This window comes from Flavobacterium plantiphilum, assembly GCF_046000495.1.
Taxonomy (GTDB): Bacteria; Bacteroidota; Bacteroidia; order Flavobacteriales; family Flavobacteriaceae; genus Flavobacterium; species Flavobacterium plantiphilum.
The window spans coordinates 1-57671 of record NZ_JBELQA010000010.1; the positions used below are offsets into that span (position 1 = coordinate 1).

Here is a 57671-nt window from a genome sequence, read left to right on the forward strand (position 1 = left end):
GGACCAAAAGTAAATCCAAAAGCATTCGAACTGGATACTGAAATGTTTAAGGTGAAACCACAAACTACAGTATTAATTATTATTACCTTATTAATTATCGCTGCTTTATACGTGAAATTCTGGTAATAGTAAATATATTTTAAATAAGAAATGTGAAATCGAATTCGTTTGATTTCACATTTTTTTATATAAATTCTTTAATTTCTGAAAGTACTGGCAAACCATCGGTATCAAAGAGATTAATTAATTTTATATTTTGTACTATTGTTTTTGGAATTAATATTTTTATTTTGAGGTGTTTAAACTTAATATTTGTTTTTTTTTCAGCATTTCTGGTAAGTTATTCGCAGGGGTATTCGGTACGTTTCCTGGATGTGTCAGATGGATTATCCAATAACTCAATTACAACTATTTATCAGGATAAGGAAGGATATATGTGGTTTGGAACCTATGATGGTCTAAATCGCTATGACGGTTATAATTTTAAAATTTTTAGAAATGAAATTAATAATCCTAATTCTATTTCTAACAATACAATTTATAGCTTAGAAGGCGATTCCAGTAGAAATATATGGATTGGAGGAAATAAAGGTGCAAGTGTTTACGATAAAACTAAAGCTTTGTTTTATCCGGTTAAATATAAAGATAAAGAAAATCCCACTCCCGTAGTTTTAAAAAATGTTGTACATCAAATAAAATCTGTTTCTGATGATTTGGTTTTACTGGCTACGCAAAATTCGGGTGTTGTAGTATTTGAAAAAAATACTTTTGTTGGGAAAACGATTTCAATATCAAATTTAAAAAAAGCGGTTCATTATGATGCTTTAGTTATTCAGAAGGATAATAAAGGAATTTCTTCTTGGATATATGTCAGGAATATTGGGATTTGTAATTACAATTATAGTTCTGAAAAACTACAATTAATTGCGCCTTTATTACTGGATGTAAAATGCATGGAAATGGATACTGATAACAATCTCTGGATTGGTACAGATGAAGGAGTTTTTCTTTTTAATACTTCTACGTTATCAATTTCAGATAATTATTTTTTTAATAAATGTACTGTCACTAATATCCTGAGGGATAAAAAAAATAAATACTGGTTTGCAACTGATGGATGTGGTATTTATACATTAGATAGAAAAAATAAAAAAGCAATTCCTTATACTAAAAATGACAACCAGCAAATTATAAAAAGTAGTGCGGTTTGGAGTGTTTATGAAGATCATTCCGGAAATATATGGTTTGGAACTCTCAGAGGAGGAATCAGCATGCTTAGTGCTACACCTAAATATTTTAAAACAATAAAATATAGCGAAAATGATAAGAGTCTTGCTCAGAATTTTATTCTGTCAGGTTGTGAAGATATAAATCAAAATATATGGATAGGTACTGATGGTGCAGGTTTACGCTATTGGAATCGAAAAAACGATACTTATACGGTTTATAATACCAATTCAGCTAATGCGATTTCCAGTAATTTTATAACCAATGTAATTTGTGATAGTAATAATGAGGTTTGGTTGTCAACCTGGGCAGGAGGTGTAAATAAGATAGACCCTAAAACAAATTTAGTAAGCCATTATTCCTGTTATAATCCTTTTAGCAAACAAATCGAAAAAAACATTTGGTTGGTTTATGAAGATTCTCAAAAAAACCTTTGGGCTAGTGCCACAAATGAAGGCTGTTTGTATCTTTTTAATCGAAATAAAAATTCTTTTGAATTTTATGATAAAGCAATTACTAATTTACAATGTTTGACTCAAACGAGTGACGGAAAGCTTTGGGGAGGAGATTATACTTCTATTGTATGGATTGATAAGGTCAATAAAAAACATGGAAAAACAAATATTGGTTATCCGGTCCGTTATATTCATGAAGATAGTAACAAACAACTTTGGGTAGCAACCCAGGAAGGTGGATTGTTATTATTTAATAGAGAAAACAACACTTTTAAAAGATTTACCACTGCAGATGGTTTGTCGTCTAATACTATTTTAAGAATTTTGGAAGACAAGAATGGCAATTTGTGGATGAGTACCTATAATGGTTTGAGTCGTTTGAATAGGAAAACAAAAACATTTAGAAATTTTTCTAAAAGTGATGGATTACAAAGTAATCAATTTAGTTTTAATGCAGGTTTTAAATTGTCTTCAGGTGAGTTTTTGTTTGGAGGAATTAATGGTTTCAATTTATTTTATCCAGAGATTGTAAAAGATACAAAATCTAATTCTAAAATTGTTCTTTCTGATTTGAGTGTGAATAATGAACCCATTGAAACAAAACCAGATTTAATTTCAAAGTGGGATTCAAATGAAGATATAAATGAAATAAGATTACCTTATGATCAAACGACTTTGTCTATAGAGTTTGTGGCTTTAGATTATTCAAATTCAGATAAAATCAGTTATGCTTATTTTCTTGACGGCTGGGATGATCAGTGGAGTAATGTTGGACAAAACAGGAAGGCTAATTATCCACATCTTTCCGAAGGAACTTATTTGTTTAAGGTAAAAAAATCAAATTTTCAAGATAGTCAAAGTAAAGCAGAAACATTGCTTCGGATTGTTGTTTTACCGCCTTGGTATAGAACCTGGTGGGCTTATTTATTGTATTTGGTTATAGGAGGAACGGTTATTTATAATTATGTTCGGTACAATAAATACAAAGAACGATTGAAATATAAGATTAGAATTTCTGAATTAGAAAGAGAAAAAGAAAAGGAAATTGCTGAGAAGCAGAAGTCTATGTTTACCTATATTTCTCATGAATTTAGAACTCCTTTGTCACTTATTATTAACCCTTTGAAGAAGTTTATTAAAAAAGAAGAAGGTTCAAATGATTCTTCTAAAGGAGATTTGCAAATAGCTTATAGAAACGCCAGACGCTTACTAAGTCTTGTCGATCAGTTACTGCTTTTTCGTAAAGCTGAGAATGATGCAGATGTATTGAAACTTTCAGAAATTAATATGAATAATTTATGTGAGGAAGTTTTTCAATGTTTTGTTACTCAGGCTAAAGATAAAAATATTGATTATAGCATTGATATACCTGAGCATGCAGTTGTTATTATCGGTGATTATGAAAAGTTAGAAATCTCATTGTTTAATTTAGTTTCAAATGCTTTTAAATATACACCAACAGGCGGAAAAATAACAATCAAACAAACAGAAACCGAAAATGAGGTTTTTGTTTCCATAACAGATACGGGTTCAGGAATTGCTTCCAAAAACATTGAAGCTATTTTTGAAAAATTCAAACAATTAGATTCCAATGTTTCAATAAGCACTGGATTTGGTATTGGTCTTTATATTGTAAAGTATTTTATAGATAAGCATAAAGGAACAGTTTCTTGTGAAAGTGAAATAGGCAAAGGAAGTACGTTTACTTTGAAGTTATTAAAAGGACAAGATCATTTAGGCGATTTACCAATTAATCCAAATGTCGCTAAAATGAGTGAATTGGTTGAGGAACTTTTAATTGAAGATTTTGAAGAAAGAAATGCTTCAGTTACTTCTAATTCTAAAATAAATGAAGAAGGGTTAAGTAAAGAAATGCTCACTGATAAAAAGTCGGTTTTAATAATTGATGATAATTTTGAAATTAGAAATTATTTGACAGAATTGTTTTCTAAAACACATTTGGTTTACAGTGCTGTAAATGGAAATGAAGGTTTGAAGCTGACTAAAAAACACATGCCTGATATTGTGATTTCTGATATTGCCATGGAAGTAATGGATGGACTTGAATTGTGTAAAAAAATTAAAGAAAACGAACAGTTATCTCATATTCCTGTAATACTATTGACCGCTTCTAATAATCCCGAGATGCATTTACAGGGAATAACAGATGGTGCTGACGATTATATTACTAAACCATTTGATGACGATATTCTTCTTGCCAGAGTAAATACCTTATTAAGAAATAGAGGGAATTTAAGAAAGTATTTCTTAGACAGCATTACTCTTAAAGAGAATGAACATAAAGTTCCGGCTGAATACCAGGATTTCTTGAAAAAGTGTATTGATATTATAGAGGCTAATATAGACGATCGTGATTTTACAATAAAAACATTTGCTAGCGAAATGGGAATGAGTCATCGTAGTTTATATGCTAAAATAAAGATTGTTTCCGGCGAAACATTAAATGCTTTTATTCGCTCTATTAGATTAAGAAGAGCTGCTATGTTATTGCTTACCGAAAATATAAATATTGCTCAGGCAAGCGCCCAGGTTGGTTTTGAAGATCAAAAATATTTCAGACAGCAGTTTGTTAAACTTTTTGGGATGACTCCATCTGCTTATGTCAAGAAATATAAAGATTCATTTAACAAAGATTTGAATGTAATTAGATAACTGTTTTATATTAAAATAGAAGCTATTCCTTATAATCCTAATCTCGTTATTAATGAGATTAGGATTTTTTGTTAATTTAAAAAAATATCTACTCTATAATTTAGTATTATGTAAATAAACAAGAACTTTTTTTGTTAAATGATTATTTCTGATTGATATGTCCATATAGTTCGCAATTTTCCCCTTTATTTTTTTCGAATTTCCCCCCTATAATTAGTCTTATTTAGTTATTTCTTTGCTTAGATGCTTATGATAATTTTATGATAATAGATTTCTATTGAGTTAAATTATTGTAAAAAAACAACTACTACGAACTAAATTATTAACCAAATACTAAAAGAATAAAGCTTATGAAAAGAATAAATCCTTAAATAAAGAATTGATATAAAATGATTTTAAATTACTATTTAAAAACCAAATAAACTGTTTTTTCTTAAATGAAAAGTAGTTTTTAAAAACTAAGACATATGAATAAACTTTCGTATTTATTTTTGTTAACTTTTTTTGTCATTCTATTTACCGGATGTCAAGAAGACTCGCCAAGTTTCCCATCATCAGATGATCCTACGGTTGCTGTATCTACAAATGAAATTTATGGTGCTCCAAACAGAAAATTTGAAATTAAAGCCACTTTGGCAGATGATCTCGGATTGAAGAGTGTAAGAATTCAAATCCCAGAATTGAGTTTAGATAAAATGATCAATTTTGCAACAGATCCACTTTTAACAACTTATGATTTAAGTTATTTTTTCGAAGTTCCTGCTGATAGAGGTGTATCAGAAGCTTTTGCAATTAAGTTGACTATTACAGACGTTTCTGGTAATGAAGTAGATCAAAATATTAATTTACGTTTAGACGGAGAGTTTAGCTCACCCGCTATTAGTATGATTACTCCTAAAGAGGGAGCTGTTATTCTTTTATCTTCAAGTAATCAATTGCCTGTGAATTTTGTTGTAAACGATGACTCTGGTATTGATTACGTACAGGTTAAATGTGAAGCTTTAGGTATTGACGAAATGGTTCAGTTAGACGGATCACCTCAATCATACACTTTCAATAAAACCTATACTTTACCTGTGACTGCTGCGGAATATGTATTAACTATTACTGCAAAAGATAAATTTGCAATTCCTAATATGGGAACACTAAATATTAATATTGTGGCTACTAATGAGTATCCGGCCATTTATTTATGTGATCAGCCTAAAGGAACTAATCTGACTACAGATGCTGTAGGTGTCCCAATGTATTTTCATGATAAAAATGGTCAAGACTTTGAATTTAAATATTATGCTGATTCAGATAATAAAGAAGTGTATTTCTTAGGTCAGGAATCTGATTTTGCACCACATTGTTTTGGATTAAATACTTCAGGAGAATTAATTGATGATGTTGCTTCTTCGCCTATAGTTTTACCTACTAAAGGATATTATAAAATAAAAGTTAATCCTAGTACATTAGTTTATTCGGTAACAAAATACACTCCTTCAAGTAAAGTTTGGGCTGATGTAGCCAATGGTTTATGGCATGATGAGGAAGCCTTAAGAAGACCTTTTGTGAGTATTGCAGGTGCAGGGATTCAAGGAGCAAACTGGGATACTTGGAACGCCTGGGTTCAAACAAGTTTGCATTTAGCTAACAATCCAAACAATCCATATCAATTAGTAGGTGAATATACACTTACAGGAGAAATGGAAGGAACTTTTACAGGACAATGGTGGAGTCCATCTTGGAGATTAATTAAAAGCGGTATAGCTACGATGTCACCAGGGGAAAATGGAAATGCTAAGTATCCGGCAGCACCAGGTGTTTACAAAGTAATTCTGGACACAGAATTAGAAAGGGCTTTTATCACTAAAAAATAGTTTGTTATAAATGTATAACATTAATAAATAAAATATCTTACATATGAAATATAAATATATAGGGTTACTAATAGCTGTATTATGCAGTGTAACAACCTTTGCACAAATAACAATAAAGGGAACTGTCAAAGACAAATCAGCTGTTGGTATTCCGGGTGTAAATGTTTTTGTCAAGGGTTCTCAGACTTCCGCTTCAACTGATTTGGATGGAAAATATGCTATTGTTGTACCTAACAAGGAGGCTCAAATTGAGTTTTCTTTTATAGGTTTTGCAACTCAAACGATAATTGTAGGTCAAAAAACAACTATTGATGTTACTTTAAGTGAAGACAATCAAACTTTAGAAGAAGTGGTTGTAGTAGGTTATGCAACCGTAAAAAAGAAAGATGTTACCAGTTCTATTGCTTCTGTAAAAGGAAAAGATTTACAAACTATGACTGTAGGTAATGTTACTGAATCACTACAAGGAAAAGTTGCTGGGGTTCAAATTACGGGTGCTGGTGGACCAGGTGCTCAACCTAGAGTATTGATTCGAGGAATATCTACTGTAAATTTAAGTACAGATCCGCTTTATGTAGTTGATGGAATTCCGATGGGAACCAGTATTAATTTCTTGAGTAATAACGAAATTGAATCTATGGATGTACTTAAAGACGCTTCAGCAAGTGCAATTTATGGTTCTCGTGCTTCTAATGGTGTAATTTTAATTACTACTAAAAAAGGAAAAGCTGGTAAAACTAAGTTTACTGTTGACATGAGCTCTGGTTTCCAAATTATGAATAATCCTTATAATATGGCTAGTGCAGAGAATTATGCATCTATTATGAATAAAGCTTATACTAATTCTGGATATTCAGAATATTTACCAAATGCAGAACAATACAGAGGAAAAACAACTGATTGGTGGAAAGCTGGAATCAATAAAGGTTCTGAGATAACTAATGCTTCTATAGGAGTAAGTGGTGGTTCTGAGAAAAATACCTATGCAATAAGTTTAAATTATTATAATTCCGATTCTTTTTATAAAATAGGAGGTTGGAAAAGAATTACTTCAAGAATTGCTAATGATTTTAAATTTACCGATAAATTTTCAGCAGGTCTAACTTTAAATCCACGTTACGAAACCTGGGGAGCACCAGGGAACTGGGCTGATTTTGTTAAGATTGATCCAATTACGCCAATCTATAAACCAGCCGATCAGTTAAACGGAACTGAAAATGAATACAGTATTTACGCTCGTTCTCCATCGTATGTTTGGAATCCGGTTGCAGCTGTAAAAAGATACGATGATTATAGTGATTTGTATAATTTGAATTCGAATGCATATTTGCAATATGAACCAATTAAAGGTTTAATAATTAGAACGCAAGGATCTATTGAGTTTGGAAATAAAATTCAAAATATATTCAGACCAGATTTTGTGATTGATGCAGCACATGAAAAAGCTGAAATCAATAGTGTAGAAAGAAAAGCAACTACCAATGTGGATTGGACATGGCAATCTACGGTGACTTATTCTAAAACATTTGCCGAAAAACACAATACGAGTTTAATGGCAGGTCTTACTATGGAAGAGTACGATTCATCAGATGTTTGGGGTTATGGAGAAGGTGTGCCTAATAATTCTGATTTAATGAGAGAAGTAAGTGCTGCTACTAAAAATAGAAATAGTAGTGGAACATCTTGGTCTAGCTCTTTAATGTCATACATTTCACGTTTTTCGTATAATTATGATAGCAAATACTATTTAACAGCTTCCTTTAGACGTGACGGTTCTTCTAAGTTTATGTCTAATAATAAATGGGCTAATTTCCCGGCGGCTTCAGCGTCGTGGCGTATTTCAAATGAAGATTTTATGACTGATGCCAGTTCAGTAATAAATAATTTAACTTTCAGAGCTGGTTGGGGTAGAGTAGGGAATCAAAATTTACCAGCAGCAGTTTATCAGTCTAATATTGGACAAGGATATTATGTAATTGATGGGAATGTGGTTGATACTTCTTATCCTTCAACTATGGCTAATCAGGATATTCGTTGGGAAATGGTGGAAGATGTGAATTTTGGTCTTGATTTTGGACTTTGGAAAAACAAAATTTCTGGAACCTTAGAATACTACCAAAAAACAACAAAAGATATGTTGTTCCTAAAACAATTCCCTACTTATAGCGGTTTTCCTGCTAATGCAACTATTTGGACAAATGTGGGTTCCATGCGTTCAAACGGAATTGATTTGCTTTTGTCTTATAAAGATAAAAAAGGCGATTTCTCTTATGGTGCTGATGTTACTTTTACCACTGTGAATGTAAAAATGGTTGCTCTATCTGCTAAAGATGAAAAGTTATATGGAGCAAGTAATAGAACTTTAACTGTAGATGGAGATGAACCTGGGTATTTTTATGGGTATGTAGCCGATGGTTTGTTCCAAAATCAAACCCAATTAAATGCTCATACAGATGAGCATGGAACTAAATTACAACCTTATGCTCAAGTAGGAGATATTCGTTTTAAAGATGTGAATGGTGATGGTAAATTAGACGATAAGGACCGTACAAAAATTGGTTCTCCGTGGGCAGATTTTAATGTTGGTTTGAATTTGAATTTTGCTTACAAAAATTTCGATTTAGTGGCTAATTTCTATTCCAGTATTGGAAATGATTTGGTGAACCAAAATATTTCTGATTTATACAATGGAGCAAGTTTAACAAACAAAGTAAATGGTTTAAATCAAAAAGCTTGGCATGGAGAAGGAACGTCTAATTACATTCCTAGACTTTCTAAAGATGACAATAATGAAAACTTCTCTAAATTTTCATCTTTTTATGTAGAAGACGGTTCTTTTGTACGCATGAAAAACCTTCAATTAGGTTATTCTTTCTACAATAAATTTGGATTGGATAAACTAAGATTATCTCTATCAGGTCAAAATTTATGGACATGGACTAAATATTCAGGGGTAGATCCTGAAGTTGGAGGTAGTGTTTTAGGTTCAGGATTTGGAGGATGGAACTACCCGGTTCAACCAACAATTTTGATGGGTATTAATGTAGCATTTTAATAAAAAAAGAATATGAAAAAAATAATAGTATCAATACTAACTTTTGCAGCTTTTGCAGTCTCTTGTTCCGATTTTATCGAGAAAGATGCAAGAGGTACACAAACCTTAGAAAATTATTTTCAAACCGCTCAGGAATGTGAAAATTATGTAAATGAATTAACACACCGATTGTTATTACCTAATGAATGGTGGGTATTAGTTGCACCAAGAATGACGAACGAAATGGCCACTGATGATGCCTGGATGGGAAATACAGGGCAAGATAACAGTTCTCATAGACCAGCTTCTCAGTACCTGATTACTCCGGATAATATGGGAAATTTGAACGGTATGTATACGGCTCATTATTACACAATTCAATCTTGTAATATTGGTTTGGCTAAAATGGAATTAGCTCCTATTAGTGAGTCTCAAAAAAATCAGTACGTTGGGGAATCATTATTTGTACGTGCTTATTGTTACTATGAGTTGGTAAATAATTATGGAGGTGTTCCACTGTATACTACGGTTTTGGGTACTAATGATTTAAAATTGCCGCGTAGTTCTGTAGCAGAAGTATATGCTCAGGTTGAGGCAGATTTAAAAGAATCGGCTGAAAAATTAGAAACGATTGAAGTAAATAGAAATGGAAGAATTAATAAATGGGCAGCTTATGCATTACTGGCCCGTGTTTCTTTGTTCCAGGAAAAATGGGCTGAAGCAAAGCAATATGCTAACAAAGTAATTACCGAAGGACCTTTTTCATTAGAACCTAACTTTATAAATATTTGGGATGTAAATAACCATAATGGAGTAGAATCTATTCTTGAGGCACAATCATCTGGTGTTCAGGATAGAAATTTAGGAAGTGCAATACCTACTTTTTCCGGAGCAAGAGGAGAGGACAAAAAGAATTTCCCAAGTAATGATGCTGCAGATGTACTTGACGGTTGGGGATGGTGTATGCCAACAAGTGATTTAGAAAATGCCTATTTGTCTGAAGGTGATGAAATTCGGTTAAAAAGTACCATTACCAAATGGGGAGATCCTGCTTATGGAGATGAAGAATTGAACCCTACACATAAGTTTAGTTTAAACGATAATAAATCCGGACGTATTTGTCGTAAATATTATATTCCAATAGCTACTCGTCGGTCTTTAGATAAGAGAGATGGGCACTTACCATTGAATATTCCATTGATTCGCTTAGCCGAAATGTATCTTACAAGAGCTGAGGCTAATTATCATTTGAATGATGCTGGCGCTGCTATGTCAGATATTAATGTGGTTAGAGATCGTGTCGATTTAGATCCGGTAGAAGGAATGGCAGGACCTAATCTTTTGAGAAAAATTTACAAAGAACGTCGTTTAGAATTAGCCTTTGAAGGATTGCGTTTGTTTGATATTCGAAGAGAAAAAGATCCAGGAACAGGAAAACCGGTTATTGAATCTTTGATGGGACCAAACGGAACTTTTGTACAATACAATTTGAATTCGACTGATCCTTATGAAACAACGAATACCAGAGAAGCTCAGGATAAGGGAATCAATTTTAATCCAGCCAGACACTTAATATGGCCAATACCACAATTAGAAGTTGATTTAAGCGGAGGAATAATCACAAATCCAAATTATTAAGATGAATTTGATAAAAAAATATAAAGTAAGCCTGTTGTTTGCAGGCTTATTTTCAATGAGTACAGCATTCATTAGCTGTTCGTCAGACAATAATGAAACTTCAGAGCCAGTTGCTGAAACAACAAGAGAATTAAAAATTAATTTGGATGCAAATTTGCAAACAATGGAGAGTTTTGGAGCTTCTGATGCCTGGCAATGTCACAATATTGGGAAAAACTGGCCAATAGACAAAAAAAATGCAATTGCAGATTTATTGTTTAGTAAAGATGTTGATAGTGAAGGAAATCCTAAAGGAATTGGTTTGTCATTGTGGCGATTTAACTTAGGAGCTGGAAGTACAGAACAAGGTAGTGCTAGTGATATTACTGATGAATGGAGACGTACAGAGTGTTTTACTACCGACGGAGTTACGTATGACATGAGCAAACAAGCCGGACAGGTATGGTTTATGAAAGCGGCTAGAGATCGTGGAGTAGATAAATTATTGGCTTTCACCAATAGTGCTCCGGTTTATTTAACTCAAAATGGTTTAGCTCACGCATCGATTAAAACTTTCTATAATCTAAAGGATGGGAAAATGCCGGAATTGGCTGATTTTTGGGTAAATGCTATTGATAAATTAAAATCAGAACACGATTTAACAATCGATTATGTAAGTCCTTTTAACGAGCCACAATACGAGTGGGATGGTTCCGGACAGGAAGGTTCACCGGCTTCAAATGCTAATATTTACAGTTTTATAAATACATTGGCTCCAAAATTACAGACAAAAGGTTTGAGTTCACAAATTGTTGTGGGAGAAGCAGGTGCTTTCGAACCTTTGTATAAAACAGTAAGTGGAAAAGAAAATCGTTCGAATCAAATTGATTATTTCTTTGGAGTCAATTCAACTAAAAATATTGCAGGATTAACGAATGTTAAGAAAACAATTTCAGGTCATAGTTATTGGCAGGCATGGCCAATAAGTGAGTTGATTTCATCAAGACAAGCTGTTGCTAATAGAGCTAAAACTGTTCCTGGATTGAGTGTTTGGGCTTCTGAATATTGTATTCTTGAAAATCCCGGAACAGCTGAACTTCCTGGAGGAGCGGGTCCTGGCAGAGATTTAGGAATGCAAACAGCCCTTTGGGTAGCTCGTATTATCAGTACTGATATTTCAATTGGAGGCGTTACTTCATGGCAATGGTGGACTGCTGTTAGTCGTGGGGATTACAAAGACGGATTACTTCATGTTGATGACGGATTATCAAATGGTGCTGGTGATGCTAATTATTGTAAGTTTGATGGAAATATCAGAGAAACGAAGATCCTTTGGGCTTTAGGAAACTTTTCTTTCTTTGTAAAACCGGGAATGCAAAGGATTCAGATTCCTAATTTAGATAATTCAACAGCTATGACAGATGTTATGGTTACTGCTTATAAAGATGAAGCGACTAAAAAAATGGTAGTTGTTGCGGTTAATTTCGGAACTGCTGCAAGAACCTATAAGCTGAATCTTGCAGGAGGAACATTGGTAAATAATGTATTGACTCCTTATGTTACTTCTGAATTGAAAAGTTTGGAAAAAGGAACTGATGTAGCAGCAGATAATTTTGAAATTCCGGCCAGAGCAGTAGTTACTTACATAGGTGTTTATAAATAAGATTTGGTACTATAAAATTAAAAAAAATAACTTTGGGTAATTTTACAACACTTATTTTACCAATTTACCCCTCATAACTATTAAGGTTTAATCATTTCTTTGCTTTTTTTAAAGTAGGCTTTATGGAAATTCAGAATGGTTTAGCGTCCTCTTATTTATTAAAAAAAAATATAATTTATGTTAACAACAAAAAAAATCTTTCTCTCATTTCTGCTTTGCTCTTGCACTGCTGCATTCAGTCAAATAGGATTTGGAGATTCTCAAAAAATTAATGATCAATGGAAATTTATTCTGCAGGACAATAAAGACTTTCAGGATAATTCTTTTAATGACAGCAAGTGGCAAACAGTTGCAGTTCCTCATGATTGGAGTATCAAAGGACAGTTGAGTCCAACCTTAGCTAGTGCTACAGGATTTTTACCTGGAGGAATTGCCTGGTACAGAAAAACTATGGATATTCCTGCTGCAAAAAAAGGTGAGAAAGTGTTCTTGTATTTTGAAGGAGTGTATAACCGAAGCGAAGTTTTTGTTAATGGACATTCTTTAGGGAAACGTCCTAATGGATATATTTCTTTTGCTTTTGACGCTACACCGTATATTAAGTACGGTGAGAAAAATACCATTGCTGTTCGTGTGGATCATAGTCAAAGTGCCGATTCCCGTTGGTACACAGGTTCAGGGATTTACAGAGATGTTTGGGCAGTGTATGCTAATCCGGTGCATATTGCACAATGGGGCGTGTATGCTTATCCGGAAGTGAATAAAAAAATGGGAATTTTAAATATTGAAGTGGAAGTTGAAAACGGTTCAGCTGAAAAATCAAATTTGACTATTGTTAACGAATTGATTGCAAATGATGGAAAAACTGTTGCTAAGAGTACTAATACTGTAATAATTGCTGCTAATCAGTCAGGAAAAATTACTGCGAAAATAAAAGTGACCAATCCTAAGTTATGGGATCTGGAAAATCCTAATTTGTACCAATTGAAAACTACGGTTTTAAAAGAAGGTAAAGTTATCGATTATTCAACAACTCAAACAGGTTTCCGAAATTTTACTTTTGATGCCAACAAAGGATTTGCTTTAAATGGCAAATGGATGAAAATAAAAGGAGTTTGTCTGCATCATGACGCAGGAGTATTAGGTTCGGCAGTTCCTCGCGAAGTTTTAGAAGGAAGATTGAAAACCTTAAAAAAAATTGGAGTAAATGCTGTGCGTACAAGTCATAATCCTCAGGCACCCGATTTTTATGAATTGTGTGATGAGCTAGGTTTATTGGTTTTAAATGAAGCTTATGACGAATGGGAATTCCCTAAACGCAAATGGTTAGAAGGATGGAATGTTGGAACACCTGGATTTGAAGGTTCTTATGATATTTTTGCTGATTGGGCCGAGAAAGATTTGGAAGATTTTGTGCGTCGTGACAGAAACCATCTTTCTGTTTTTGCATGGAGTATTGGTAACGAAGCCGATTATCCAAATGATCCGTATTCTCATCCGGTATTAGCTGGAGGAGGCGATACAGGATTCTCTCAGGCTGCTTATGGAGGGTATAAAAAAGATGCTCCGGATGCGATGCGATTAGGAGGTATTGCAAAACGTTTGGTGGCAGCCGTTAAGAAATACGACAAATCCCGTCCTACAACAGCAGGATTGGCTGGAGTTGCTATGTCTAACGAAACCGAATATCCGGGCGCTTTGGATATTACAGGATACAATTATACGGAAAGTAAATACCAATCGGACCATAAAAAATATCCAAAACGTGTGATTTTTGGTAGTGAAAATCGTCATGATTACGATGCTTGGTTAGCGGTTAAAAATAACGAGCATATTTTTGGTCAGTTCTTATGGACTGGTATCGATTATTTAGGTGAATCAGGGAGATGGCCTTCAAGAGGGTTTTATTCAGGATTAGTTGATTTTGCCGGTAATATTAAACCAAGAGGTTATTTCCGTCAATCACTTTGGTCAGAGAAACCAATGATTTATATTGCAACTTATCTTTCTAATAATCCTAACAAAAAAGACCTTTCTATGGATGCCTGGCCATTGTGGAATTACAATGAAGGTCAAAAAGTAAAAGTGGTTTGTTATACTAATGCTGCAAAAGCCCGTTTGGAACTTGACGGGAAAGTAGTTGGCGAAGTGAAAAACTATGATTCTGAAGTTGGAATTATTTCCTGGGACATTCCGTTTCAATCCGGAAAACTGGAAGCTGTAGGATTAGATAAGAATAATAAAGAAGTGAGTCGTTATACGATTGCTTCTTCAAAACAACCTTACGCTATTACAGTTAAAAATGCTGATAAAGCTATAAATAAAGACAAAGGTGTAGCCGAAATCATGTTGCAAATTGTAGATGAAAATGGGACTCCGGTAATGATTGCTGATAACGAAATTACGTGTAAAATAATCAGTGGTTCAGCAAATTTATTAGGATTAGAAGCAGGAAATAATTCGGATATGACTGATTATACTGATAATGTTCAACGTGTTTTTCACGGACGTATTTTAGCTTATATTCAGGCTAATGGAAGCAATGAAGCTATTAAAGTTCAGTTTTCCAGTCCTTGGTTAAAACCGGTTGAAGTTATAATCAATGTAGAATAAAATGCTTTTTAGCATTTCTAAAATATTGCTTCAAATGTAAATAGAGCTATTTGTCTTTTTTAGATGAATAGCTTTATTTATAAAAAAATTAAATTCATTATATTTGAAGTGTACTATTAACACATATAAAAAAACCAAATGAAAATTAAGAACAAAATTGTTATCGCTTTAGGGATTATTTTAGGGGTAGTTACGGTCAACGCTCAAAACACCACTATAAAAAACGCTGATTTTAAACAATGGGCTCAAACACCACCAATGGGTTGGAATAGCTGGGATTGTTATGGTTCAACAGTTGAAGAACATGAGGTAAAAGCCAATGCCGATTACATGGTCAAAAACCTGAAAAAATATGGTTGGGAATATATTGTTGTTGATATTCGATGGTTTGTAGAAAATGATAAAGCGGGAGGCTACAACCAGAAAGATCCACGTTATGTAATGGATCAATACGGAAGGTATTTACCGGCATTGAACAGATTTCCTTCGGCAAAAGACGGTCAGGGGTTCAAACCATTAGCTGATTATATTCATAGTAAAGGATTGAAATTTGGAATCCACATTATGCGTGGAATTCCTAAAAAAGCAGTAGAAGAAAAATTACCTATCAAAGGTGCAAACGGAATCACTGCTGACCAAATTTACACTACAGCTTTGCAATGTACATGGTTGAAAGATAATTATACTATTTTGGCTGACAAACCGGGAGCTCAGGAATATTATGATTCTTTATTCGAATTGTATGCACAATGGGGAATAGATTTTATCAAAATTGATGATTTGTCAAGACCTTATCACGAAGGAGAAATCAACCTGATTAGAAAAGCAATAGATAAATGTGGTCGTAAAATAGTTTTAAGTACTTCACCTGGAGAAACGCCTATTTCGGCAGCTGCTCACGTAAGTTCTCATGCTAATATGTGGCGTATGGTGGATGATGTTTGGGATACCTGGCCACACATTACACATTTAATGGATGTGGCTCAAAAATGGTATCCGTATATCGCACCGGGAACTTGGCCTGATTGCGATATGATTCCGTTAGGAAGAATTTCATTAAGAGGAGAACGTGGTGAGGACAGAATGTCCCGTTTAACAAAAGACGAACAATATACCCTGATTACTTTCTTTAACATCTTTAAATCACCATTGTTTTTTGGAGGTGATTTACCAAGTAATGATGCCTTTACTTTGTCATTATTGACAAACAAAGAAGTAGTAAAAATGCACCGCGAAAGCACGGATGTAAAACAACTTTTTCAAAAAGACGGAAAAGTAGCAATGACTTCAAGAAACCCGAAAGATGGAAGTGTTTACTTAGCTCTATTTAATATTTCAGATAAAAATGATGTTAAGGTTTCGGTGCCATTAGCTGATTTAGGAATTACTAAAGCAGATGCTGTAGACTTATGGTCTGGAAAAAAAACAGCTACAGTTACTAATGAAATTTCAGTTTCATTAAAAGCGCATGCTTCTGTACTTTATAAATTAAAAGCAAAAAAATAATGCGCAAATTTCAATTGAGTATAGTTTTATTACTAATAATTAGTTTTTCAAAAGCTCAAAATAAAAGCGGAGTCCCACCAGTACTTGCTGATAAAGATTTAACCGCTTATTTATTTGTGTATTTCACAGGCAATGCTGTTGAAGAAGAAGCAGTTCGCTATGCCATAAGTCCGGATGGTTACCATTATTATCATTTAAATGATAACAAACCCGTTATAGATAGTAAACTCATTAGTTCTACGGGTGGGGTTCGTGATCCTCATATTTTAAGAGGAGAAGACGGTAAAACCTTTTATATGGTTTTGACTGATATGACTTCTAACAAAGGTTGGGATTCTAACCGTGCCATGGTGTTGCTAAAAAGTACTGATTTAGTAAATTGGAAAAGTAGCGTGGTAAATATTCAGACTACTTTTTCAGGTAATGAAAACCTGAAAAGAGTATGGGCACCGCAAACCATTTATGATGCAAAAGCGGGTAAGTACATGATTTATTTTAGTATGCAGCATGCGGGAGGTCCAGATATTATTTATTATGCTTATGCCAATAAGGATTTTACAGCTTTAGAATCGGAGCCAAAAGTGTTATTTGTGCCAAAGTCTAAAAATGCCTGTATTGATGGGGATATAATCGAAAAAGACGGTGTTTATCATTTGTTTTATAAAACAGAAACGAATACTCCAGGTATAAAAGTAGCTACAACTACTGATTTGACGTCTGGGAATTGGACTGAAAATGATAATTATTTGCAGCAAACAAAAGAAGCTGTTGAGGGAGCAAGTGTTTTCAAATTGAATCATTCTGACGAGTATATCTTAATGTATGATATGTACATGAAAGGAAAATATCAGTTTACAAAGACTAAAGATTTAGAACATTTTACAGTGATTGATAATGATATTTCAATGGATTTTCATCCACGTCATGGAACCATTTTACCTATCACTCGTGCTGAATTAAAAAGATTAATTGCTAAATGGGGAAAACCAGCTAACTATCCTCAAATCAATAATAATCCAGTTTTAGAAGGCTATTATGCCGACCCTGAAGTTTTATATTCGAATAAAACTAAAAAGTATTATATCTATCCTACTAGTGATGGATTTGATGGTTGGTCAGGATATTATTTTAAAACTTTTTCATCAGATAATTTAGTAAATTGGAAAGATGAAGGTGTTATTATTGATCTTAAAAAAGATGTTTCCTGGGCTAATAGAAATGCATGGGCACCTTGTATTGTGGAGAAAAAAATAAAAGGAAAATATAAATATTTCTATTATTTCACGGCAGCCCAAAAAATAGGTGTAGCTGTTGCTGATAATCCTACAGGACCTTTCAAAGATAGCGGAAAAGCATTGGTAAGTTCCCGTCCGGAAGGAGCAAGAGGCGGACAGGAAATTGATCCGGATGTTTTTACTGATCCTAAATCGGGGAAAAGTTATTTGTATTGGGGAAATGGATATATGGCTGTTGCCGAATTGAATCCTGATATGTTTTCTTTAAAAGAAGAAAGTACGAAGTTAATTGAGGTTGATAATACGTTTAGAGAAGGAACTTATGTGATTTATAGAGAAGGAACTTATTATTTCTTATGGAGTGAAGATGACACCAGAAGTCCAAATTATAAAGTACGATACGGTATTTCCAAATCACCTTTAGGACCTCTTGAAATTCCAAAAGATAATATTGTTATCCAGGGAAATAAAGAAGAAGAAATCTATGCTACCGGACACAATTCAGTACTAAAAGTACCAAACAAAGACGAATGGTATCTTGTGTATCACCGTTTTTCATACCCAACCGGAATAAAAATGGGCGATGCCGGAGGTTTTCATCGTGAAGTGGCTATTGATAAATTAGAATTCAATGCTGATGGAACTATCAAACAAGTTGTTCCTACGCATGCAGGGATTAATCTGTTAAAGTAGTATTATAATTAGTTTCAGTTTCAAAACCAGTAAACAGCTTTGTTTACTGGTTTTTTTATACAAATGTTATTTGCAGGATGGAACAGGATGAAGTATTTGTTTTTAATTTGCAAATTGCTGTAATTTATTAAATGAATACAATTGGTATGAAAACAAATAGTGTTTTTGTCTGGCTTTATAGCTGTCGATTTTATTGGTGTTTTTTATTGTTAAGTTTGAATACCATTCAGGCTTCACCTCCTGTAGTTTATAACGTTTTGTCTTTTGGTGCTAAAGGAGACGGTATAACAATAGATACAGAAGCCATTAATAAAACGATTGAATCAGCGGCAAAAGCAGGTGGGGGGACGGTTTATTTTCCTGCAGGAACTTATCTTAGTTTTTCCATTCGATTGAAAAGTCATATTTCTCTTTATTTAGATCAGGGAGCAACAATTCTGGCTGCAACACCTTCAGGCGATTTGGGTTATGATGCACCAGAACCCGCTGCTAATGATACCTTTCAGGATTTTGGACACAGTCACTGGCACAACAGTTTAATCTGGGGAGAAAATCTGGAAGATGTTTCTATTCTTGGTCCGGGAATAATTCATGGAAAAGGTCTAACTAGACACGGACCATTAAGAAAACCAGTAGGTAATAAAGCAATTGCACTAAAGCTTTGCCGTAATGTGATTTTGAAAGATTTTACGATTTTGTATGGCGGACATTTTGGAATATTAGCAACCGGAGTTGATAATATGACAATTGATAATCTAAAAATTGATACCAATCGGGACGGAATCGATATTGATTGTTGTAAAAATGTTCGCGTTTCAAATTGTAGTGTGAATTCTCCTTGGGATGACGGAATTTGTTTAAAAAGTTCATTTGCGCTGGGTTATGCCCGACCAACCGAAAATGTAACGATTACTAATTGTAGTGTTAGTGGTTTTGATCGTGGTACTTTTTACAATGGAACTTATCAGCGCAATGAAGCTCATTTAGTTCCTGATAAAGAAGGGCCAACAGGACGTATCAAATTTGGAACAGAATCCAATGGCGGTTTTAAAAATATAACCATAAGTAATTGTGTTTTTGAATATTGCCGTGGATTAGCACTCGAAGCAGTAGATGGAGGTTTGCTGGAAGATGTAACAATTACCAACATTACGATGCGGGATATCATCAATTCCCCCATTTTTTTGCGTCTCGGAAGTCGAATGCGTGCACCTGAAGGTACAACTGTTGGGGCCTTGCGACGTATTAATATCAGTAATATCAATGTCTATAATGCCGATTCCCGTTTTGCAACACTCATCAGTGGTATTCCGGGACATGATATTGAAGATATTCGTTTGAGTAATATTAGTATTTGGTATCGTCCAATGGATGCCGAATCCAAAAAAAGTATCCAGCAAGAAGTGCCTGAGTATGAAAAAAGTTATCCAGAACCTCAAAAATTTGGTATTTTACCAGCTTACGGTTTTTTTATTCGTCATACTAAAAATATAGAGTTGAATAATATCAATCTGTATTTGATGGGCGATGAAACTCGTCCAGCTCTAATTGTAAATGATGTAAACGGAATAAAACTTCGAAATATAACTTTAGATAAAGGATCAAATTCGGTATCGCTAGTAATGAAAAACGTAACGAATTTATCTGTAAAAGACAGTAAACCTTTGAAGGATATGGATTCTAAAAAAATAAAAATAAAAAATTATTAATATTCGTAAAGTATGAAAAAGTTTATTTTTAGTGTCGCTTTGAGTAGTTTTTTATGTTCAGTTAATGTAAATGCTCAGATAGGAAAACGTTTTCCTTCGGAGTTAAAAGTGGTAAAAGATCCTGTAACTGGTACCATGTTAACCTTTCTTACCAGTAAACCAATGGGAGATTCTAAGATTTATCAAACACATAATCAATGGACATCTGACGGACAATGGCTTATTTTTCGTTCAAACAGAGTAGAAGGAGAAGCGATGGCTGTAAATGAAAAAACAGGTGAAATGGTTCAGGTTACCGAAGGAGGTTATATTGGGATGTTAAATGTAGCCCGAAATAGTATGAAGCTTTACTTTATGAGAAAAGTAGCTGATAATGGTGTAAAACAAAATAAAAAAGAAAACATTCGAAGATTTGCTCCAACCTCAATGGAGATTGTAGAAGTAGACTTGGCAAAATTATTGGCAGACAGTACAACGGATAAACTTAAAAAAGCCGATTATTATCAGCGGGTTTGTGGAACGACTAATCCTGAAATGGGTGCTGGCGGAGATTTAGCTTTAGATGGTGATGAAAACTGGGCATATTTCAGGGTGGGGAAAGAATACGCGGCAAAATATTTGCCGGAAGGAACAAAACTGGAAGAAAATTTTGGACCCAGAAAAATGGGAGCAGGACCAGCCGGAATTGCCGCGATGAATGTACATTCAGGAGAAATTAAATATGTAATATCAGTTCCTTTTCAAATTGGTCATATCCAAACCAATCCTTGGATTCCAGGCGAAATTATTTTTTGCTGGGAAACCGGAGGAAAATCTCCGCAGCGGACCTGGACCGTAATGAGTGATGGAACCGGGCTTAGACCTTTGTATCGGGAATCTGAATACGAATGGGTAACGCATGAAGCGGTAATTAGTAAAGATGAAGTAGCAATAGCTATTATGGGGCATCGAAAAATTCAGGGACTGGATACGACAGGGACTGCTGTAAGCGGAGCTAATCCTGGTCAGGAAGCAGCTTGGGGGCCATCAGGAACCAGAGAAAAACCGACCGGATTGGGAATAGTCAACTTAAGAACCCAAGAAATGAAAATAGCAGGACAAACGGATTCCGGAAGTGGATTATGGCATGTAAGCGGTTCTCCTGACGGTCGCTGGGCAGTAGGCGATGATTTCTCCAGAAGCGTTTATCTTATTGATCGGCATACTAATGAAATGCTGCTGCTTACTACAGGTCATAAAACAACAGCTGCAGATCATCCACATCCTACGATGAGTCCGGATGGTACTAAAATCCAGATCCAGTCGGCTATGTTAAGTGATGATGATAAGAGTATGAATATTTGTATTATTCCCGTTCCGGAGGACTGGTTAAAAAGAAAATACTGATAAAAATGATGCTGTGCAAACAAGTCTAAAAACAAATAATTGTTTTTTGTTCTTTGTAATTCTGAATAATAAAACACATTCATCTATGTCTTAAAGTTAGGAATAGCTAACTTTGCAAGCTAATTTTTGCATTCGGAGGAAAAGCAGCACATTTAATTAGTAAATAAATAATGAAAAAAACTTCTAAAATAGCCAGTCTTTTTATAGATGAATTTTCATCTACGCCTAAATATCAACAATTAGTAAACGCTATATTGAATGCTATTAAACAGGGAGTTCTAAAAAAAGGGGATGCGATGCCTTCTATAAATGAACTGAGTTTCCAGTACGAAATTTCCAGAGTAACGATTGAAAAAGGATATAACAGCCTTCGTAAAATGGGAATTTTAGAAGCTTTTCATGGAAAAGGTTATTTTGTTGCTAATACGGATGTTTCTCAGGATATAAAAATTTTCCTGATGTTTAATAAATTAAGCGCTCATAAAAAATTGATTTATGATGCTTTTGTGGAAACATTAAAAGATAAAGCCGCAATTGATTTTTATATTTATAATAATGATTATGCTTTGTTTAAAAAACTATTAAATCAGCAAAAAACAGAATATACTCATTATGTAATTATCCCTCATTTTATAGAAAAATCAGATGCTCACCGATTGTTGATTGAGGATATACCAAAAGAGAAATTAGTTTTAGTGGGAAAAAAATTAAAAGGGATTACCGGAGATTATGCTGCCGTTTATGAAAATTTTGAACAGGATATTTATAATGCACTTACAGAGGCATTAGAGCCGTTGAGTAAATATCATACCCTGAAATTAATTTTTCCGGTAAACAGTTATTTTCCAAAAGAGATTGTAAAAGGCTTTGAGAATTTTTGCTATAATTATGCTTTTAACTTTAAAATTGTCCACAATCTTGATGAAGAAGAAGTAAGAGAGGGAGAGGTTTATATTAATTTAATGGAAGAGGATTTAGTTAAAATTATTGATAAAATTATACGACTGAATTTAACTGTAGGCAAACAGGTAGGTTTAATTTCTTATAATGAAACTCCGCTGAAAAACTATATTATGAACGGACTCACCACAATTTCAACTGATTTTAAAACAATGGGAATTACAGCTGCCAACTTAGTTTTGAATAATTCGAAGGAACATATCGAAAACCCGTTCAGATTAATCTTGAGAGGGTCGTTGTAAGTTGAAATTCGCTCTTTTTTTGAGCTTTTTAGTATATTTCTTAATTTCTTTTTTAACAATTAATGTAAAATCTGTCAGAAATATATAAAATTGCTATAAAAAATGTTAATACAAGGACTGTACAGGACAGTTTTGAAATTCATTTTTTTTTATTTTACATTTCTATTAATTAATCTTAACTCAAATCTCATTTATGGAATCAATTCTTGGTATTCTTTTTCACTCAATAGGAGGATTTTCTTCCGGAAGTTTTTATATGCCTTTTAAAAAGGTAAAAGGTTGGGCTTGGGAAAGCTACTGGATTGTTGGAGGTTTTTTTTCTTGGTTAATTGTTCCGCCATTGGCTGCTTATTTAACAATTCCAAATTTTGCTGAAATCATAAGTACTGCTTCACCATCAATAAAAGCCGTAACTTATTCTATGGGATTAATCTGGGGTATTGGAGGATTAACATATGGTTTGGGTGTACGTTATTTAGGGATGTCATTAGGTAACTCTATTACTTTAGGGTTCTGTTCCGCTTTTGGAGCATTGGTTCCACCTATCTATTATAATTTTAATCCTACTACAGGAAAAGAATCATTTACTGAAATGGCATCTACTTCCGGCGGACAATTAGTTTTGTTAGGAGTATTAGTTTGTATTTTAGGAATTGTATTCTTAGGAAAAGCAGGTACGCTTAAAGAAAAAGATTTTGCTGTAGGACATGAAGATAAAGACCAGGATTTTAACCTGGCTAAAGGTCTTGTTATTGCAATTATTTCCGGTATTTTAAGTTCATTCTTTAATTTCGGAATTGAAGCAGGAAAAACAATGGCAGATACGGCTAATGAGGCTTGGAAAGTTTTAAATCCGGGACAAGGGGAGTTTTTGTACCAAAATAATGTAACTTATGTAGTGTTGCTTTGGGGAGGTCTTACAACCAATTTTTTATGGTGTATGTATCTTAATTTTAAAAATAAAACTTTTAGCGATTACACAAATAAAAATACTCCTATTGCTAAAAATGTATTGTTTTCAGCTATTGCGGGAACAATGTGGTTTTTACAGTTTTTCTTCTACGGAATGGGCGAAAGTAAGATGGGGAACGGAGCAGGTTCTTGGATTTTACACATGTCAACCATTATTTTGACAGCTAATTTCTGGGGATTCTATTTGAAAGAATGGAAAGGAGTTTCCGATAAAACATATAAGGTTTTCTTCTTCGGAATTGCTTTAATGTTCTTATCCATTGTTTTAGTAGGTATCGGAAATTCACTATAAAATAGATTAACAATTTAAAATTTAATATAATAATGTCAAATACAAATACAATGACTTTTAAGCACGTAAGTTACCTTTGGGATGATGCAAAAGCTGCTGAATTAGCAGGAGATGAAGTGGCACTTTTTATTTACCGTTCTAATTTATTAGGAGCGGATTTAAGATTAACGAACTATGGAGGTGGAAATACTTCTGTAAAAATTACTGATAAAGATCCATTAACTGGAGCTGCAACTGAGGTAATGTGGATTAAAGGTTCTGGTGGAGATATTGGAACATTAACAAAATCAGGTTGTGCTGCTCTTTACTTAGAAAGATTGCGCAATTTAGAAAACGTTTACAGAGGTATCGAGCATGAAGACGAAATGGTAGAATTGTTCAACCACTGTATTTTCGATTTAGCTTCAAAAGCACCTTCTATCGATACACCTTTACACGGTTTCTTACCATTCGCTCACATTGATCACTTGCACCCGGATGCTGCTATTGCTATTGCTGCTGCAAAAGACGGTAAAAAAATCACTGAGGAGCTATTCAACGGAGAGATTGGATGGGTTGGATGGCAACGTCCGGGCTTTGACCTTGGTTTGCAAATGCGTGCCTGCCTTGAAGAAGCTGCTGCAAAAGGGAAAAAATTAAAAGGAGTAATGTTAGGATCTCATGGTTTATTTACCTGGGGAGATACTTCATACGAAAGTTATATCAACACTCTTGAAGTAATCGAGAAATGTGCTGAGTATTTAGAGTCTAACTACGGGAAAACTCGTCCGGTTTTTGGAGGTCAAAAAATCGAAAGTCTTTCAGAAGACGCTCGTAAAGTACAGGCAGCTAAATTAGCTCCAATCTTGAGAGGTTTCTGTTCTTCTGAGCGTAAAATGATTGGTCACTATACGGATGATGCAAGAGTTTTAGAATTCATCAACTCTAATGATTTAGAAAAATTAGCTCCTCTTGGAACTTCTTGTCCGGATCACTTTTTGAGAACTAAAATCAGTCCTTTAGTAATTGAATTGGCTCCAAACGAAGATTTATCTGATGTTGATGCTATCAAAGCAAAGTTAACTCCGGCTTTTGAAGCATACCGTCAAATGTACACTGACTATTACAACAACTGCAAAAAATCAAACTCACCAGCAATGCGTGATCCAAATCCGGTTGTTATTTTATATCCGGGAGTTGGTATGTTTACTTTTGCAAAAGACAAAACAATGGCTCGTTTGGCGTCTGAATATTATACCAATGCGGTAAACGTAATGAAAGGTGCTGAAGCAGTTTCAGAATATACTTCATTACCACGTCAGGAAGCTTTTGATATCGAATACTGGTTATTAGAAGAAGCTAAATTGCAACGTATGCCAAAACCAAAAGCATTATCTGGAAGAATCGCTTTAATTACTGGTTCTGCAGGAGGAATTGGTAAGGCTATTGCTAAGAAATTTGCTGAAGAAGGTGCTTGTATCGTAATCAACGATATTAACGAAGAGCGTTTACAAGGTGCTACAACTGATTTCATTAAAGCTTTTGGTAAAGATGCAGTTTCCAGTACTTTATTAAACGTTACTGATGATGCTAGTACAGCTTTAGCTTTAGATGCAGCTTGTCTAGCATTTGGAGGAGTTGATATTGTTGTTAATAATGCCGGAATTAGTATTTCTAAATCAATTGCAGAACACTCATTAGAAGAGTGGGACAGATTATACGATATTCTGGTTAAAGGACAATTTATTGTTTCTAAAGCTGGAATCGAAGTAATGCGTAAGCAAGGTTTCGGTGGAGATATTGTAAACATTGTATCTAAAAATGCAGTTGTTGCAGGACCTAATAATCCTGGATACGGTTCTGCTAAAGCAGCTCAGGCTCACTTAACCCGTTTGATGGCTGCTGAATTAGGAGCTGATAAAATCCGTGTAAACACTGTTAATCCGGATGCTGTTATTTCGGATTCAAATATTTGGTCAGGAGGATGGGCTGAAGGACGCGCTAAAGCTTACGGTATTACTGTTGCTGAATTACCGGCTTACTATGCTAAGCGTACTTTATTAAATGAAATTATATTGCCGGACGATATCGCTAATGCATGTTACGCTTTTGTTGGAGGTTTGTTAAGCAAATCAACAGGAAATGCCTTAAATGTTGATGGTGGAGTATCAATGGGCTTTTACAGATAGTTTTTAGATGTTAGTTTTTAGATTGATTTTTCTAACGTCCGATGCATTTCGGACGTTAGATTTTTCTAAATCAATCTGTTACTCATATCTTTTATCGCTTCTTTTTAACAAATATTCATAACAATTCAGGGTTTCGAAATTGTTTTAAGTCTATCCTTATAATTCCATTTTTTTATGAAAAAAGTAGCATTCAAAATGCAGTTGCATCAGGGTCAGGTGCAGGAATATCAAAAAAGACATGATGAGTTGTGGCCGGAATTAGCCGATTTATTAAAAAGTGTAGGAGTAGAAGATTACTCTATCTTTTTTGATGAAGATACACATGCCCTTTTTGGGGTTTTAAAAATTGAAAATCCTGATCGTTTAGACGAACTGCCTCAGCATCCCGTTATGCAAAAATGGTGGAAATATATGGGAGACATTATGGATGCGAATCCGGACAATTCACCAGTGAGTATTTCACTTAAAGAAGTTTTTTATTTACCTTAAAAAATTATAATTATCATGATATTAGATTCTAATAAAATTGCTGCTCATAATGATGGGCTTTTTACAGCTCATAAAAATAAATTGGTTTTTTCTGTTTCTGAAATTGCAGAATCAGAAGCTATTATTAAAAAATTAGTTGATTTCCAAATTGCAATTCCATCTTGGGCTTTAGGTACAGGAGGAACCCGTTTTGGGCGTTTTCCGGGTGGTGGTGAGCCTCGTTCAATTGAAGAAAAAATTGAAGATGTAGGTTTGTTACACGCTTTAAACAAAGCTTCAGGAGCTATTTCATTACACATTCCATGGGATACAGTATCTGATTATAAGTCAATTAAAGCTTTAGCAGCGCAACATGATTTAAAATTTGATGCGGTTAACTCTAATACTTTTCAGGATCAGGCTAATAGTGAGTATTCTTATAAGTTTGGTTCTTTGCAAAATGTAAACAAAGCAATCCGTAAACAAGCTGTACAACACAATATTGATGTAATTCAGCAAGGTATTGAGTTGGGTTCTGAATCATTAACGGTTTGGTTAGCTGACGGATCTAATTTTCCTGGTCAGTTAAACTTCCGTAAAGCTTACGAAAATACTTTAGAAAGCTTACAGGAAATTTATGAAGCTTTGCCTTCTAACTGGAAATTATTCTTAGAGTACAAATGTGCTGAGCCTAATTTCTACTCTACAACTGTAGCTGATTGGGGACAATCTTACTCTTATGTAAAAAAATTAGGTGATAAAGCTAAAACTTTGGTGGATTTAGGTCATCACCTTCCAAATGCTAATATTGAGCAAATTGTTGCTATATTATTAATGGAAGATAAACTAGGCGGTTTCCACTTTAATGATTCTAAATATGGTGATGACGATTTAACAGCCGGTGCTTTAAAACCTTACCAATTATTCTTAATCTTCAACGAATTAGTGGAAGGAATGGATGCCAGAGGAATGAACCATGCAACTGATTTAGGCTGGATGATTGATGCTTCGCACAATATTAAAGATCCAATGGAAGATTTATTACAATCTGTTGAGGCTATAATGATTGCTTACGCTCAGGCACTTTCTGTGGACAGAAAAGCATTAGAAATTGCTCAAAACGAAAATGATGTGGTTAAAGCTCAGGAAATTTTACAAAATGCTTTCCGTACTGATGTTCGTGCATTAGTAGCTGAAGCTCGTTTGCGTTCGGGCGCAGCACTTAATCCGGTAGCTTTATACCGTCAATTAGCAGTACGTGAGAACTTAATTGGAGAAAGAGGATTGAAAACTGTAGCAACAGGATTGTAATTTTAATTATAAGTTATGAGTTATGAGTTATAAGTTATAAAGTTGATTATTTAATGGCAAAAGGATTTTAGTTTTTATTGTCATTGAACTTATTATCAAATGTATAATTCATAACCCAAAACTCATAACCCAAAACTTATTAACTCATAATTAATGAATGCAGTAGCCATTTTCGACATTGGAAAAACAAATAAAAAAGCCTTTCTATTCAATGAAAGCTATCAGATTGTATGGGAAAATTCAGTAAATCTTCCTGAAACAACTGATGAAGACGGATTTCCATGCGAAGATATTGTAGCGCTGAAAGATTGGTTTTTAAAATGTTGGGGGGAGATGAAATTACAAACCCAATACAATTTAAAAGCTGTGAATTTTAGCACTTATGGTGCCAGTTTTGTTTATATTGACGAAGAAGGTAATCCTTTAACGCCTTTGTACAATTACCTGAGACCATATCCTGAAAAGCTTAAAAATAAATTTTATTCAAAAAATAAAGGAGAAGAAGTTTTTGCAGTAAAAACAGCTTCTCCTGTTTTAGGAAGCCTGAATTCCGGAATGCAGATTTACCGTTTGAAAAAAGAAAATCCTGAGATTTTTGACAAAGTAAAATACTGTCTGCATTTGCCGCAGTACATGAGTTTCCTTTTAACCAAAGAAGGTTTTACAGATATAACGAGTATAGGTTGTCATACAAATCTTTGGAATTTCAATAAAATGAAATACCACAAATGGATTAAAAAACAAAATATAACTGAAAAACTGGCACCGATTCACAGTTCTGAGGATGCTGTTATTATAGAGGGAGATATTGCGGTAGGGATTGGGTTACACGACAGTTCTTCGGCACTGATTCCTTACATAATCAATTTTGAAGATCCTTTCGTTTTGTTGTCAACCGGAACCTGGGTGATTACGATGAATCCGTTTAATGATAAAAAGCTTACCTTTGAAGAATTAAAAAATGATTGTTTATGTTTTCTTCATTATAAAGGAAAGCCGGTAAAAGCTTCCCGCTTATTTGCAGGTAATGAGCATGAAATTCAATCATTGAAATTAGCAAAACATTTTGATGTTGCTGTTGATTCGTATAAACACGTTCTTTATGATAAAGATATTATTACTAAATTAAGAACCGGATTTAAACAATACACTAAAGGGGATAGTAAAATTTTGAAAGATTGTCCTTTTAATAAAAGAGATCTTTCTGAATTTGAAAGTTATGATGAAGCATATCATCAGCTGATGTTAGATTTAATCGCTCAACAAATTGTTTCGACTAACTTAGTGATTCATAATAGCCCTGTAAAGAAAATATTTGTTGATGGAGGTTTTAGTAAAAATTCCATTTATATGAATTTATTAGCAGAAGCTTTTCCCGAAATGGAAGTGTATGCTGCCTCAATGGCTCAGGCCAGTTCACTGGGAGCCGCCTTAGCTATTCATAAGAGTTGGAATACAAAACCAATTCAAAATGATTTAATTGATTTAAAGTTTTATAAACATTAATATCTAAATTTGCCTATCATCATTCAACTAAAAAGAATACTGATAGGCAATTTTGCTTAAAGTGTTTAAATAGTAAATAAAAACCTTATGAAATGAGCAGACGTTTATTGGACATAAATCCCAATAATAGTTATGCAAATTACTCCCGATAGCTATCGGGAGACCTTTTAAAAAAATAAAAATCAGTATATGAAAGTTGGACTTTTTATACCTTGTTATGTGGATCAGTTTTATCCTCAGATAGGTATTGCAAGCTTAGAGTTATTACAAAAATTTGGATGTGAGGTGAGTTTTCCGATGGATCAGACCTGCTGTGGTCAGCCTATGGCTAATAGCGGCTATGCACATTTAACGGAAGGATGTGACACGAATTTTGTGGATAATTTTTCTGAATTTGATTATATCGTTTGTCCTTCGGGGAGTTGTACCATGCATGTGAAGGAACACCTTCATTCGAAAGAGAATGAAGCTGCTGCTACACATATCAGAAAACATGTGTATGAATTAACAGAATTTTTAACCGATGTATTAAAGGTAGAATCTATTGAAGGAAATTTTCCATATAAGGTAGGAATGCATCAAAGTTGTCACGGTCAGCGTGGATTAAAGCTTTCTCAAATGAGTGAATTAAATGCAGCTCCTTTTTCTAAACCGGAACAATTATTAAGAAATATAAAAGGACTGGATTTAGTTTCCTTAGACAGAAAAGATGAATGTTGTGGTTTTGGTGGTACTTTTTGTGTTACTGAAGAAGCTGTTTCTGTAAAAATGGGACAGGATCGTATTGAAGACCATGCAGCACATCATGTAGATTACATCACTGGTGGAGATATGTCTTGTTTAATGCATTTAGAAGGAATTTTAAAAAGACAAAAAAGTAACATAAAAGTAATTCACATTGCAGAAATATTAAACTCAATATGAAAGAAAACGTAATAGAACACAGTAAAGCAGCAGCCATTTTTAATAAAAATGTAGAACGCGTGAACTGGCATGATGATACGCTTTGGTTTGTTCGTTCCAAGAGAGATAAATCGGCTCATGCCATCCCGGAATGGGAAGCGCTTCGCGATACCGCTTCTAAAATAAAGAACAATGTGCTTTCAAATATGCATCATTATTTGCAGGAATTTGAAGCTAAAGCCAAAGAAAACGGAATCATTGTACACTGGGCAGCGGATGGAGCTGAACACAATAAAATAGTGCATTCGATTATTGCAAAGCATGGTGTTACCCAAATGGTAAAATCAAAATCTATGCTTACCGAAGAATGTCATTTGAATGATTTTTTATCTGAAAAAGGAATTGAAGTAATTGATACAGATTTAGGGGAACGCATTGTTCAGTTAAGACAGGAACCGCCCAGTCATATTGTATTACCGGCGATTCACTTAAAAAAGGAAGATGTGAGTGAAACTTTTCACGAGCATTTGCATACTGAAAAAGGGAATAACGATCCTCAATATTTAACTGAAGCAGCCAGACAGCATTTAAGAGATACTTTCCTGACCAGAAAAGTAGCACTTACAGGGGTAAATTTTGCGGTGGCTGAAACAGGAGAGTTTGTGGTTTGTACCAATGAAGGAAATGCTGATATGGGCGCACATCTTGCCGATGTTCACATTGCCTGTATGGGATTTGAAAAATTAATTCCGGAGCGTAAACATTTAGGTGTTTTTCTGAGACTTTTAGCCCGAAGTGCTACAGGTCAGCCTATTACTACTTTTTCAAGTCATTTTAAGAAACCAAGAGTAGGTCAGGAAATGCATATCGTAATTGTAGATAATGGAAGGAGTACCCAACTAGGACGTGAAGATTTTAGAAATTCTCTAAAATGTATCCGTTGTGGTGCTTGTATGAATACCTGTCCGGTTTACAGAAGAAGTGGTGGACATAGTTATCATAATGCAGTTGCAGGACCTATTGGTTCAATTTTGGCACCTAATTTAGATATGAAAAAGAATGCTGATTTACCTTTTGCAAGTACCTTATGCGGTTCTTGTTCGAATGTATGTCCGGTAAAAATTGATATTCATGATCAGTTGTATAAATGGCGTCAGGTTTTAGTTAAAGGAGGGTATACGCCAACTTCTAAAACGATGGCTATGAAAGGAATGTCGGCTGTTTTAGCAAATCCAACCGTATTTAAAATTGCTGGTAAAACAGGAAGATTTGTAATGAAGAATATGCCTTTTATGGTAAATAATAATCTGAATGCCTGGTATAAGCAAAGAGAAATGCCGGCTCCTCCTGAAGAATCATTTAGAGAATGGTATGCCAGAAAAGCAAAAGAATCTAAAGATAAAAAATAATGAGCAGCAGAGATAGTATTTTAAGTAAAATAAAAAGTAACCAACCTGCATCAGTCAGCGAATTACCAGGGCTTGGCTTTTTAGGATTAGACAAAATTGACGTTATTGAAACCTATAAAACGGTATTAAAAGGTATTGGAGGATTTTGTGAAGAAGTAGCTGGTTTAGATGAAGTTAAATCTTATATTGAAAAGCATTATCCGGCAGATAAAAGAAAAATTACAACACTTCCTGAATTTGCTGAATTTGCAGAAATTAATTGGACTAACGATGATCCGCATACTTTAGAGAATGCTGAATTAGCTATTATAAGAGCACATTTTGGTGTGGCTGAGAATTCTGCTCTTTGGGTAACAGATGACATCTTAGGACAAAGAGTTTCTCCATTTATTCCGCAATATTTGGCTATTATAGTGAATAAGAAAGATATTGTTCCCTTTATGCAACAGGCTTATGAGCACATTGGTGATGCTGATTATGGTTTTGGGACTTTTATCGCAGGACCTTCTAAAACGGCTGATATTGAGCAATCATTAGTTCTTGGAGCTCACGGAGCCAGAGGATTAACAGTCTTTTTGATGGAATAATTTATTCTTTTTGATATAAAAAAAATCGCTTCGTGTTTTATCGAAGCGATTTTTTGTTTTAGTTGTAATGTAAAGCTTCACAAAGTAAACCGCAGAGAGACTCAAAGAAATATTAAAAATACAGAAGTTAAAACACTCTTTTAAAAGCTTAACTAAACTCCGTGAATTCTTTGAAAATTTTTTGTGTAACAATTACTCTTTTATTTTCTCAATCGAAACCGCATTGATACAATAGCGCAAACCACTTGGTTCCGGTCCGTCAGGAAATGTATGACCTAAATGGGCATCGCAAATATTGCAAACACATTCGATACGAATCATTCCAAAACTGACATCTTTATGATATGCTACATTTTCCACAGCAATAGGCTGTGTAAATGAAGGCCATCCTGTTCCGCTTTCAAATTTGGTAGTAGAGTCAAAAAGAGGAGTTTTACAACATTTACAGGCATATTTTCCCGGTTCAAATAAAGAACATAATTCAGAACTGTGTGCTCTTTCTGTTCCTTTTTGGCGGGTTACATAAAACTCTTCATCCGTTAATTCAGTTTTCCATTCATCTGCTGTCTTTTCTACTCTTTTGGGTGGAGTAGGATTACCATGTGTGGCAAATTTTATTAAATCGTTCCAGTTTAACATACCGCTTGTTTTTTTTAAATTTATTTTAAATATACCGCTACAAATTTTGCGATTGGAGCCATTCTGGCTTTGTTGAGTTGCAAAGTATCGTTATTTACAACATAATTATCAGCCGTTTCTAAAACCTGAAAAAAAGCTTCCTCTACTGTAGGCTTGATACAGGCCATGCGGGTAGAAGCTATTTTAAAGAAAGCAATCCGGTTGCTTTCTTTCTGTAATTCATATTCTCCTGAAAAAGAATTACAACCGCCGTTTCCATTGACTCTGTTGTCAGTAGATTTTAAGATTAAATACGGCTCTTTTGCAAAATTATCTGCAGTAACTTTTTGTCCTCTGATTTCAATCAGTTTCCAGTATTTTTCTGTTACTGCATTTGTTTTATCGTCTTTTACTTTTTTAGTTGAATTACAGGAAAAGAATAGTATGGAAAGAGATAATAAGCTAATTGTTTTGAAAGAATGTTTCATTTGGGGAGTTTTATAGTTGTTTTACAAATATAAAAAAGCATTTACACATTCTCTGTTTATAATTCCCTAATTTTTAGAATTACAAGAGCAGTAATTATTGGTTATATTTGATTTTCAAAAATTACATTAGAAACATGAAACATTTGTTCAAAGCACAGTTAAACTGGGATTCCGTTTCAGAAGAAACAGATTTGATTTCGAAAAAATATATTAAAACTCATCAGATTTCTATTAAAGGTAAAGAAATATTAAATATTTCGGCAGCTAAAGCCTTTAAAGGGGATCCGGGTTTACTTAATCCGGAAGACTTGTTGCTGAGTAGTGTGGTTTCCTGTCACATGATGTCATATTTATACGTGTGTTCACAAAATGGAATTGAGGTGGTTTCTTATCAGGATTGTGCAGAAGGTACACTTGAAGTTTTAGAAAATGGCTCAGGACGCTTTATAGAGATACGATTAAATCCTAAAGTTAGTATTAAAGAAAAAGAAAAGACAGACCTGGCTTTAAAGTTACATGCAAAAGCAAATGAACTTTGTTTTATTGCTAATTCCTGTAATTTTCCCATTTTGCATTTTCCGGTATCTAATACTTAATAGAGCTGATAAAAAAAGGCTTGTAAATCCTAATAGATTACAAGCCTTTTAGCACTAAAAAGTGTATTTTTATTGTTTTAGAATTTGTATGTTACACCAACTCTAAAATTTCTTGGTTGTTCCGTTTGCCAGTAATAGGCATCTAACCATTCATAATAGGAACCACTGTACAGGTATTTATCTAAAATATTAAATACATTGGCAGTAATTTTTATTTTCCCTGTTTCATAAGATAACCCTCCGTCCATTTTAAAGTAGTCAGGAAGATTTTCTTTGCTTGGTGACCAGGTATCTGTTTGTCTTCCTGCAAGGTAAGTTCCTCCTATAGAAGCTCCTAATCCTTTTAGTGTTCCGGAAGTAATGGTATAGTTCAGCCAGGCGTTAGCGGTATGTTCAGCAAAACCCGGAATAGTAGATCCAACAATAATAGAACTTACATTAGAATCTTTTACAATAGATTCTGTAAAGGCATAATTAGCAATTAAATTCAAACCTTCAACAATTTTACCTCTTAGGTCAAACTCTATTCCACGGGCTCTTTTTTCACCTAAAACTACGCTGAAGTTTTGCTGAGGTGTGTTACTAGGGTCTGATGTTAATTCGTTTTTCTTTAAGATACTGTAAGCAGAAAATGTGGTGCTCCATGCGCCGTTGAACCAGTCTTGTTTAATTCCGAATTCTACATTATTACCGGTTAATGGTTTTACATCATCTCCATTTTTAATAATTCCGGATTGTGGAGAAAATGCCTGATCATATAAACCATATACCGACGTACTTGGTGTAAGTGAAATACTCAATCCTGCACGAGGTGTAATATGACTGTCAGAAAGCGGATCGCTGTAACTGCTGGTTTGCTTTATCCAGGTATATCTGGCAGCAAGTGTTAAACGTACTTTATTTTCAAAGAATCCCATTTCATCCTGAATGTAACCTGCTGCGTATTCTGATCCATATAAACCTACAGCTCTTTCTTTTAGAGGGGTGTCACGATCAAAATCAGGCAATCCATTTGGTGGTGTTCCATAATCAGGATTGTTAACATTAAAAGGATCTTCAAGGGTATCTAAATCGTGTGATTGTCCCCAATCAGCCATGTAATCTTTGCTTCCTAAGTCGATTCCTCCTAATACTTTATGAGAAACATTTCCGGTATTGAATTTTCCGTTTAGAAACATTTGTCCTAAATACATATTGCTTTCAGCATCCCAGATAGCTACATTTCTTATAATTTCCCCGGAGTCTAATATTTGAGTATCAACATTACCATCATCATTTGTATCAATACTGTACGGACCTACTAGTGATGGCCACGAGCTGTATCCCTGTTGTAAATATTTAAAATAGGATGTTTGTGCAGTCAGTTTCCAGTTTGGATTAAAATTATGTTCTAATAATAAGTAACCGCTGTGGTCATTAATTTTTGTGTCCGGTAAACCTGGCTGCGTCATTGTAAAATCAATAGGTCTTGTAGCATAACCCTCATTTTGAGGACCAAAAACATAGTATGAACCCACTTCAGTCATATTGGCTCTTTGGTAATTGTATTCAGCTGTGATTTTAGTTTTATCATCAAGCTGATAAGAAATTACCGGAGCAATTACATAACGGTCATTTTGCTCAAAATGACGATGAGAACCTTTGTTTTGTCCCATAGCATTAAAGCGATACAATAATTTTCCTTTTTTATCTAATTTTCCGTCTAAGTCTATACTGGCTCTGTAGAAGTCATAACTTCCTCCCATTACTGATACTTCGCCTTTTGTAATTCCGGTTGGTTTTTTAGTCACTACGTTATAAAGTCCGCTTGGATCCCCACTGGAAAGCATAAATCCTGCAGGACCTTTTACAAATTCAATATGATCTACAAAACTCATATCCTCAGTAAGTGGTCCCCAAAAAGAAGATACCACATTAAATCCGTTTCTAAAAGCTTGTATCTGAGAACCTCTCATCGTAATATTAGTATACAAATCTCCCCAGTGTTCTAAGCGGACAGCACCACTTACATTTCGAATTACACCATCGCTCATGCTTGTAATTTGCTGGTCTTGCAAAGTCTGACCACTAATAATCTGAATATTTTGCGGAATCTCTAAAACCGGGGTATTCAAACGCAAGGATAATGATGGGTTATTTTGTTTGTACTTGCTTCTTTTTATAATCACTTCATTCAGCTCTTCTTTACTCTCGTTAAGTTTAAAGTTTTTAGTAAGAGTCTGATTTGCATTTATCGTAATTGTTTCGGTGATGGCCTTAACTCCTATACCATTAATACTTAAAATATATTCCCCGGGCTTTAGATTTTTAAATTCATATTGCCCACTGAAGTTGGTTATCGTATTGTATTTTGTATTTTTTAGAGCTACGGCTACACTTTCGGCAGGTGAATTGTCACTCAGCGTAATTTTTCCCTTAATCCTTCCAAAATTTTGTCCAATCATATGAACAGAAGTTAAAAGCAGAAGCGAGAATAAAACTTTTTGCAGATGAATCATTTTCATTTAAAACGTGATTTAAAATTATTCTGCAAAAGTATATGCTAAATATTTCTTAAACAAATTATTTTTAATTATTCTAAATAAAATCAATATAGACTTATTTTTTTGATGTCAATTACTGTATTTCGGATGTTTTTATCAGAAGGTTTTTGATACAATGCAAATGAAAAGAGAGTTAACAAAAACTTAAAATCAATAATTAGTGACGGTACAAAAGATTGATTTTATTTGTCATTATGAAAATGGATTTAAAATCAATGTCAGATGAAGAGCTGCAGTTTCGGCTTAAAAAAGGCAATAATTTAGCCTTTGATGTGATTTTTGACCGATATTGGAAACGCCTGTACACTTATGCTTATAATATCTTTAAAGAAGAAGAAGTTTGTGAAGATATTGTTCAGGAAATTTTTATCAGCTTTTGGAAAAATATTGAAACTGCAACGGTATTGAATTTAGAATCTTATCTTTTTAAAGCTGTTAAATATAAAATAGCAAATCATATCAGGGATTTAAAATTTACACAGGAACATCTTGATGTTTTAGAATTTATAGGTAGCTCTGCCAATACCATTGATGATATTGAGTATAAAGATTTTGAAAAAGAAATAATGATGCGCGTCAATGAGCTTTCTCCTAAGTGCAGAGAAGTTTTTTTAATGAGTCGTTTTGATGAATATTCCAATCAGGAAATAGCTAGTAAACTCAATCTTTCTATTCATACAGTTGAAAAGCATATTAGTAATGCTTTAAAAACACTTCGTTCAACAATTTCTTCTCATTTACACCAAATGTTTCTTTAATGTTAACCGGATTTCTATTGGTTTTAAGAAAAAGTTAAGGCTAAAGATTCCACTACTTGTTTGTTCTGAAAAATGTGACTTATAGTTAAAATCATATTATTTTGAATCAGGAACAGTTTAAAATCATTGCAAAAAAATACGCCGAAAATGAATGCAATGATGCCGAAAAAAGGGATGTAGAAACATTTTTGGAGGAAATGCAGCATAGAGCCAACATGGATATCGTATTGCTTTCGGATAAAAAGGGGCAGAAAATGGCAGATGCGGTTTATGCTGCCAGAACTAAAATCAGAAAAAAAACACTGTCGGTAAAAATAAAGCGAGTGGCTGCTGTTTTGGTTCTGGCAATCGGAATAGGTTTTCTGATTAAACAGTCATTAGTTCCCGGTCAGGTTGTTCAGATCACAAACAGAGGAGAAAAAAAAGAAATCATTTTGCAAGATGGCAGTATCGTAGTATTGAACCGAAACAGCAGTATTTCTTATCCTGAAACATTCGGAGAAACACGAAATATTAAACTCACCGGGGAAGCTTATTTTAAAGTAAAAAGAAATCCTGAAAAACCGTTTATTGTAAGCATGCATGATATGACCCTGAAAGTATTAGGGACTTCATTTAATATTAATTCCTATTCGGAAAACCCTACAAAAGTCAGCGTACTGACCGGTACTGTAGCACTGAATGCTTATTCAGGACAACAAGTTATTCTGACGAAAAATCAACAGGCCGATTTTAAAAATGCTGTTTTCAATGTTACTAAAGAACAGAGCAGAGAGAAAATAGCCTGGGTTGATAATATTATTATTCTAAAACAGACCACACTGGCAGAAACAGCAAAAATATTAGAAAACTGGTATAATGTAGATATTGTTTTTGAAGATACACAATTGGAAAAATTAATAATTAACGGAAAATTTAAAGAAGAAAAACTGGATAATGTACTCGCCAGTATTGCTTTTGTGAAAAAAATAAAAATCGATTATTTAACTAAAAACAAAATTATTATAAGAAGAGATACCACTAATTATTAAAAAAACAAACCCGTTTCTGGTTGCAACAGAAACAGGTTTTAATTAAATGACTAAAAAAATATAGCCCATACTAATGAACACAAACGTACAATTTTTATATCAGTTTTTAAAGAAAAAGTTTTACCATTTTTCTTTCATTTTTTTTATGTTGACTTCACTGTTTGCTTCCGGAAAAATTTATTCGAAGGAAGAACAACTCAAAATTTCTTTAGATATTCAAAATGCTTCCATCACCGAAGTCTTTGATGCTATCGAAAAAAGAAGTTCATTAACATTTGTTTTTGATGAACAAATAGCACACACTTCACAGCACATTTCTATAAAAACCAAAGATGAAAGTGTAGATCAGGTACTTAAAATAATCGCTGATAAGACAGGATTTATATTTAAAAAAATCAACAATACTGTAAGCGTTATCAAAGAAAATCAGGTTCAGAAAACAGTAAAAGGTATGATCACTGATGAACAGGGAATGCCTTTACCAGGGGTTTCTGTTTTGGAAAAAAATACTCAGAATAGTGCTATGACTGATATTGATGGAAATTTTACTATCGATGTAAATACTCCAAATGCTGTTTTAGTAATTTCCTATGTAGGTTTTACAACAAAAGAAGTTAAAGTAACCAATTCTGCTTTAGTAAAAGTAATACTGAAGATGGATACGAATGAATTAAATGAAGTTGTAGTAACAGCACTGGGAATTAAACGTGAAGAAAAACGTTTGGGATTTAAACAGGAAACAGTAAAATCAGAAAGTTTAGCACAAACAACACCTAATAACTGGTCTTCAGGATTAAAAGGAAAGGTAGCAGGTTTAAATATTATTTCAACCGGATCAGGACCTTTAAATTCACAACAAATTACTTTAAGAGGAAATAACTCCTTAGATCCTAAAGGAAATTATGCATTAATTGTTGTGGATGGTGTTCCGGTAAATACTGAAATGACTACCTCAGGTTCAAGTAGTGCGTATATGGGGCAGGATTCTCCAATAGACTACGGTAACGGAATTTCCGATTTAAACTTAGATGATATTGAAAGTGTAACTGTTTTAAAAGGGGCCGGAGCAACAGCACTTTATGGAAACAGAGCTGCCAATGGTGCTTTAATTATCACAACTAAATCAGGGAAAAAAGCAAAGGGTTTTGGTGTTACTCTGAATTCAGGGGTTACATTTGATGTGATACAAAGGTGGCCGGACTACCAGTATAAGTACGGTCAGGGAACAGGACGATCATTTGATAAAGAAGGAAATCCTTATTATTCTTATGGAAGTTCAGCTGATGGAACCAGTACAGGTGGTACCAGTTCAGCCTGGGGACCTGCCTTTGAAGGACAATATTTTTACCAATACGATTCTGTAACAGAAGGTCAGTCAGCAGAGAGAGAGTTATGGAAACCCTATAAAGACAATCGCAAAGATTTCTGGAGAACAGGTTTTACCATAAATAATAATGTTTCCTTACAGGGAGGTGATAAAAACGGTTCAATGCGAGCTTCTTTTGGGCACTCTAAAAATGAATGGATCATGCCTAATACCGGTTTTGAGCGTATTACTGCAGCCGTAAATGCCAATTATCAGATTTCGAATAAAATAAAACTGAATACTTCTGTAAATTATAACAACAGAAGTAGTGACAATTTGCCTTCAACCGGATATAATAATGGTTCGATTGCTTATTTTATGATTTTTCAACAACCTAATATCCCTTTAGACTGGTACCGCCCAATTTGGGAGCAGGGAGCAGAGAATATTGCACAGGTACATCCTTTTAGTTCTTATATCGACAATCCATATCTTATTGCTTACGAAGCGACCAATTCATTGGAAAGCAACCAGCTGGTGGGGAATATATCCGCGACGATTGATTTATTACCTAATCTGAACTTAATGGTACGAACCGCTATAAATACTTATACTCAAAACAGGGAACAACACAGACCGTATAGTATAAATCGCTATGCGAAAGGATATTTCAGCAGACAGGATGTTTCCAAAACAGAAACCAATTCCGATTTTTTATTGTCTTACAAAAAGAAATTTAGTGAGGCTTTTTCACTTTCAGCTTCTTTTGGAGGAAATGCTTTGAGTTATAAGTATAAAAGCCTAAGTGCCAGTGTAGAAGGATTAGTGGTTCCGGACGTGTATAAACTTTCTAACGGAGTGAATATGCCTAATATTTCAGCCGGAGACAGATACAAAAAAGTAAATAGTTTGTATGGTTTGGTTTCTTTTTCTTTTAAAGACCTATTGTTTATTGATGTAACAGGAAGAAATGATAAATCGAGTACACTTCCTGAGGCAAACAATTCCTTTTTCTATCCTTCGGTAAATACCAGTTTAATAGTTTCAGAAATGCTGAATTTGCCTAAAAGTATAAACTATCTTAAATACAGATTCTCATTTGCTCAGGTAGGAAATGATACAGAGCCCTACAGAACCAAAAAATATTATGACCAAAATGCTTTCGCAAGTTCAGCAATATTACCTTCTCTAAAGAATAATGAAAATTTTAAGCCTGAAATTACTTCCAGTTTTGAGACCGGTTTTGAGCTTTTAATGTTGAATAAAAGATTAAATTTTGATGCAACAGTTTATGAAAGTAGAACTAAAAATCAAATTATTAAAGTACCGCTGGACTGGAGTGTAGGATATAGTGATGCGATTTTAAATGCAGGAGAAGTGAGAAACCGGGGAGTGGAATTGGTTTTTGGAGGTAAGGTTTTTGACGGAAAAGTTTTTAAATGGAAAACTTCGTTAAACTGGTCCCGCAACTGGAATAAAGTGATGGATTTGCCGGATGGAATTAATGGACAACAAATCATTGGCGAAGGAGGTACAGCTTCTATTATTGCAAAAGTAGGAGGGACTGCTACTGCTATTTACGGATTTGGATTTGTAAGATCTCCGGAAGGCAAAATTGTGTATGATGCTGCGGGATTACCGGCCTATCCGGAAGAAATTCAATATATAGGAGATGCAAGTCCAGACTGGAAAGCGGGATTTGTCAATAATTTTACCATCGGTAATTTTAGAATAGGAGTGACTATTGACGGTCAGTATGGTGGAATCGTGTATTCGCAAACACACCATAAATTAATGGAACAGGGAAAACTGACTTCTACTTATATGGGTAGAGAAGACGGATTTATAATTGGGGACGGTGTAGTTCTGAATAGTGACGGTTCTTATTCCCCTAATACCACAAAGGCAGGTACTCCGGACTGGTACACGCGCTATTACCGCAGGGCAAATATAGAATCAAACTCTTTTGATGCTTCTTTTGCCAAACTACGTGAAGTAAGCTTACAATATGATTTTCCTAAAAAATGGTTGAAAAATACAAATCTGGAATCGGTTCAGTTAGGTGTTTTTGGTAGGGACTTGGCTGTAATAAGTGATTTTCCAATCTATGATCCTGAGGTAGGAGCCTTAAATGGGGATACTATTTTGCCTGGGCTCGAAATGGGACAAATGCCATCACCGGCGAGTTATGGATTTAATTTAAAAGTAAATTTCTAATTTAAAAATAATGAAAAGAATAAACTATTTAGTTGCAACTTTTGCGCTGCTTTTTTTAGTATCAGCCTGCTCAAATGATTTTAAAGATGTTAATGATGACCCTAACAGGATTTCGGCTATCAGTCCGGGAACATTGTTAAACCCGATAATTTACGGAATTGCTTCACATAATGCTACCAGAAGTGCGAGTGTAACTTTTGATTTAATGCAGGTTTCTCTGCCGTTTCCCAGTGTTTCCGGAGGTCTGCACCGATACGATGTCAGTCCCAGTATAGGAAACTCTTCATGGAATACTTATTATAAATATTTGGCTAATATCAGAGAAATGCGAATGGCTGCTCAAAAATATGAAGATGCTAATTATGAAGCAATTGCTCTGACACTTAATGCTTTGGTTTATGCTAATCTTACCGATATTTTTGGTCCAGTTCCAATGACAGAAGCGGTACGTTCGGAGGATGGTATTTTATATCCAAAGTATGATACCCAACAATTTATTTATGAAACTATTTTGGCTGATTTAGAAAAAGCCAATGCCATGTACACAACTAAAGAGATGATATATGCCGAAGATATTTTGTTTCATAACGATGTGAAAAAGTGGCAAAAATTCACTAATTCTCTTCACATGAGATTGCTGCTAAGAATATCCAACCGAACAGAAACGAATGCTTTTGCCAAATTAAAAACAATGGCAGAAGACGCTGTTAAGTATCCTGTTTTTACCAGTACAGCCGAGTCCGCAATATTGCAGGTTACCGGAGTGACACCTAATGTATCGCCATGGGGAAGACCTCAGGATTTTCCGTTAGGAGCTAAAATGGCTTCTTTTTTCCTGGACAATCTTAATAATTTTAATGACCCAAGAAGGAATATTATTGCAACAGTTGCCAGAGATTTACAAAATAATGCTATTGGATATAAAGGAATACCAAGCGGGTATGAAGGAGCCGATTCTCAATTTCAATACAATGCTTCTACTTTAATGCAGGCACAAGTGGTAAATCCTATGCAAATCTTCTTATTGACTTATGCAGAAGTTGAATTTATTAAAGCTGAATTAGCCCAACGCGGTTTTATTTCTGATGCAGAAACTCATTATAAAAACGGAATTAAAGCAGCTGTTGAACAAGTAAAAGCGGTGATGCCTGCAAATTATTTTGATAATACTGTAGTGCAATACAACGGAACACTGGAGCAAATCATGTTGCAAAAGTATTATGCACTCTATTTTACAGATTATCAGCAATGGTTTGAATATCGCCGAACCGGTTTACCTGTTTTGCCTACAACCGCAGCCATGGGAAACAATGCTGTTATGCCGTCCCGATTTACTTTTCCTACTGACCAGCAACTGTATAATGTAGACAATTATAAGGAAGCGGTGCAGATGATAGGTGCAGATGATATTAATACTAAAGTATGGTGGGATAATTAATAAAAAATAAAAAATGAAAAAAAATATTATCAGCAGTATAATGTTGCTTTTTACGCTGGCTGTTTCTGCTCAGCATACGGTAAAAGGCGTTGTTTTTGAAGATAAAAATAGCAACGGCAAGAAAGACAAAAACGAAAAAGGGATTGCAAATGTTGCTGTAAGCAATGGGATTGAAGTAGTACTTTCGGATAATAAAGGGCAGTATGAATTACCCCTTAAAAATGATGCTATTATTACAGTAATAAAACCGGCAGCTTACAGTGTTCGTATCGACGAGAATAACAAGCCGCAGTTTTTTTATATTCATAAACCTTCAGGTTCTCCCAAAATGAAATTTGAGGGTGTGGATCCAACAGGTAAATTACCTGAATCGGTGGATTTTGCTTTGATTCCTCAAAAAGAAGAAGAACAATTTACAGCACTTATTTTTGGTGATCCGCAGCCTTATAATTTAGAAGAGGTGGATTATTTTTACAGAGGAATTGTGGCTGAGGTAGAAGGTGTTAAGAATGTATCATTTGGTCTGAGTATGGGAGATCTTGTAGGTAATGATTTAAGTTTGTTCAATCCTTATATTCAGACAGTAAAAAAAGTTGGAATTCCATGGTACAATCTTTTAGGGAACCACGACCTTAATTTTGATGCTACCCGGGACGATTTGGCCGATGAAACTTACGAAGCGCATTTTGGACCTGCTAATTATGCTTTTAATTATGGAAAAGTACATTTTATAGTTTTGGATGATGTATTATATCCGGATCCCAGAGACAGCAAAGGCTATTGGGGCGGATTTACTCCGGAACAATTGCAATTTATTGAAAATGATTTAAAATTTGTCCCTAAAAATAACCTGATTGTACTGGCTTTTCATATTCCAATAAGTGAACCCGATGCCAAAGATGATTCGTTTAGAGATGCCGATCGTGAGCAATTATTTTCTTTGCTAAAAGATTTCCCTAATACCTTGTCTTTATCGGCACATACTCATTTACAACGTCAGGATTTTTTAGGAAAAGAACAAGGCTGGCTGCAAAATAAACCGCATCATCATTACAATGTAGGAACTACATCAGGTGACTGGTATTCGGGAAAATTAGACGAAAAAGGAATTCCTATTTCAGTAATGCGCGACGGAACTCCTAAAGGATATGCGTTTATTCATTTCAAAGGCAATACGTATACAGTGGATTATAAAGCAGCAGGAAAAGAAAAAGAACATCAAATGAATGTTTTTTTACCTAAAGTGGTTGCCAAAGGGAAAAACACGAAATCGGCATTGTACGTTAATTTCTTTATGGGAGGAGAAAATGATCAATTGGTTTACCGGGTTGATAATGGCGAATGGAAAGCCATGGAACGCGTTGTAGAAGCCGATCCTTCGTATGTAGAATTAGTATACGAATGGGATTTAGCGGAAAAATTAATGCCGGGAAGAAGGTCTTCTGATCCTTCCGCTTCAACCCATGTCTGGAAAGGAAAAATCCCTGCCAATCTGGAAATAGGAACGCATAAAGTAGAAATAAAAGCTACAGATATGTTTGGGAAAACACATACCGCAAGCGGAAGTTACAGAATTGATACATTATAAAATGAATAGTTATAAAATAAGTGTACTGCTGTTGTTTTTTGTAGTTTTTTTTGGATGTAAAACTAAAAAAGAGGCATTCAAAAAACAGCATGTTGAAGTACAGGGACATCGCGGCGATCGGGGAAATTTTCCCGAAAATACACTTCCGGCCTTTTTAAGTGCTATCCATAAAGGAGCAGATGTAATCGAGATGGATGTGGTGATTTCTAAAGATAAAAAAGTAGTGGTTTCCCATGAAGCTTTTATGTCTTCTTTGTATGTGACAACTCCCGATGGTCTCGCTATTGCAAAAGAAAAAGAGAAAACCTATAACTTATATGCAATGAATTACGACAGTATCAAAAAGTTTGATAGTGGTTCTAATGGAAATCCTCTTTTTCCTCAGCAAAAAAAGCTAAAAACATACAAACCGTTACTGGCTGAGGTAATTGATAGTGTTGAAAAAGAAATAGCAAAAAATCATTATAAAAGAGTGAGGTATAATATCGAAATCAAATCTGAAAAAAAAGAATACGGTATCAGTCAGCCACAGCCGGAGGAATTTGTTGATTTAGTGATGAAAGTTATTCAGGAAAAAGGAATCGAATCCTTTATGAATATTCAGTCTTTTGATCCTTATCTTTTAAATGAGTTGCATAAGAAATATCCAAAGGTTAAAATAGCTTTGTTAACTTCTAAACCAGGGATTGATAAAAACCTCAGGGAACTGACTTTTAAACCTCAGATTTACAGTCCAAATTATAAATTAGTAAGTGCTGTATTTTTAGATTCACTAAGAGCAAAGCATATTAAAGTTATTCCATGGACGGTTAATAATCATGAGGATATACAAAAAATGCTTGATTTAAAAGTAGACGGTATAATAACTGATTATCCCGAACGGCTATTGAATTAGTCTCATAATTACTAGCTGAAATTTTGCATAAAAAAACCGTCTCGTTCTAAAAAAAACGAGACGGTTTTTTAAATTTCTGTCAGGAATTAATTATTCCGAAACGCTTATTTCAAACATTTTATCCCAGTTTTTTCCGGTAACAAAAATAGTTTTTGTTTTAGGGTTGTATGCAATTCCGTTCAAGACATCCTCAGCAGTTGCTTTAATCAGTTTTCTTAATCCTGACATATCAATAATTCCTTCAACAGCGCCACTTTCAGGATTTACAACAGCTATAGCATCTTTTTGCCAAATATTAGCATAGAATTTACCATTGATTAATTCTAGCTCGTTTACCGATTTAATTTTAGCACTTCCCGAATAAACGTTAATATAATCCACCATTTTTTGCGTTTCAGGATCCATCTTCCAGATTTTCTCTGTTCCGTCCGATTGGTAGATGTATTTACCGTCATTCGTCATTCCCCAGCCTTCAATATCTTTGGTGTAAGCAAACGTTTTTTCCAGTTTTAAGGTATTGGCATCATAAATAAAACCTGTTTTTTCCTGCCAGGTTAGTTGGAATAATTTTCCATTGATAAAAGTGATTCCTTCTCCAAAATATTTCCCTTTTTCTAAGTCGATTTGTTGGAAAATTTTTCCGGTTTTATAATCGTATTTTCTAAAATAAGAATTCTCTTTTTGCCCTGTGCTTTCGTATAAAGTATCTTTATAAAACTCTAAACCTTCGGTAAATGAAGCGGTATCATGTGGATATGTATTTACAATTTTGTACTTTAATAATTTGGGAGTAACATTAGAAACCACTTCAATTCTGGTTGTAGTTTCAGCATTTTCACCTTCAAAATAAACTAAGGCTTTGATATTTTGATACCCTAATTTTTGATCTTTAAGTTCAAAAGAAAGTTTCTCTAATCCTTTTACCGTTTTAACTTTAGCATCGTTAACATAGTACACAATACTATCGACTTGTTTGGATTTTGGATTCAAAATAGCCAAATCAACCGTTTGTTGCGGCTGATATTGAGCCGAAATTTTGGAGGTGTCAAAATTAAATATAGTATTTTCTCTTTTTTTTGTATCTCCACAATTAGAAAACAGGGTTCCTAATAAAATGAAAGATAGTAAGTTATGTTTTTTCATGATGTGAATTTTAAAAAGTCTAATATACAATGTTATTTTAAGCATACAAAAGCGCTTGCAAAAATATAAAAAGATTGTATATTTGCACCGGCAAGTCCTACACGACCAGCTCCTGCTGACTCCCCCAGGATGGGAACATAGCAAGGGTAAGCGGTTGAGCGGTGCGATGTAGGTCGCTTGCCATTTTTTATTTAATCTGTTTGTTACTGCAAGTCAGATTTTTTTCAGAAATAGAACAAAAGTAGTCTTCCTTCGGGAGGATTTTTTTATTTTTACCCTTTTGGGAAGTGTTAAGAGTTAGAAGTTAGGTGTGTACACATAACCCATAGCTCATGACTCATAACCCATAACTTTTTAACTTAAGAAAATGAGCAAAGTCGTATTGATTACCGGTGGTTCTTCAGGAATAGGAAAATCTATTGGGGAATTTTTACATCACAAAGGCTTTACAGTTTATGGTACCAGTAGAAATCCTGAAAAGGTTTTGAATTCTGTTTTTCCTTTAGTAACTCTGGATGTTAGAAATATTGAAAGTATTCAAGGGGCTGTTGCTAAAATAATTGCTACATCAGGAAGGATTGATGTGGTAATAAATAATGCTGGTGTAGGAATAACAGGTCCGTTAGAAGAAATTCCAACTTCGGAAATCAAGAATAATTTTGAAACCAATTTTTTTGGTCCTATCGAAGTGATGAAAGCAGTGTTGCCACAAATGCGTGAGCAAAAATCAGGATTAATAATTAATGTCACTTCGATTGCGGGATATATGGGTTTGCCATATAGAAGTGTCTATTCAGCATCCAAAGGAGCTTTAGAATTAATAACCGAAGCTTTACGAATGGAAGTGAAGTCTTTTGGGATTCATATTACAAACGTAGCTCCGGGAGATTTTGCCACTAATATTGCTTCGGGACGTTTTCATGCGCCTTTGATTAAAGGATCTGCTTATGAGATTCCTTATGGAACTACATTAAAAATGATGGACGAACACGTGGACAGTGGGAGTAATCCAGATGATATGGCCGTTGCGGTTTACAACATTATTCAAACCGAAAATCCTAAAGTACATTATAAAGTAGGTGCATTTTTGCAAAAATTCTCCATTGTATTAAAACGAGTATTACCAGATAAGATATATGAAAAAATGCTGATGAATCATTATAAATTGTAATAAGGCAGAATTATTTTGAAATGATTTATTAAACGTTTTGGAAGAAATACGTGATGAATTAAAAGAATTGAATAAAAATAATTCAACTAAGTAATATAAATTGTAAATTTGCGAGCATTAAATAAATTTTAAGTGTTAAAAAAACACTTTTAAAAGAGAATCTAAAAACAATTAAATATATAAATTATGAAATTTTTTATTGACACAGCTAATTTAGCTCAAATTAAAGAAGCACAATCATTAGGTGTTTTGGATGGTGTAACTACAAACCCGTCTTTGATGGCTAAAGAAGGAATCACCGGAAAAGATAACATCTTAAAACATTATGTTGACATTTGTAATCTTGTAGATGGTGATGTAAGTGCTGAAGTAAACGCTTTGGACTTTGAAGGAATGGTTAGAGAAGGTGAGGAATTAGCTGAATTACACGAGCAAATTGTTGTGAAATTACCTATGACTAAAGAAGGTGTTCAGGCTGCTAAATATTTTTCTGATAAAGGAATTAAAACGAATGTTACTTTAGTATTCTCTGCCGGTCAGGCTTTATTAGCTGCTAAAGCAGGAGCTACTTATGTTTCTCCATTCTTAGGAAGATTAGATGATGTTTCAACTGATGGATTGAATTTAATTCAGGAAATTAGAGATATTTATGATAACTACGGTTATGAAACTCAAATTCTTGCTGCTTCTGTACGTCACACTATGCACGTCGTAAACTGTGCTAAAATAGGTGCTGATGTTATGACAGGACCATTGTCGTCAATTTACGGTTTATTGAAACACCCATTAACTGATATCGGATTGGCACAGTTTGTTGCTGATTTCGAAAAAGGAAACAAGTAATTCGTTACTCTGTAGTAATAAAAAAGTCCCTTTCTGTTAAAACGGAAAGGGACTTCTTATTTTTATAATTATTTTTTTTATTTCCTTACAAACGGCGGAAGCAATTTACTGCAAACTTCTCCAAAACCGATGCGTACCTGGCTGTTCTCGCAAAAGCCTTTAATAATTACAATGTCGTTATCATTGATAAATTTACGTTCTGTACCGTCATTCAATTTCAGTGGTTTTTCTCCTCCCCAGGTCAATTCTAACATAGAGCCGTAACTGTCTTCTGTTGGTCCTGAAATAGCTCCGGAACCCATCATATCACCTGAATTTACCCGACAACCATTCGAAGTATGATGAGTTAATTGCTGATTCATTGTCCAGTACATATGCTTAAAATTAGTTTTAGAAACCGTAGTAGGTTCAGCATTTTCAGGTTCAATACTTACTTCCAGATTGATGTCAAAAGAATGTTTTCCTTTTTGTTGTAAATAAGGAAGCGGACTGGGATTTTGTTTTGGGCTGGCAACTCTGAAAGGTTCTAAGGCATCCATGGTTACAATCCATGGCGATATGGAACTGGCAAAGCTTTTAGATAAAAAAGGACCTAATGGCATGTATTCCCATTTTTGTATATCGCGGGCTGTCCAGTCGTTTAGTAAAACCATCCCAAAAATATAATCTTCGGCTTCGCTGATAGGAATCATTTCGCCCATTACATTTGCATCGGTAGTGATAAAAGCGGTTTCTAATTCGAAATCTATAGAACGCGAAGCTCCAAAAACAGGTGTAGAGCCGTCCTGAGGTAAAGTCTGCCCAATAGGTCTGTGAACCGGAATTCCGGACGGAATAATGGTAGAACTCCTGCCGTGATAACCGATAGGCATTTGTGGCCAGTTGGGTAACAAGGCATTTTCTTCGTTACGAATCATTTTTCCAACATTCGAAGCGTGAATTTTACTCGAATAAAAATCAGTATAATCGCCTATTAAGACCGGCAATTGCATTTCTACTTCCTCAATATTAAAAATAATAATGTCTTTATGGGAAGTGTTATCACGCAATTTTGGATTGTTTTCGTCAAAAATATCAGCAATGCGATTGCGTACCAATCGCCAGGTTTTTTTTCCGTCTGAAATAAAATCATTCAGAGTATCCTGCATGAACATATCATCGGTTAATTCGATACCGGAAAAATATCCTAATTGTTGTAATGCTCCTAAATCAATTGCGGAATCTCCAATACGGGTTCCTACCGTCACTACATTTTCTTTTGTTAAGAAAACTCCAAAAGGAATATTCTGGATTGGGAAATCACTATTTTCAGGAACTTCAATCCAGGATTTTCTTTTGGTGTCGTTGGCTGATATTGGCATATTGTGTTAATGTTTTGTTGAAAATTATATATCAAATATATCATAATCTATCAGTTTAACAAACGTTTTTTTGTATTTTTGCGCTAAATTATTTAAAATCTAAAAAATGCAACGCGACAAACAAATTTTTGAACTTATTCTTGAAGAACAAGAAAGACAAATACATGGCTTAGAACTTATTGCTTCTGAGAACTTTGTAAGTGATGAAGTAATGGAAGCTGCTGGTTCAGTTTTAACAAACAAATATGCAGAAGGATATCCTGGAAAAAGATATTACGGAGGTTGTGAAGTAGTAGATATTGTTGAGCAGATTGCTATTGACAGAGCAAAAGAATTGTTTGGAGCTGCGTATGCTAACGTTCAGCCACACTCTGGTTCTCAGGCAAATGCATCCGTTTTTCACGCTTGTTTGAAACCAGGTGATAAAATTTTAGGTTTTGATTTATCTCACGGAGGACACCTGACTCACGGTTCGCCGGTTAACTTTTCAGGACGTGTTTACAACCCGGTTTTCTATGGTGTTGAGAAAGAAACAGGTCGTTTGAACTATGATAAAATTCAGGAAATTGCCACTAAAGAACAGCCAAAATTAATTATCGCAGGAGCTTCGGCTTATTCCCGTGATATGGATTTTGAGCGTTTCAGAGTAATTGCTGATAGCGTAGGTGCTATTTTAATGGCTGATATTTCTCACCCGGCAGGTTTAATTGCTAAAGGTTTATTAAACGACCCAATTCCTCACTGTCATATTGTAACTACTACAACTCACAAAACACTACGTGGACCAAGAGGTGGTTTGATTTTGATGGGGAAAGATTTCGAAAATCCATGGGGATTGACTACTCCAAAAGGTGAAATCAGAATGATGTCTTCTTTATTAGACTTAGCGGTTTTCCCTGGAAATCAAGGTGGACCATTAATGCACATTATCGCTGCTAAAGCAGTTGCTTTTGGTGAAGCTTTACAAGATGAGTTCTTTACTTATGCGCGTCAATTGCAAAAGAATGCTAATGCAATGGCGGATGCTTTTGTAAAAAGAGGATACGATATTATCTCTGGAGGTACGGATAACCACATGATGTTAATTGACTTAAGAAACAAAGGAATTTCTGGAAAAGATGCTGAAAATGCATTGGTAAAAGCAGAAATCACTGTAAATAAAAATATGGTTCCATTTGATGACAAATCTCCATTTGTAACTTCCGGTATCCGTGTTGGAACTGCTGCAATCACCACTCGTGGTTTAGTAGAAGAAGATATGGAAACTATTGTTGCTATGATTGATAAAGTATTGATGAATCATACTAACGAAGATGTTATCGAAGAAGTTGCTGAAGAAGTAAACGAAATGATGAGCGAAAGAGCGATTTTCGTTTTCTAAATAGTAGTCATAAAGTCTTAAAGTCGAAGATTAAAAGTCTTAAAATGGAATGCCAATTTCTATTTTAGTTTTGATCTTCGACTTTTATTTTTTGGCTTTACAACTTTTGATTTTCAAACTTTAAGACTAAAAATATGGGCGTATTACGATTACAATTGCCAACAGACCCACGATGGGTAAATATTGTAGAGAAAAATATAGAAGAAATTCTGACGGATCATGCCTGGTGCGAACAAAAAGCAGCTACCAATGCGATTACTATTATTACCAACAATTCGGAACATCAGGACTTGGTTAAAGATTTATTGGCTTTAGCCAAAGAAGAAATCGATCATTTTGAGCAGGTGCACAATTTAATCATCAAGCGCGGATTAAAATTAGGTCGCGAGCGCAAAGATGATTATGTAAACGAATTGTACCAATACATGAAAAGGAGTGCTGACGGAAGCCGTGTTTCTGGTCTGGTAGAAAGATTATTGTTTTCGGCTATGATTGAGGCCAGAAGCTGTGAGCGTTTCAAAGTGCTTTCGGAAAATATTCAGGATGAAGAATTAGCAGTTTTTTACAGAGAATTAATGGAAAGTGAAGCAGGACATTACACCACATTTATTACTTATGCCCGAAAATATGGCGAAGGAATCGATGTAGAAAAACGCTGGAGAGAATGGTTAGCATTCGAAGAATCTGTTATTGCTAATTACGGTAAAGGCGAAACGATTCACGGTTAATATATCGTTGATAAGTCTCTTTTTTCTTTGCATAATTCCCGCATAAAATTCATTACTTTTAAGAAAAACAAAAGTTATTTAGCAGTAAACCATTTAAAAGTGATAATTATGCGAATAGAAAGTGATTTGAAATTAGGCTTTAAAGATGTAATGATCAGACCCAAACGTTCTACACTAAAAAGCAGAGCTGAAGTTTCCTTAGAAAGAGAATTTAAGTTTTTGCATAGTACTGCAAGCTGGAGTGGTATTCCCATTATGGCTGCTAATATGGATACGGTAGGAACCTTTGAAATGGCAACTGAACTGGCCAAGCACAAATTATTCACTGCTATTCATAAACATTATTCGGTTTCAGAATGGAATGCTTTTTTGAAGAATGCTACTGCTGATTTTTACAACTATATAGCCGTTAGCACCGGAACTGGAAAAAATGATTTCAAAAAAGTAATCGAAATTGTTACTGATAATCCTTTGCTGAAATTCATTTGTATTGATGTTGCCAATGGTTATTCGGAGCATTTTGTGAATTTTTTAAAACAAACCCGAAAACAATTTCCAGATAAAGTCATCATTGCCGGTAATGTGGTTACAGGCGAAATGGTAGAAGAATTACTTTTGGCTGGCGCCGATATCATCAAAGTGGGTATTGGACCAGGTTCGGTTTGTACTACGAGAATTAAAACAGGAGTGGGGTATCCGCAACTTTCAGCAATTATAGAATGTGCTGATGCCGCTCATGGTTTAGGCGGACATATTATTAGTGACGGGGGGTGTACCACTCCGGGAGATGTAGCCAAGGCTTTTGGTGCAGGTTCTGATTTTGTGATGTTGGGCGGAATGCTTGCCGGACATACCGAAAGCGGTGGAGAACTACTGGAAATTAACGGCAAAAAATTCAAACAGTTTTACGGTATGAGTTCCTCTACAGCAATGAACAAGCATGTAGGCGGTGTTGCCGAATACAGAGCCAGCGAAGGAAAAGCGGTAAAACTTCCTTTTAAAGGTAATGTAGCAGATACGGTTTTGGATATTTTGGGTGGTTTACGCAGTAGTTGTACTTATGTTGGGGCTTCTCGATTGAAAGAGCTGACTAAAAGAACTACTTTTATCCGTGTGAGCGAACAGGAAAACAGAGTATTTACAACCGAATAATAGAATGATACATATTGTTAAAGCTACTGCTGCCGATTTAAAAACAATTAGCGAAATTGCGCATAAAACCTGGCCAATTACTTATGGCGAAATTTTGTCTAAAGTGCAATTAGACTATATGCTCCAAGCCTTTTATTCGGATGAAGCTTTGCGGAAGAATATAGCAAACGGTCACGAATTTATCTTAGCAAAAGAAAATGAGATGTGTTTAGGTTTTGCTTCTTTCGAACATCATTATGAAGATGGAGATGCTACCAAAATTCATAAAATTTATATGCTGCCCAAATCTCAGGGCAAAGGAATTGGTAAACTGCTCATTAATGCCATAGCAGATTTTGCAGAAGAAAATCAGTCTCATACATTATTACTAAATGTCAACCGATTCAATAAAGCGTTGACTTTCTATCAAAAAATGGGTTTTGAAATTATGAAGGAAATTGATATCGAATTAGAACATGGTTATTTAATGGAAGATTATATTATGGAAAAACGGCTTTATTAATCTCTTTAGGATAAATTCTTCGAAGTTCTGCTTCGGTTTTTGCCACGAATTCACGAATGAAAAAAATTAGTGAATTTAGCCCTTCGGCAGTTTATTTTAGTCATTTAATAACTCTAAAATTTTAGCTGCATTTATTTCGCTGTAATCATTGATATAAAAGTCACATGGTGGTAATTCCTCTTTTGAATGGGAACTCAATACACCCACTACTTTCATACCTGCATTAATAGCTGCTGTAACACCTGAAAAAGAATCTTCGAAAACAACACAGTCAGTTGGATCAACTCCCAAGCGCTCAGCAGATTTTAAATAAACCTCCGGATTGGGTTTGTGAGCGTTAACATCTTCGCTTGCCATCATAGAGTCCATTTTGTTACCAATTTTTAAAGTACCAATAATCAGATCAAGATTGGCACGTGGGGCAGAAGTAGCAACAGCTGTTTTAAAATCATGCGATTTGAGTTCTTCTAAAAACTTCAAATAATGTGGAATGGTTTCTACTTTATCTTTATAAACCTCTCGAAACATGGACTCTTTTTCGTCTTCAAGCTTTCTAAGTTCTTCACCGGCAATAGAACGCTTAAAAAAATACGTCATAATATAACCATTATGTTTTCCATACATATGTTCTTCAAATTCCTGTTTTGTATGCGGAATCTTGTAATTGTCAAAAAAGACTTCGAAAGCTTTTGCATGATGTGGATTTGTATGGCAAATCACGCCGTCCATATCAAAAATAACACATGGTTGTTTCATTGTAAATTTTGTTTTTTTAATGTTTGCAAGATACAATCATTTCTGCTGTTAACAGAATTTAAAACGGATTTTGACTTTTAAAAACATCTGCTTCCTCATTATTATTTTGAAGAATGAGCTGAAATTATCCAGTACTTTTTTATTTTTTATAAATACGATTTCAAAATTACCAGAACCTTAACAACAAATCCAGATCAGAATCCGTATTTTCATAATCTATTATTTATAAACTGTTCCCATTTCTAAATATATTTTATGGAAAATTCTAAATTACAGGCGTTTATTCCCCTTTTCTATCTGGTTTGGTCTGATGATCTTTTAACTAAAAAAGAGTTTGCTACTTTACAGCAATTCATCAATTCACAAGACTGGCTTTCGACAGAAGAAAAACTAAAATTACTTTCAAAAACAAGTATTTCTAACCCGCCATCCCGTCAGGATATTACGGACTGGAAAAATAAAATAGAACAAACTATTCAGGAACATACAACTGTAAAATCTATTTTTGAAATCAGCTTAGCGTTATCCGATAATGATGCTGTCATTCAAAGTTTAGAAACTTCGTTTGTGAAACTGGAAAATGATTTAGGAATTCTGGGCGAAGAAGCACTCAGTAATTTCAGAACCAGGTCAGAAACGCTTACCGTTACACACCATACAGATGCCAGCTTTGATGTTCAGAAATTAACAGATTTCTTAGACGGAGCACAGGCAGGGATTATTAATAAGGTAAAAGCTGTGATTTCCCGACCGGAATTTCGTTTAGAAAATACAACTGATATTAATTTTTACCGTCAAAAGGTGTATTACTGGTGCAAAATTCTGGCTGATGAAAATCTGGGTAATATGGCTTATCCCAAACAATATGGTGGCGGTGAAAATATAGCGGACTATTTTGCAATTATGGAAACGCTGAGTTACCATGATTTGAGTCTGGTGATTAAATTTGGCGTACAGTTTGGGCTTTGGGGAATGAGTGTGCAATCGCTGGGGACAGAGAAACATTATGCTAAATATTTAAAAGACATAGGTACTTTAAAGTTGCCGGGCTGTTTTGCAATGACCGAAACACATCATGGTTCGAATGTTAAAGGACTGGAAACTACAGCAACTTACCATCACGAAACGCAGACTTTTACGATCCATACACCACATCCTAAAGCGCAAAAAGAATATATAGGGAATGCAGCACTGCACGGGCAAATGGCGACAGTTTTTGCTAAGCTGATTATTGATGGAACCGACTACGGTGTAAATGCTTTTATTGTGCCGTTGCGTGATGAAAACGGTGTGGTTTTAAAAGGAATTACTATTGGTGACTGCGGTCATAAAATGGGACTGAATGGTGTTGATAACGGCACCATTCGTTTTGATAATGTAGTTATTCCAAAAGAAAATATGCTGGATCGTTTTGCTTCGGTGAATGATAAAGGTGAATTTGAAAGTCCGATTCCCAGCGATAACCGACGTTTTTTTACGATGTTAGGAACCTTAGTAGGAGGCAGGATTGGTATTCCGCGTTCGGCATTGGCTACAGCCAAAACAGGCCTTACTATTGCAATAAAATACAGTGACCAGCGCAGACAGTTTGGTCCCGAAGGCGGCTCCGAAGTTCCAATTCTGAATTACCGTATGCACCAGCGAAGATTACTGATTCCGCTGGCTAAAACTTATGCGGTACATTTTGCTCTGCAATACCTGACACAACGTTTTTTAAATAAAACAGAAACCGAAATGCAGGAAATTGAAGCCCTTGCAGCAGGGTTGAAATCTTATTCTACCTGGAGTACAACGGCTATTTTACAGGAATGCCGGGAAGCTTGTGGCGGGAAAGGCTATTTGTCTGAAAACCGGATAGATGCTTTAAAAAACGACACCGAAATTTATACCACTTTTGAAGGAGATAATACCGTTTTGATGCAGCTGGTTGCTAAAAACAGGTTGTCAGAATTCAGAAAAGCTTTTGGAGAGATGGGGTCTTTCGGAATTATTAATTATGTATATGAAAATGCCAAATCGGCTCTTGCGGAGAAAAACCCTATCGCTATCCGTAAAACAGATGAAGCGCATTTACTAGACAGTGAATTTCATTTGCAGGCTTTTCAGCACCGGGAAAAGACCATTTTAGCTTCTGCAGCTAAGCGTATTAAAAAATTAGTTGACGATGGTTTAGACGCTTATGATGCTTTTAATGTGGTGCAGCACCAGATGATAGATGTGGCGTCAGCTTATCTGGATCGTGTGGTTTTGGAACAGTTTCAAATTGCTATTGCAGTAGTCAAAGAGGAAGAAATAAAACGGGTTTTAAATCAATTGTGTCAGTTGTATGCGCTTTCTCAAATAGAGAAAAACAAAGCCTGGTATCTGGAAGACAATTATATGGAAGCTGTGAAGACAAAAGCCATCCGTAAGATGGTCAATCAGTTGTGCTGGGACATACGTCCGGATGCGGTAGCTTTAGTTCATGCATTTGCTGTTCCGGATAGCTGTTTGGGTGCATTAGTGTAGGCTATACTGGTTTATTGCTGGTAAAGGCTTACTTTTGCAGCAAAATAAACAATACGATTTTCTGATAATTATGACTAAGTCCAGATACTTCCAACTCATTTTAATTTTAGGTTCCATGACCGCTCTTGGGCCTTTTTCGATAGACATGTACTTG

General features: G+C 34.7%; 40 protein-coding genes and 1 other RNA gene (1 of these 41 running past the window's edge). 35 read left to right on the forward strand and 6 right to left on the reverse strand.

Annotated elements, in window-relative coordinates:
• Positions 1 to 290 precede the first annotated feature (290 nt).
• The 19 genes from ABS764_RS15025 to ABS764_RS15115 all read left to right on the forward strand — a co-directional run bounded on the left by ABS764_RS15025 (position 291) and on the right by ABS764_RS15115 (position 32494).
• A complete protein-coding gene (locus tag ABS764_RS15025; protein WP_408082613.1) occupies positions 291 to 4355 on the forward strand; it encodes a hybrid sensor histidine kinase/response regulator transcription factor in 4065 nt (1354 codons plus the stop codon).
• Between the two features lie 467 nt (positions 4356 to 4822).
• Positions 4823 to 6220, forward strand: coding sequence for a cadherin repeat domain-containing protein (locus tag ABS764_RS15030; RefSeq protein ID WP_408082614.1), 1398 nt, complete (start codon positions 4823 to 4825; stop codon positions 6218 to 6220).
• A 43-nt stretch (positions 6221 to 6263) separates the two neighbouring features.
• Positions 6264 to 9275 carry a SusC/RagA family TonB-linked outer membrane protein gene (locus ABS764_RS15035; protein ID WP_408082615.1) on the forward strand — a complete coding sequence of 1004 codons (3012 nt, stop codon included), beginning with the start codon at positions 6264 to 6266 and terminating at the stop codon, positions 9273 to 9275.
• A gap of 12 nt (positions 9276 to 9287) precedes the next feature.
• Positions 9288 to 10892: a RagB/SusD family nutrient uptake outer membrane protein gene (locus ABS764_RS15040; protein ID WP_408082616.1), complete on the forward strand. Its 1605-nt coding sequence runs from the start codon at positions 9288 to 9290 to the stop codon at positions 10890 to 10892.
• Between the two features lies 1 nt (position 10893).
• Positions 10894 to 12534 carry a glycoside hydrolase gene (locus ABS764_RS15045; protein WP_408082617.1) on the forward strand — a complete coding sequence of 547 codons (1641 nt, stop codon included), beginning with the start codon at positions 10894 to 10896 and terminating at the stop codon, positions 12532 to 12534.
• A gap of 177 nt (positions 12535 to 12711) precedes the next feature.
• A complete protein-coding gene (locus ABS764_RS15050) occupies positions 12712 to 15147 on the forward strand; it encodes a sugar-binding domain-containing protein (RefSeq protein ID WP_408082618.1) in 2436 nt (811 codons plus the stop codon).
• Between the two features lie 138 nt (positions 15148 to 15285).
• Entirely contained in the window at positions 15286 to 16653 is a 1368-nt protein-coding gene (locus tag ABS764_RS15055) for a glycoside hydrolase family 27 protein (protein ID WP_408082619.1), read from the forward strand.
• A complete protein-coding gene (locus ABS764_RS15060; protein WP_408082620.1) occupies positions 16653 to 18581 on the forward strand; it encodes a family 43 glycosylhydrolase in 1929 nt (642 codons plus the stop codon). The genes ABS764_RS15055 and ABS764_RS15060 overlap by 1 nt, the downstream gene beginning before the upstream one ends.
• Before the next feature lie 146 nt (positions 18582 to 18727).
• The gene (locus tag ABS764_RS15065) at positions 18728 to 20290 is read left to right on the forward strand and encodes a rhamnogalacturonidase (RefSeq protein WP_408082621.1); all 1563 of its coding nucleotides are present in this window, start codon (positions 18728 to 18730) and stop codon (positions 20288 to 20290) included.
• Positions 20291 to 20302: 12 nt separating this feature from the next.
• On the forward strand, positions 20303 to 21676 hold the full coding sequence (locus ABS764_RS15070) for a TolB-like translocation protein (RefSeq protein ID WP_408082622.1): 1374 nt from the start codon (positions 20303 to 20305) through the stop codon (positions 21674 to 21676).
• A 170-nt stretch (positions 21677 to 21846) separates the two neighbouring features.
• Positions 21847 to 22878 (forward strand): winged helix-turn-helix domain-containing protein, encoded by a 1032-nt coding sequence (locus ABS764_RS15075; protein WP_408082623.1) that lies wholly within the window; start codon positions 21847 to 21849, stop codon positions 22876 to 22878.
• Between the two features lie 193 nt (positions 22879 to 23071).
• Positions 23072 to 24142 carry an L-rhamnose/proton symporter RhaT gene (rhaT, locus tag ABS764_RS15080; RefSeq protein WP_408082624.1) on the forward strand — a complete coding sequence of 357 codons (1071 nt, stop codon included), beginning with the start codon at positions 23072 to 23074 and terminating at the stop codon, positions 24140 to 24142.
• A gap of 32 nt (positions 24143 to 24174) precedes the next feature.
• Positions 24175 to 26310 carry a bifunctional aldolase/short-chain dehydrogenase gene (locus ABS764_RS15085; protein WP_408082625.1) on the forward strand — a complete coding sequence of 712 codons (2136 nt, stop codon included), beginning with the start codon at positions 24175 to 24177 and terminating at the stop codon, positions 26308 to 26310.
• 174 nt (positions 26311 to 26484) lie between these two features.
• A complete protein-coding gene (gene rhaM, locus ABS764_RS15090) occupies positions 26485 to 26799 on the forward strand; it encodes an L-rhamnose mutarotase (protein WP_408082626.1) in 315 nt (104 codons plus the stop codon).
• Positions 26800 to 26814: 15 nt separating this feature from the next.
• Complete coding sequence (locus ABS764_RS15095; protein ID WP_408082627.1) at positions 26815 to 28089, forward strand: TIM barrel protein; 1275 nt, start codon at positions 26815 to 26817, stop codon at positions 28087 to 28089.
• A 153-nt stretch (positions 28090 to 28242) separates the two neighbouring features.
• The gene (locus ABS764_RS15100) at positions 28243 to 29595 is read left to right on the forward strand and encodes an FGGY-family carbohydrate kinase (protein ID WP_408082628.1); all 1353 of its coding nucleotides are present in this window, start codon (positions 28243 to 28245) and stop codon (positions 29593 to 29595) included.
• A gap of 189 nt (positions 29596 to 29784) precedes the next feature.
• Complete coding sequence (locus tag ABS764_RS15105) at positions 29785 to 30519, forward strand: (Fe-S)-binding protein (RefSeq protein WP_408082629.1); 735 nt, start codon at positions 29785 to 29787, stop codon at positions 30517 to 30519.
• Positions 30516 to 31907, forward strand: coding sequence for a lactate utilization protein B (locus ABS764_RS15110; protein WP_408082630.1), 1392 nt, complete (start codon positions 30516 to 30518; stop codon positions 31905 to 31907). The genes ABS764_RS15105 and ABS764_RS15110 overlap by 4 nt, the downstream gene beginning before the upstream one ends.
• Positions 31907 to 32494, forward strand: a complete 588-nt coding sequence (locus ABS764_RS15115) for a LutC/YkgG family protein (RefSeq protein WP_408082631.1) — start codon at positions 31907 to 31909, stop codon at positions 32492 to 32494. The genes ABS764_RS15110 and ABS764_RS15115 overlap by 1 nt, the downstream gene beginning before the upstream one ends.
• A 192-nt stretch (positions 32495 to 32686) precedes the next feature.
• Here ABS764_RS15115 and msrB read toward each other — a convergent pair whose 3' ends face one another.
• Positions 32687 to 33133 carry a peptide-methionine (R)-S-oxide reductase MsrB gene (msrB, locus tag ABS764_RS15120; RefSeq protein WP_408082632.1) on the reverse strand — a complete coding sequence of 149 codons (447 nt, stop codon included), beginning with the start codon at positions 33131 to 33133 and terminating at the stop codon, positions 32687 to 32689.
• Positions 33134 to 33153: 20 nt separating this feature from the next.
• The gene (locus tag ABS764_RS15125; RefSeq protein ID WP_408082633.1) at positions 33154 to 33600 is read right to left on the reverse strand and encodes an META domain-containing protein; all 447 of its coding nucleotides are present in this window, start codon (positions 33598 to 33600) and stop codon (positions 33154 to 33156) included.
• A gap of 134 nt (positions 33601 to 33734) precedes the next feature.
• Here ABS764_RS15125 and ABS764_RS15130 point away from each other — a divergent pair, with 134 nt between their 5' ends.
• Positions 33735 to 34196 (forward strand): OsmC family protein, encoded by a 462-nt coding sequence (locus tag ABS764_RS15130; RefSeq protein WP_408082634.1) that lies wholly within the window; start codon positions 33735 to 33737, stop codon positions 34194 to 34196.
• A gap of 77 nt (positions 34197 to 34273) precedes the next feature.
• Here ABS764_RS15130 and ABS764_RS15135 read toward each other — a convergent pair whose 3' ends face one another.
• The gene (locus ABS764_RS15135) at positions 34274 to 36700 is read right to left on the reverse strand and encodes a TonB-dependent siderophore receptor (RefSeq protein ID WP_408082635.1); all 2427 of its coding nucleotides are present in this window, start codon (positions 36698 to 36700) and stop codon (positions 34274 to 34276) included.
• Between the two features lie 239 nt (positions 36701 to 36939).
• Here ABS764_RS15135 and ABS764_RS15140 point away from each other — a divergent pair, with 239 nt between their 5' ends.
• The 6 genes from ABS764_RS15140 (at position 36940) to ABS764_RS15165 (ending at position 45972) form a co-directional block, all read left to right on the forward strand.
• The gene (locus tag ABS764_RS15140; protein WP_408082636.1) at positions 36940 to 37497 is read left to right on the forward strand and encodes an RNA polymerase sigma factor; all 558 of its coding nucleotides are present in this window, start codon (positions 36940 to 36942) and stop codon (positions 37495 to 37497) included.
• Positions 37498 to 37598: 101 nt separating this feature from the next.
• Positions 37599 to 38528: a FecR family protein gene (locus ABS764_RS15145; protein WP_408082637.1), complete on the forward strand. Its 930-nt coding sequence runs from the start codon at positions 37599 to 37601 to the stop codon at positions 38526 to 38528.
• A 73-nt stretch (positions 38529 to 38601) separates the two neighbouring features.
• Positions 38602 to 42051, forward strand: coding sequence for a SusC/RagA family TonB-linked outer membrane protein (locus ABS764_RS15150; protein WP_408082638.1), 3450 nt, complete (start codon positions 38602 to 38604; stop codon positions 42049 to 42051).
• A 10-nt stretch (positions 42052 to 42061) separates the two neighbouring features.
• On the forward strand, positions 42062 to 43489 hold the full coding sequence (locus ABS764_RS15155) for a SusD/RagB family nutrient-binding outer membrane lipoprotein (protein ID WP_408082639.1): 1428 nt from the start codon (positions 42062 to 42064) through the stop codon (positions 43487 to 43489).
• Between the two features lie 13 nt (positions 43490 to 43502).
• Positions 43503 to 45077 (forward strand): calcineurin-like phosphoesterase C-terminal domain-containing protein, encoded by a 1575-nt coding sequence (locus ABS764_RS15160; protein ID WP_408082640.1) that lies wholly within the window; start codon positions 43503 to 43505, stop codon positions 45075 to 45077.
• Between the two features lies 1 nt (position 45078).
• Complete coding sequence (locus ABS764_RS15165; protein ID WP_408082641.1) at positions 45079 to 45972, forward strand: glycerophosphodiester phosphodiesterase family protein; 894 nt, start codon at positions 45079 to 45081, stop codon at positions 45970 to 45972.
• 90 nt (positions 45973 to 46062) lie between these two features.
• Here ABS764_RS15165 and ABS764_RS15170 read toward each other — a convergent pair whose 3' ends face one another.
• Positions 46063 to 47115, reverse strand: coding sequence for a glutaminyl-peptide cyclotransferase (locus ABS764_RS15170; RefSeq protein WP_408082642.1), 1053 nt, complete (start codon positions 47113 to 47115; stop codon positions 46063 to 46065).
• A gap of 88 nt (positions 47116 to 47203) precedes the next feature.
• On the opposite strand from ABS764_RS15170, the gene ffs reads away from it, so the two are divergent.
• From ffs to fsa, 3 genes are all read left to right on the forward strand, one after another.
• An RNA gene (gene ffs / locus ABS764_RS15175) (signal recognition particle sRNA small type) lies at positions 47204 to 47301 on the forward strand.
• Positions 47302 to 47482: 181 nt separating this feature from the next.
• Positions 47483 to 48286, forward strand: a complete 804-nt coding sequence (locus ABS764_RS15180; RefSeq protein ID WP_408082643.1) for an SDR family oxidoreductase — start codon at positions 47483 to 47485, stop codon at positions 48284 to 48286.
• Between the two features lie 186 nt (positions 48287 to 48472).
• The gene (gene fsa, locus ABS764_RS15185) at positions 48473 to 49129 is read left to right on the forward strand and encodes a fructose-6-phosphate aldolase (RefSeq protein ID WP_071185856.1); all 657 of its coding nucleotides are present in this window, start codon (positions 48473 to 48475) and stop codon (positions 49127 to 49129) included.
• 77 nt (positions 49130 to 49206) lie between these two features.
• On the opposite strand, the gene fahA is transcribed toward fsa, so the two are convergent.
• Positions 49207 to 50490, reverse strand: a complete 1284-nt coding sequence (fahA, locus tag ABS764_RS15190) for a fumarylacetoacetase (protein WP_408082644.1) — start codon at positions 50488 to 50490, stop codon at positions 49207 to 49209.
• Between the two features lie 106 nt (positions 50491 to 50596).
• On the opposite strand from fahA, the gene glyA reads away from it, so the two are divergent.
• The 4 genes from glyA to ABS764_RS15210 all read left to right on the forward strand — a co-directional run bounded on the left by glyA (position 50597) and on the right by ABS764_RS15210 (position 54253).
• A complete protein-coding gene (glyA, locus tag ABS764_RS15195) occupies positions 50597 to 51871 on the forward strand; it encodes a serine hydroxymethyltransferase (RefSeq protein ID WP_408082645.1) in 1275 nt (424 codons plus the stop codon).
• 134 nt (positions 51872 to 52005) lie between these two features.
• Complete coding sequence (gene miaE, locus ABS764_RS15200; protein WP_408082646.1) at positions 52006 to 52599, forward strand: tRNA-(ms[2]io[6]A)-hydroxylase; 594 nt, start codon at positions 52006 to 52008, stop codon at positions 52597 to 52599.
• A gap of 108 nt (positions 52600 to 52707) precedes the next feature.
• Complete coding sequence (gene guaC / locus ABS764_RS15205) at positions 52708 to 53751, forward strand: GMP reductase (RefSeq protein ID WP_408082647.1); 1044 nt, start codon at positions 52708 to 52710, stop codon at positions 53749 to 53751.
• A gap of 4 nt (positions 53752 to 53755) precedes the next feature.
• Complete coding sequence (locus ABS764_RS15210) at positions 53756 to 54253, forward strand: GNAT family N-acetyltransferase (RefSeq protein ID WP_408082648.1); 498 nt, start codon at positions 53756 to 53758, stop codon at positions 54251 to 54253.
• A 96-nt stretch (positions 54254 to 54349) separates the two neighbouring features.
• Here ABS764_RS15210 and ABS764_RS15215 read toward each other — a convergent pair whose 3' ends face one another.
• Positions 54350 to 55009 (reverse strand): HAD family hydrolase, encoded by a 660-nt coding sequence (locus ABS764_RS15215; protein WP_408082649.1) that lies wholly within the window; start codon positions 55007 to 55009, stop codon positions 54350 to 54352.
• A gap of 255 nt (positions 55010 to 55264) precedes the next feature.
• Here ABS764_RS15215 and ABS764_RS15220 point away from each other — a divergent pair, with 255 nt between their 5' ends.
• Positions 55265 to 57517 carry an acyl-CoA dehydrogenase family protein gene (locus tag ABS764_RS15220; RefSeq protein ID WP_408082650.1) on the forward strand — a complete coding sequence of 751 codons (2253 nt, stop codon included), beginning with the start codon at positions 55265 to 55267 and terminating at the stop codon, positions 57515 to 57517.
• Between the two features lie 70 nt (positions 57518 to 57587).
• On the forward strand, positions 57588 to 57671 hold the 5' portion of the coding sequence (locus ABS764_RS15225) for a multidrug effflux MFS transporter (RefSeq protein WP_408082651.1). The gene runs 1146 nt beyond the window's last position; 84 of the gene's 1230 nt are visible here — the first part of the coding sequence; its start codon is at positions 57588 to 57590; its stop codon lies beyond the right edge, outside the window.

Coding starts and splice junctions, on each gene's coding strand:
- ABS764_RS15075 (WP_408082623.1), top strand. CDS start 21,847: ATGAAAAAAACTTCTAAAATAGCCAGTCTTTTTATAGATGAATTTTCA.
- ABS764_RS15065 (WP_408082621.1), top strand. CDS start 18,728: ATGAAAACAAATAGTGTTTTTGTCTGGCTTTATAGCTGTCGATTTTAT.
- ABS764_RS15085 (WP_408082625.1), top strand. CDS start 24,175: ATGTCAAATACAAATACAATGACTTTTAAGCACGTAAGTTACCTTTGG.
- miaE (WP_408082646.1), top strand. CDS start 52,006: ATGGGCGTATTACGATTACAATTGCCAACAGACCCACGATGGGTAAAT.
- rhaM (WP_408082626.1), top strand. CDS start 26,485: ATGAAAAAAGTAGCATTCAAAATGCAGTTGCATCAGGGTCAGGTGCAG.
- ABS764_RS15160 (WP_408082640.1), top strand. CDS start 43,503: ATGAAAAAAAATATTATCAGCAGTATAATGTTGCTTTTTACGCTGGCT.
- ABS764_RS15170 (WP_408082642.1), bottom strand. CDS start 47,115: ATGAAAAAACATAACTTACTATCTTTCATTTTATTAGGAACCCTGTTT.
- ABS764_RS15130 (WP_408082634.1), top strand. CDS start 33,735: ATGAAACATTTGTTCAAAGCACAGTTAAACTGGGATTCCGTTTCAGAA.
- glyA (WP_408082645.1), top strand. CDS start 50,597: ATGCAACGCGACAAACAAATTTTTGAACTTATTCTTGAAGAACAAGAA.
- ABS764_RS15055 (WP_408082619.1), top strand. CDS start 15,286: ATGAAAATTAAGAACAAAATTGTTATCGCTTTAGGGATTATTTTAGGG.
- ABS764_RS15045 (WP_408082617.1), top strand. CDS start 10,894: ATGAATTTGATAAAAAAATATAAAGTAAGCCTGTTGTTTGCAGGCTTA.
- ABS764_RS15220 (WP_408082650.1), top strand. CDS start 55,265: ATGGAAAATTCTAAATTACAGGCGTTTATTCCCCTTTTCTATCTGGTT.
- fahA (WP_408082644.1), bottom strand. CDS start 50,490: ATGCCAATATCAGCCAACGACACCAAAAGAAAATCCTGGATTGAAGTT.
- ABS764_RS15215 (WP_408082649.1), bottom strand. CDS start 55,009: ATGAAACAACCATGTGTTATTTTTGATATGGACGGCGTGATTTGCCAT.
- fsa (WP_071185856.1), top strand. CDS start 48,473: ATGAAATTTTTTATTGACACAGCTAATTTAGCTCAAATTAAAGAAGCA.
- ABS764_RS15155 (WP_408082639.1), top strand. CDS start 42,062: ATGAAAAGAATAAACTATTTAGTTGCAACTTTTGCGCTGCTTTTTTTA.
- ABS764_RS15115 (WP_408082631.1), top strand. CDS start 31,907: ATGAGCAGCAGAGATAGTATTTTAAGTAAAATAAAAAGTAACCAACCT.
- ABS764_RS15165 (WP_408082641.1), top strand. CDS start 45,079: ATGAATAGTTATAAAATAAGTGTACTGCTGTTGTTTTTTGTAGTTTTT.
- ABS764_RS15035 (WP_408082615.1), top strand. CDS start 6,264: ATGAAATATAAATATATAGGGTTACTAATAGCTGTATTATGCAGTGTA.
- ABS764_RS15050 (WP_408082618.1), top strand. CDS start 12,712: ATGTTAACAACAAAAAAAATCTTTCTCTCATTTCTGCTTTGCTCTTGC.
- msrB (WP_408082632.1), bottom strand. CDS start 33,133: ATGTTAAACTGGAACGATTTAATAAAATTTGCCACACATGGTAATCCT.
- ABS764_RS15135 (WP_408082635.1), bottom strand. CDS start 36,700: ATGAAAATGATTCATCTGCAAAAAGTTTTATTCTCGCTTCTGCTTTTA.
- rhaT (WP_408082624.1), top strand. CDS start 23,072: ATGGAATCAATTCTTGGTATTCTTTTTCACTCAATAGGAGGATTTTCT.
- ABS764_RS15105 (WP_408082629.1), top strand. CDS start 29,785: ATGAAAGTTGGACTTTTTATACCTTGTTATGTGGATCAGTTTTATCCT.
- ABS764_RS15140 (WP_408082636.1), top strand. CDS start 36,940: ATGGATTTAAAATCAATGTCAGATGAAGAGCTGCAGTTTCGGCTTAAA.
- ABS764_RS15100 (WP_408082628.1), top strand. CDS start 28,243: ATGAATGCAGTAGCCATTTTCGACATTGGAAAAACAAATAAAAAAGCC.
- ABS764_RS15040 (WP_408082616.1), top strand. CDS start 9,288: ATGAAAAAAATAATAGTATCAATACTAACTTTTGCAGCTTTTGCAGTC.
- ABS764_RS15095 (WP_408082627.1), top strand. CDS start 26,815: ATGATATTAGATTCTAATAAAATTGCTGCTCATAATGATGGGCTTTTT.
- ABS764_RS15180 (WP_408082643.1), top strand. CDS start 47,483: ATGAGCAAAGTCGTATTGATTACCGGTGGTTCTTCAGGAATAGGAAAA.
- ABS764_RS15110 (WP_408082630.1), top strand. CDS start 30,516: ATGAAAGAAAACGTAATAGAACACAGTAAAGCAGCAGCCATTTTTAAT.
- ABS764_RS15210 (WP_408082648.1), top strand. CDS start 53,756: ATGATACATATTGTTAAAGCTACTGCTGCCGATTTAAAAACAATTAGC.
- ABS764_RS15030 (WP_408082614.1), top strand. CDS start 4,823: ATGAATAAACTTTCGTATTTATTTTTGTTAACTTTTTTTGTCATTCTA.
- ABS764_RS15125 (WP_408082633.1), bottom strand. CDS start 33,600: ATGAAACATTCTTTCAAAACAATTAGCTTATTATCTCTTTCCATACTA.
- ABS764_RS15070 (WP_408082622.1), top strand. CDS start 20,303: ATGAAAAAGTTTATTTTTAGTGTCGCTTTGAGTAGTTTTTTATGTTCA.
- ABS764_RS15060 (WP_408082620.1), top strand. CDS start 16,653: ATGCGCAAATTTCAATTGAGTATAGTTTTATTACTAATAATTAGTTTT.
- ABS764_RS15150 (WP_408082638.1), top strand. CDS start 38,602: ATGAACACAAACGTACAATTTTTATATCAGTTTTTAAAGAAAAAGTTT.
- guaC (WP_408082647.1), top strand. CDS start 52,708: ATGCGAATAGAAAGTGATTTGAAATTAGGCTTTAAAGATGTAATGATC.